At 59.4% G+C, this 56,749-nt stretch carries 53 protein-coding genes and 2 pseudogenes (2 of these 55 cut by a window edge); 20 read left to right on the forward strand and 35 right to left on the reverse strand.

From position 1 onward, the window contains the following. The 5 genes from KGB24_RS20015 to KGB24_RS20035 all read right to left on the reverse strand — a co-directional run. Positions 1–636 carry the 5' portion of an ABC transporter ATP-binding protein gene (locus KGB24_RS20015; RefSeq protein WP_008030381.1) on the reverse strand. Its footprint begins 354 nt before the window's first position, so 636 of the gene's 990 nt are visible here — the first part of the coding sequence; the start codon lies at positions 634–636; its stop codon lies off the left edge, out of view. Beyond that, positions 633–1,433: an ABC transporter permease gene (locus KGB24_RS20020; protein WP_223415836.1), complete on the reverse strand. Its 801-nt coding sequence runs from the start codon at positions 1,431–1,433 to the stop codon at positions 633–635. Before KGB24_RS20020 ends, KGB24_RS20015 begins: the two co-directional genes overlap by 4 nt. Beyond that, positions 1,420–2,256, reverse strand: a complete 837-nt coding sequence (locus tag KGB24_RS20025) for an ABC transporter permease (protein ID WP_162130714.1) — start codon at positions 2,254–2,256, stop codon at positions 1,420–1,422. Before KGB24_RS20025 ends, KGB24_RS20020 begins: the two co-directional genes overlap by 14 nt. A 5-nt stretch (positions 2,257–2,261) precedes the next feature. Beyond that, entirely contained in the window at positions 2,262–3,068 is an 807-nt protein-coding gene (locus KGB24_RS20030; RefSeq protein ID WP_223415837.1) for an alkaline phosphatase family protein, read from the reverse strand. A 178-nt stretch (positions 3,069–3,246) separates the two neighbouring features. Beyond that, a complete protein-coding gene (locus tag KGB24_RS20035; RefSeq protein ID WP_008030373.1) occupies positions 3,247–4,311 on the reverse strand; it encodes an ABC transporter substrate-binding protein in 1,065 nt (354 codons plus the stop codon). A gap of 349 nt (positions 4,312–4,660) precedes the next feature. On the opposite strand from KGB24_RS20035, the gene KGB24_RS20040 reads away from it, so the two are divergent. Next, the gene (locus KGB24_RS20040) at positions 4,661–5,374 is read left to right on the forward strand and encodes a UTRA domain-containing protein (RefSeq protein ID WP_223415838.1); all 714 of its coding nucleotides are present in this window, start codon (positions 4,661–4,663) and stop codon (positions 5,372–5,374) included. Positions 5,375–5,403: 29 nt separating this feature from the next. On the opposite strand, the gene KGB24_RS20045 is transcribed toward KGB24_RS20040, so the two are convergent. Next, a complete protein-coding gene (locus tag KGB24_RS20045; protein ID WP_192419337.1) occupies positions 5,404–6,171 on the reverse strand; it encodes a DODA-type extradiol aromatic ring-opening family dioxygenase in 768 nt (255 codons plus the stop codon). Positions 6,172–6,273: 102 nt separating this feature from the next. Between KGB24_RS20045 and KGB24_RS20050 the strand changes: the two genes are divergently transcribed. Beyond that, positions 6,274–6,930: a thiopurine S-methyltransferase gene (locus tag KGB24_RS20050; RefSeq protein ID WP_008030367.1), complete on the forward strand. Its 657-nt coding sequence runs from the start codon at positions 6,274–6,276 to the stop codon at positions 6,928–6,930. A gap of 173 nt (positions 6,931–7,103) precedes the next feature. Here the strand turns inward: KGB24_RS20050 and htpX are convergent, their stop codons facing one another. Both htpX and KGB24_RS20060 read right to left on the reverse strand, forming a co-directional pair. Then, a complete protein-coding gene (gene htpX, locus KGB24_RS20055; protein ID WP_008030365.1) occupies positions 7,104–7,991 on the reverse strand; it encodes a protease HtpX in 888 nt (295 codons plus the stop codon). Positions 7,992–8,309: 318 nt separating this feature from the next. Beyond that, positions 8,310–9,521 (reverse strand): pyridoxal phosphate-dependent aminotransferase, encoded by a 1,212-nt coding sequence (locus KGB24_RS20060; protein ID WP_008030363.1) that lies wholly within the window; start codon positions 9,519–9,521, stop codon positions 8,310–8,312. A gap of 226 nt (positions 9,522–9,747) precedes the next feature. On the opposite strand from KGB24_RS20060, the gene msrB reads away from it, so the two are divergent. The 3 genes from msrB (at position 9,748) to KGB24_RS20075 (ending at position 11,283) form a co-directional block, all read left to right on the forward strand. After that, entirely contained in the window at positions 9,748–10,140 is a 393-nt protein-coding gene (gene msrB / locus KGB24_RS20065) for a peptide-methionine (R)-S-oxide reductase MsrB (RefSeq protein WP_223415839.1), read from the forward strand. Positions 10,141–10,339: 199 nt separating this feature from the next. Beyond that, positions 10,340–10,825 (forward strand): glutathione peroxidase, encoded by a 486-nt coding sequence (locus tag KGB24_RS20070; protein ID WP_008030357.1) that lies wholly within the window; start codon positions 10,340–10,342, stop codon positions 10,823–10,825. Then, entirely contained in the window at positions 10,822–11,283 is a 462-nt protein-coding gene (locus tag KGB24_RS20075) for a MarR family winged helix-turn-helix transcriptional regulator (protein ID WP_008030355.1), read from the forward strand. Before KGB24_RS20070 ends, KGB24_RS20075 begins: the two co-directional genes overlap by 4 nt. On the opposite strand, the gene KGB24_RS20080 is transcribed toward KGB24_RS20075, so the two are convergent. After that, complete coding sequence (locus KGB24_RS20080; RefSeq protein ID WP_008030354.1) at positions 11,267–13,588, reverse strand: response regulator; 2,322 nt, start codon at positions 13,586–13,588, stop codon at positions 11,267–11,269. The two genes, KGB24_RS20075 and KGB24_RS20080, sit on opposite strands and share 17 nt — an antisense overlap. Positions 13,589–13,753: 165 nt before the next feature. On the opposite strand from KGB24_RS20080, the gene KGB24_RS20085 reads away from it, so the two are divergent. Together KGB24_RS20085 and KGB24_RS20090 are read left to right on the forward strand one after the other, a co-directional pair. Further along, entirely contained in the window at positions 13,754–14,644 is an 891-nt protein-coding gene (locus KGB24_RS20085) for an ATP-binding protein (protein WP_008030353.1), read from the forward strand. Then, positions 14,641–15,123 carry a GAF domain-containing protein gene (locus tag KGB24_RS20090; RefSeq protein ID WP_223415840.1) on the forward strand — a complete coding sequence of 161 codons (483 nt, stop codon included), beginning with the start codon at positions 14,641–14,643 and terminating at the stop codon, positions 15,121–15,123. The genes KGB24_RS20085 and KGB24_RS20090 overlap by 4 nt, the downstream gene beginning before the upstream one ends. On the opposite strand, the gene KGB24_RS20095 is transcribed toward KGB24_RS20090, so the two are convergent. The 9 genes from KGB24_RS20095 to KGB24_RS20135 all read right to left on the reverse strand — a co-directional run bounded on the left by KGB24_RS20095 (position 15,124) and on the right by KGB24_RS20135 (position 26,600). Further along, a complete protein-coding gene (locus KGB24_RS20095) occupies positions 15,124–18,066 on the reverse strand; it encodes an HD domain-containing phosphohydrolase (RefSeq protein ID WP_223415841.1) in 2,943 nt (980 codons plus the stop codon). Between the two features lie 50 nt (positions 18,067–18,116). Further along, on the reverse strand, positions 18,117–21,416 hold the full coding sequence (locus KGB24_RS20100) for a transporter substrate-binding domain-containing protein (RefSeq protein ID WP_317846470.1): 3,300 nt from the start codon (positions 21,414–21,416) through the stop codon (positions 18,117–18,119). A gap of 8 nt (positions 21,417–21,424) precedes the next feature. Beyond that, complete coding sequence (locus KGB24_RS20105) at positions 21,425–22,051, reverse strand: response regulator transcription factor (protein WP_008030344.1); 627 nt, start codon at positions 22,049–22,051, stop codon at positions 21,425–21,427. A gap of 250 nt (positions 22,052–22,301) precedes the next feature. Beyond that, positions 22,302–22,694: a response regulator gene (locus KGB24_RS20110; RefSeq protein ID WP_223415843.1), complete on the reverse strand. Its 393-nt coding sequence runs from the start codon at positions 22,692–22,694 to the stop codon at positions 22,302–22,304. Between the two features lie 175 nt (positions 22,695–22,869). Further along, on the reverse strand, positions 22,870–24,198 hold the full coding sequence (locus tag KGB24_RS20115; protein ID WP_223415844.1) for a deoxyguanosinetriphosphate triphosphohydrolase: 1,329 nt from the start codon (positions 24,196–24,198) through the stop codon (positions 22,870–22,872). Between the two features lie 69 nt (positions 24,199–24,267). Then, positions 24,268–25,431, reverse strand: a complete 1,164-nt coding sequence (locus KGB24_RS20120) for an EAL domain-containing protein (RefSeq protein WP_223415845.1) — start codon at positions 25,429–25,431, stop codon at positions 24,268–24,270. Positions 25,432–25,555: 124 nt separating this feature from the next. After that, on the reverse strand, positions 25,556–25,897 hold the full coding sequence (locus KGB24_RS20125; RefSeq protein ID WP_223415846.1) for a hypothetical protein: 342 nt from the start codon (positions 25,895–25,897) through the stop codon (positions 25,556–25,558). Continuing rightward, positions 25,894–26,283 (reverse strand): phage holin family protein, encoded by a 390-nt coding sequence (locus tag KGB24_RS20130; RefSeq protein ID WP_223415847.1) that lies wholly within the window; start codon positions 26,281–26,283, stop codon positions 25,894–25,896. The genes KGB24_RS20125 and KGB24_RS20130 overlap by 4 nt, the downstream gene beginning before the upstream one ends. Positions 26,284–26,285: 2 nt before the next feature. Then, positions 26,286–26,600 (reverse strand): YqjD family protein, encoded by a 315-nt coding sequence (locus tag KGB24_RS20135; protein WP_008030332.1) that lies wholly within the window; start codon positions 26,598–26,600, stop codon positions 26,286–26,288. 305 nt (positions 26,601–26,905) lie between these two features. Here KGB24_RS20135 and KGB24_RS20140 point away from each other — a divergent pair, with 305 nt between their 5' ends. Beyond that, positions 26,906–28,114, forward strand: a complete 1,209-nt coding sequence (locus KGB24_RS20140) for an ammonium transporter (RefSeq protein ID WP_008030330.1) — start codon at positions 26,906–26,908, stop codon at positions 28,112–28,114. Between the two features lies 1 nt (position 28,115). On the opposite strand, the gene KGB24_RS20145 is transcribed toward KGB24_RS20140, so the two are convergent. After that, positions 28,116–29,828 (reverse strand): cation:proton antiporter, encoded by a 1,713-nt coding sequence (locus KGB24_RS20145; protein WP_223415848.1) that lies wholly within the window; start codon positions 29,826–29,828, stop codon positions 28,116–28,118. A gap of 210 nt (positions 29,829–30,038) precedes the next feature. Between KGB24_RS20145 and KGB24_RS20150 the strand changes: the two genes are divergently transcribed. The 3 genes from KGB24_RS20150 to KGB24_RS20160 all read left to right on the forward strand — a co-directional run bounded on the left by KGB24_RS20150 (position 30,039) and on the right by KGB24_RS20160 (position 31,723). Next, positions 30,039–30,275 (forward strand): glutaredoxin family protein, encoded by a 237-nt coding sequence (locus KGB24_RS20150; protein ID WP_008030325.1) that lies wholly within the window; start codon positions 30,039–30,041, stop codon positions 30,273–30,275. A 165-nt stretch (positions 30,276–30,440) separates the two neighbouring features. Then, complete coding sequence (locus tag KGB24_RS20155) at positions 30,441–30,761, forward strand: hypothetical protein (RefSeq protein WP_008030323.1); 321 nt, start codon at positions 30,441–30,443, stop codon at positions 30,759–30,761. A gap of 71 nt (positions 30,762–30,832) precedes the next feature. Then, on the forward strand, positions 30,833–31,723 hold the full coding sequence (locus KGB24_RS20160) for a pseudouridine synthase (protein ID WP_032828803.1): 891 nt from the start codon (positions 30,833–30,835) through the stop codon (positions 31,721–31,723). A gap of 70 nt (positions 31,724–31,793) precedes the next feature. Here the strand turns inward: KGB24_RS20160 and KGB24_RS20165 are convergent, their stop codons facing one another. Further along, a complete protein-coding gene (locus tag KGB24_RS20165; RefSeq protein WP_008030318.1) occupies positions 31,794–32,015 on the reverse strand; it encodes a YgdI/YgdR family lipoprotein in 222 nt (73 codons plus the stop codon). A gap of 76 nt (positions 32,016–32,091) precedes the next feature. Then, positions 32,092–32,694, reverse strand: a complete 603-nt coding sequence (gene mobA / locus KGB24_RS20170; protein WP_223415849.1) for a molybdenum cofactor guanylyltransferase MobA — start codon at positions 32,692–32,694, stop codon at positions 32,092–32,094. Positions 32,695–32,775: 81 nt separating this feature from the next. On the opposite strand from mobA, the gene moaB reads away from it, so the two are divergent. After that, positions 32,776–33,315: a molybdenum cofactor biosynthesis protein B gene (gene moaB / locus KGB24_RS20175; RefSeq protein ID WP_008030315.1), complete on the forward strand. Its 540-nt coding sequence runs from the start codon at positions 32,776–32,778 to the stop codon at positions 33,313–33,315. Between the two features lie 22 nt (positions 33,316–33,337). Beyond that, complete coding sequence (gene glp / locus KGB24_RS20180) at positions 33,338–34,525, forward strand: gephyrin-like molybdotransferase Glp (protein ID WP_223415850.1); 1,188 nt, start codon at positions 33,338–33,340, stop codon at positions 34,523–34,525. Between the two features lie 66 nt (positions 34,526–34,591). On the opposite strand, the gene KGB24_RS20185 is transcribed toward glp, so the two are convergent. After that, a complete protein-coding gene (locus tag KGB24_RS20185; RefSeq protein ID WP_223415851.1) occupies positions 34,592–34,900 on the reverse strand; it encodes a hypothetical protein in 309 nt (102 codons plus the stop codon). Positions 34,901–35,128: 228 nt separating this feature from the next. Here KGB24_RS20185 and yegS point away from each other — a divergent pair, with 228 nt between their 5' ends. After that, positions 35,129–36,046, forward strand: coding sequence for a lipid kinase YegS (gene yegS / locus KGB24_RS20190; RefSeq protein WP_223415879.1), 918 nt, complete (start codon positions 35,129–35,131; stop codon positions 36,044–36,046). On the opposite strand, the gene KGB24_RS20195 is transcribed toward yegS, so the two are convergent. From KGB24_RS20195 to KGB24_RS20205, 3 genes are all read right to left on the reverse strand, one after another. Then, positions 36,030–36,689 (reverse strand): response regulator transcription factor, encoded by a 660-nt coding sequence (locus tag KGB24_RS20195; RefSeq protein WP_032828800.1) that lies wholly within the window; start codon positions 36,687–36,689, stop codon positions 36,030–36,032. The two genes, yegS and KGB24_RS20195, sit on opposite strands and share 17 nt — an antisense overlap. Then, entirely contained in the window at positions 36,686–37,579 is an 894-nt protein-coding gene (locus tag KGB24_RS20200) for a sensor histidine kinase (protein ID WP_008030303.1), read from the reverse strand. Before KGB24_RS20200 ends, KGB24_RS20195 begins: the two co-directional genes overlap by 4 nt. Positions 37,580–37,924: 345 nt before the next feature. Next, positions 37,925–38,395 (reverse strand): hypothetical protein, encoded by a 471-nt coding sequence (locus KGB24_RS20205; RefSeq protein ID WP_008030299.1) that lies wholly within the window; start codon positions 38,393–38,395, stop codon positions 37,925–37,927. A gap of 463 nt (positions 38,396–38,858) precedes the next feature. On the opposite strand from KGB24_RS20205, the gene KGB24_RS20210 reads away from it, so the two are divergent. Continuing rightward, entirely contained in the window at positions 38,859–39,794 is a 936-nt protein-coding gene (locus tag KGB24_RS20210; RefSeq protein ID WP_008044401.1) for a chemotaxis protein CheV, read from the forward strand. A gap of 126 nt (positions 39,795–39,920) precedes the next feature. Beyond that, positions 39,921–40,727, forward strand: a complete 807-nt coding sequence (locus KGB24_RS20215) for an MOSC domain-containing protein (protein WP_192227855.1) — start codon at positions 39,921–39,923, stop codon at positions 40,725–40,727. A gap of 71 nt (positions 40,728–40,798) precedes the next feature. Here KGB24_RS20215 and KGB24_RS20220 read toward each other — a convergent pair whose 3' ends face one another. The 9 genes and pseudogenes from KGB24_RS20220 to KGB24_RS20255 form a co-directional block, all read right to left on the reverse strand. Then, entirely contained in the window at positions 40,799–41,083 is a 285-nt protein-coding gene (locus tag KGB24_RS20220; protein WP_223415852.1) for a pyrimidine/purine nucleoside phosphorylase, read from the reverse strand. A gap of 69 nt (positions 41,084–41,152) precedes the next feature. Further along, complete coding sequence (locus KGB24_RS20225; RefSeq protein ID WP_008030291.1) at positions 41,153–41,695, reverse strand: exonuclease domain-containing protein; 543 nt, start codon at positions 41,693–41,695, stop codon at positions 41,153–41,155. Between the two features lie 71 nt (positions 41,696–41,766). Then, positions 41,767–42,117, reverse strand: a pseudogene (locus tag KGB24_RS29445) (acetyl-CoA carboxylase biotin carboxyl carrier protein subunit); the annotation flags it as partial. A 143-nt stretch (positions 42,118–42,260) separates the two neighbouring features. After that, positions 42,261–43,728 (reverse strand): annotated as a pseudogene (locus tag KGB24_RS20230) (acetyl/propionyl/methylcrotonyl-CoA carboxylase subunit alpha); the annotation flags it as partial. 111 nt (positions 43,729–43,839) lie between these two features. Continuing rightward, positions 43,840–44,637: an enoyl-CoA hydratase/isomerase family protein gene (locus KGB24_RS20235; RefSeq protein WP_008030289.1), complete on the reverse strand. Its 798-nt coding sequence runs from the start codon at positions 44,635–44,637 to the stop codon at positions 43,840–43,842. Next, on the reverse strand, positions 44,634–45,791 hold the full coding sequence (atuD, locus tag KGB24_RS20240) for a citronellyl-CoA dehydrogenase (RefSeq protein ID WP_008044426.1): 1,158 nt from the start codon (positions 45,789–45,791) through the stop codon (positions 44,634–44,636). The genes KGB24_RS20235 and atuD overlap by 4 nt, the downstream gene beginning before the upstream one ends. 24 nt (positions 45,792–45,815) lie before the next feature. After that, positions 45,816–47,432 (reverse strand): geranyl-CoA carboxylase subunit beta, encoded by a 1,617-nt coding sequence (gene atuC / locus KGB24_RS20245; RefSeq protein ID WP_223415854.1) that lies wholly within the window; start codon positions 47,430–47,432, stop codon positions 45,816–45,818. A gap of 3 nt (positions 47,433–47,435) precedes the next feature. Next, positions 47,436–48,305 carry an SDR family oxidoreductase gene (locus KGB24_RS20250; protein WP_008044432.1) on the reverse strand — a complete coding sequence of 290 codons (870 nt, stop codon included), beginning with the start codon at positions 48,303–48,305 and terminating at the stop codon, positions 47,436–47,438. A gap of 12 nt (positions 48,306–48,317) precedes the next feature. After that, positions 48,318–50,108 (reverse strand): acyclic terpene utilization AtuA family protein, encoded by a 1,791-nt coding sequence (locus KGB24_RS20255; protein WP_223415855.1) that lies wholly within the window; start codon positions 50,106–50,108, stop codon positions 48,318–48,320. Between the two features lie 175 nt (positions 50,109–50,283). Here KGB24_RS20255 and KGB24_RS20260 point away from each other — a divergent pair, with 175 nt between their 5' ends. The 3 genes from KGB24_RS20260 to KGB24_RS20270 all read left to right on the forward strand — a co-directional run bounded on the left by KGB24_RS20260 (position 50,284) and on the right by KGB24_RS20270 (position 52,904). Beyond that, the gene (locus tag KGB24_RS20260; protein WP_008030281.1) at positions 50,284–50,910 is read left to right on the forward strand and encodes a TetR/AcrR family transcriptional regulator; all 627 of its coding nucleotides are present in this window, start codon (positions 50,284–50,286) and stop codon (positions 50,908–50,910) included. A gap of 93 nt (positions 50,911–51,003) precedes the next feature. Continuing rightward, entirely contained in the window at positions 51,004–51,798 is a 795-nt protein-coding gene (locus KGB24_RS20265; protein ID WP_008030280.1) for a substrate-binding periplasmic protein, read from the forward strand. 101 nt (positions 51,799–51,899) lie between these two features. Next, entirely contained in the window at positions 51,900–52,904 is a 1,005-nt protein-coding gene (locus KGB24_RS20270) for a GNAT family N-acetyltransferase (protein ID WP_223415856.1), read from the forward strand. Between the two features lie 125 nt (positions 52,905–53,029). On the opposite strand, the gene KGB24_RS20275 is transcribed toward KGB24_RS20270, so the two are convergent. Continuing rightward, positions 53,030–53,578, reverse strand: coding sequence for an RNA polymerase factor sigma-70 (locus tag KGB24_RS20275; RefSeq protein WP_017339972.1), 549 nt, complete (start codon positions 53,576–53,578; stop codon positions 53,030–53,032). 372 nt (positions 53,579–53,950) lie between these two features. On the opposite strand from KGB24_RS20275, the gene KGB24_RS20280 reads away from it, so the two are divergent. Next, positions 53,951–56,749, forward strand: the beginning of a protein-coding gene (locus KGB24_RS20280; protein ID WP_223415857.1) for a non-ribosomal peptide synthetase. It continues 10,200 nt past the right edge of the window; 2,799 of the gene's 12,999 nt are visible here — the first part of the coding sequence; the start codon lies at positions 53,951–53,953; its stop codon lies beyond the right edge, outside the window.

The raw sequence follows: 56,749 nt of genomic DNA on the forward strand, positions 1-56,749 counted from the left end.
GATCTTTCCCTGATTCATCAGGAAAATCCGGTCAGACATGGTCAGCGCTTCTTCCTGATCGTGTGTGACGAAGATCGTGGTCAGGCCCAGCTCGCGCTGGATCTGACGGATCTGTTCGCGCAAATGCTTGCGAATTCGCGCATCAAGGGCCGACAGCGGTTCGTCCAGCAGCAACAGGCGTGGACGGGTCACCAATGAGCGGGCGAGGGCGACGCGCTGGCATTGACCGCCGGACAGTTGGTGCGGATAACGGGCGGCGAAATCGTTGAGCTCCACCAGTTTCAATACTTCGGCAACGCGCTTTTGGCTGTCGTCGCTGTTGACCTTCTGCATGCGCAAACCAAAGGCGACGTTTTGCTCCACGGTCATGTTCGGGAACAGCGCATAGCTTTGAAACACCATGCCGATCCCGCGTTTCTGCGGGCTCAGCGGCACGATGTCGACACCATCCAGCAAGATCTTGCCGCCATCTACCGAGGTCAGCCCGGCGATGCAGCGCAGCAGCGTGGATTTGCCGCAACCGGACGGGCCGAGCAGGGTGACGAATTCGCCCTTCTGGATTTCGCAGTTGATGTCGCTGAATACGGTGGTGCCTGCATAGTTTTTCTGCAGATGTTGGACGCTGACATAGCTCATTCGCTTTTGTCCTTGTTCAAGATATTGGCCGCCCAGGTCAGAACCAGTACGAAGAAGAAGTAGGAAATCACCAGCGCACTGGTGAAGTGGCCGCTGCTGTTACGCATGTTGTTGAGGTAGACCTGCAGGGTTTCGTAGCGGGTGCCGACGAGGATGTTGGCGAACACGAACTCACCGAACAGGAACGAGAATGACAGCAGCAACGCCACCATCAGACCCTTGCGCAGGTTCGGCAGCACCACCAGGAATGCCGCCTGAAAAGTGCTGGCTCCGAGCAGTTGGGCGGCGTCCATCAGGTCGCGCAGGTTGATCGCTTGCAGGTTGTTGGTGATCGCGCGGTACATGAACGGCAGCGCCACGGTGAAGTAGCAGCCGATCAGAATCCACGGCGTGCCAACCATCGCGAACGGCCCCGAACCGTAGAGCTGCAACAGCCCCACCGACGACACCACCGGCGGCACCGCGAAGGGCAGCAGGATCAGGATGTTCATCAGCGCATCGAGTTTCGGGAAGTGGTAATGCACCACGAACAGCAGCGGCAGAATCAGCACCACCGACAGGATCAGCGCACCGATACAGACCAGCAGCGATTGGCCAAAAGCACTCAGGAATCGCGGATCGCTCCACAGCTGCACATACCATTTGACGGTGAAGCCGCTGGGCAGAATGGTCGCCGACCAACTGCTGGCAATCGAGTAGATCAGCGTGCCAACCAGTGGCAGCAACAGAATGGCAAACAGCAGGTGAACCACGACGCGGTGATAGATACCGACGGGGCCCAATTCAGCGCGAGACATGGTAGCTCCTCTTCAACAGCAGCTGATGCACGATGGTGACCAGGGTCATCAACGCCACCAGCACAACGGCCAGCGCACTGGCGAGGTTCGGGTCCAGGGAAATGTCACCGGAGACCATCGCCGCAATACGGATCGGCAGCACGTTGAAGTTGCCGGTGGTCAGTGCGTAAACCGTGGCGTAGGCGCCGAGGGCGTTGGCCAGCAGGATCACGAAGGTGCCGAGCAGTGCCGGCGTCAGCACCGGCAAACCGATGTGTCGCCAGAACTGCCAGCCGTTGGCGCCCAGCAGCGCGGCAGATTCACGCCAGTCCTCGCGCAGGGCGTCGAAGGCCGGGTAGAGCAGCAGCACACCGAGTGGGATCTGGAAATACGTGTAGAGAATGATCAGCCCGGTTTTCGAGTACAGGTTGAAATCCTGAATGATCCCGGCCTGCTTGAGCATGATGGTGATGCTGCCGTTGAAACCCAGCAGGATGATGAACGCGAAGGCCAAAGGCACGCCGGCAAAGTTGCTGGTCATGTTGGCGAAGGCGTTGACGAAGTTGCGCAGCTTCGAATCGACACGGCGCAGGGAATAAGCGCCGAGCACCGCGATGATGATCCCGAACACGCTGGACCAGAAACTGATCTCGAGGCTGTACTGGATCGCCTGCAAATAGAACTTCGAATTGAAGATTTTGGTGAAGTTGGCCAGGCCCCAGCCGAACTCTTCCGATTGCAGACTGTTGATCATCACCCAGATGAGTGGGGCGATCTCGAAGACGATAAAAAACAGTGCGAAGGGCACGAGGCACAAGGCCGCCAGCCATTTGCCGCGAGTCATGGCATTCACTTGAGCAGCTCCCGGCACACTGGTTTGTCGTGGGCCACGCCCAGCAGTTCGCAGACGGTGCCGCAGATGTCTGTCTGTTTCGGTTCGGCGCCGGCGTTGAAGCTGAAGGCGTCACCGAGCACGAATAGTGGCACTTCGCGTTCCTCCGGCAGCAGACCGTTGTGGGAGCGGTCGTTGTTCATGCCGTGGTCGGCGGTCACCAGCACCTGGTAACCGGCGTCGAGCCAGCCTTGCAGGTAGTCGGCGAGGATAATGTCCGCCGAGCGTGCACTGTTACGGTATTGCGGGGTGTCGAGGCCGTGCTTGTGCCCGGCGTCGTCGATGTTCATGGGGTGCACCAGGAGAAAATTCGGTGCATGACGCAGGCGCAGGTGTTCCGCGTCGGCGAACAGGTGCGAGTCCGGGTAGTGATCGTTCCAGTAGAAATGACCGTGCTGGATCGGCAATTCGGGGGCGTCGGTGTGACGGTCGCGGGCGGCCACGAACGGCGAACGGTTGTACAGCTCGCTGACCCAGTGATAAGCCGCAGCAGCGGTTTTCAGGCCCGCTTCGCTGGCGTAGTGATAAATGCTGCGTTGGTTGGACAGGCGCGAAACGTTGTTGTGAACGATACCGCTATCGATCGGCGTGACGCCGGTCAGGATGCATTCATACAGCGGACGGGACAGGGCCGGCAGTTCGCACTCCAGTTTGTAGAGTGCCGCGCGTCCTGCGCCGACGTAAGCCTGCAGGTGCCCCATGGCGTGGCACGCAACCTCGTAATTGAGGCCGTCGAGCACGACAAGGATGACGTTGTGCTTCATAGGGGCGGGACTCCGCGAAAACGGGAATATGGGATTTAACGCGGTCCACTGTGGGAGCGGGCTTGCTCGCGAATGCGTTATCACATTCAACATATGTGTCGAATGGACAGCCGCATTCGCGAGCAAGCCCGCTCCCACATTGGATCTTCATCAAGCATCCAATGTGGGTTTTACCGGGTTACTTCATCTCGACGATGACTTCTTCGTTCCACTTCTGCGGCAGAGCCTTGGAAGTTTTTTCCCACGCATCCGCGTCTTTGATCGGCGTGACCTTTTTGTACTGCTCGTTCGGCAGCAGCTTGGCCTGGACTTCGGCTGGCAGGGTCAGGTGCTCGGCACGGATCGGACGGGCGTTACCCTTGGCCAGGTTGATCTGACCGGCATCGCTGAAGATGTATTCACGAGCCAGTTTGGCGGCGTTCGGGTTCTTGGCGTATTTGTTGATGATGGTGGTGTAACCGGAAATCACCGAACCATCGGAGGGGATCAACACCACGTAGTCATCCGGATTGGCCATCTTGGCCTTGTAGCTCAGACCGTTGAAGTCCCAGACCACGCCGACCTCGATTTCACCCTTTTCCATGGTGGCAATCGTCGGGTTGGCCATGGACAGGCGGCCTTGTTTCGCAATGTCAGCGAACAGCAACAGGGCAGGCTGAAGGTTTTTCTCGTCGCCGCCGTTGGCAAGGGCTGCCGCCAGAACGCCGTTGGCGGCCTGAGCGGCGGTGCTCACGTCACCGATGGATACTTTGTATTTACCGGTTTTAAGGTCGGCCCATTTGGTCGGCGCTTCCGAACCGTGCAGCAGCTTTTTGTTGACGATGAACGCGATGGTGCCGGTGTAGGCCAGTGCCCAGTTGCCGTCCTTATCCTTCGCCCAGGCAGGCACCTGATCCCAGGTGCTTGGCTTGTACGGCTGGACCACGCCTTGCTTGACCGCGATAGGGCCGAACGCTGCACCGACGTCGCCGATGTCGGCCGTGGCGTTGTCTTTTTCAGCGGCGAACTTGGCGATTTCCTGCGCCGAGCTCATGTCGGTGTCGATGTGTTTCAGGCCGTAGATCTTGGCCAGGTCTTCCCAGGTGCCTTTCCAGTTGGCCCAGTCATCGGGCATGCCGACGCTGTTGACCGCACCTTCCGCTTTCGCAGCGGCTTCGAGGGTTTTCAAATCATCAGCCGCCATGGCGGCGGTGCACATGGCAATGGTCGAACCTAACAGTGATGCCAGGAAAAGCTTTTTCATCCGAAGCTCCTTTGGGCGTTTTCAACGCTGCGATTGCGGTTGTGTTGGTCTAGGTCAGCAATACCTGAGCCAATCTAGGCGCCCCTGATGACATTTTGATGTCGACCAGCGGTCCGTCTGCATTTTCTTCAGATCAACGCTCAGGCTTGCGAGTAAGCGTAGACCATGGCTAAAGAACTGATATGAAAGGACTTGGCCGTTAAATTGCACACGTTTGACTGCACCGTTCAGCACCTTTGTCATCTGTCAGTCATGTGCAGTGCCTAGGCTTGCTGAAAGTTGACGGAGTCGTTTCAAATGACGGTTCTGCTCCGAAACAGTGCTGGTCTAGTCCAGATAGGTAACGTTGATGCGCATCGAGACAACCAAAGCGGTGACAGCCATCGGGCAGGTTCTTCAGGAACAGCTCGACCACGGCCTGTTGGCGCCTGGCAGCAAGTTACCGGCGGAGCGCAAGCTCAGTGAGTTGTTCGGCACGACACGCATTACCGTGCGCGAAGCGTTGTTGCAGCTGGAGGCTCAAGGGCAGATTTATCGCGAAGAGCGCCGGGGCTGGTTCGTGTCGCCACCGCGCCTGGCTTACAACCTGATGCAGCGCAGCCACTTTCACGCGATGGTCAGCGCTCAAGGGCGGGTGCCGTCTACCGAGGTGATTTCGGCACGCTTGCAGCCTGCGTCGGCGGCGGTCTGTGCCTGGTTGCAGTTACCGGCGTTGTCGAGCGTGATTCAGATTTGCCGCGCGCGGCGAATTGATGAGCGGCTGGTGTTGTACGTGGAGCACTACCTCAATCCACAGTATTTTCCGGGGATTCTGAAGTTTGATCTGAATCAGTCGATCACCGAGCTGTACGCGCGGCATTACGATTTGCATTACGGGCGGGTGCGCTTCGAGATCGTGCCGACGGCGTTGTCGGTGGATGCGGCGGCGGCGTTACGGGTGTCGGTCGGCAGCCCGGGATTGCGCATTGCCCGGGTCAATTACGACCAACACGAGCGGTTGATCGATTGTGACCTGGAGTTCTGGCGGCACGATGCGATCCATGTCGGTGTTGATGTGGTCTGAGCCTGGCCGCCGCAGGTCTTGGTTTTTCATTACCCGAAGCGGTAAATGTCCATGCCCAGCGCGCCCATGGTGAAACCCTGGTGGCTGACGCTGAATGCTCCGCCGGCACTGCGGGCAAAGTACAACGGCAACAAATGTTCATCGCTCGGGTGGTTGCGCACGGCGTTCGGTGCTTGCTGGCGATAGTCGTGTAACGCGGCTTCGTCGTTGGCCTCAAGTTTCTCGATCATCCAGTCGCGAAACACCTTCGCCCACGGTTCTACGCTTTCCGGTCCGGCGTGCCAGTCCAGTTCGCGCAGGTTGTGGGTGATGCTGCCGGAACCGATCAACAGCACGCCGTGTTCGCGCAGGCTGCTCAGGGCATGGCCGACGCGGGTTTGCAGCGCAGGACCGCCGCGTGTTGGTAGCGAGACTTGCACCACCGGGATATCCGCCTGCGGATACATCAACGACAACGGCACCCAGACGCCATGGTCGAAGGGCCGTTTACTGTCGATGCGGGCGGGCAGGTCACTGCGTTTCAGCAACTCGACAACCTCAGCGGCCAGTTGTGGATCGCCGGGTGCCGGGTATTGCACCTCGAACAACGCCTTGGGAAAGCCGCCGAAGTCATGCCAGGTTTCAGGCTGTGGATTGCCGCTGACCAGCAATTCATTGCTTTCCCAATGCGCGGAAACAATCACGATGGCCCGGGGTTTCGGCAATTCGGCAGCCAGGCGCGCGAGGGCCGGCCCACTGGCACCGGGTTCCAGTGCCAGCATGGGTGAGCCATGAGAGATATAAAGGCTGGGGAACATGAAGGAGCTCCTGAGAGTAAGATGGGCCCATCTTCAGTCAGATCATTGATCTAAATCTAATATAAGTTTTAGGGTGTTTTGATCGAATTTTCGGAGATATTTATGCAGCCGGAGTTTTGGCACAAGCGATGGCAGTCGAATCAGATCGGCTTCCATCTGCCGCAGGTGAACCCTTATCTGCAACGTTTCTGGCCGCAATTGGGGCTGGAGGAGGGGGCGCGCGTACTGGTGCCGTTGTGTGGGAAAAGTCTGGATTTGTTGTGGCTGGCGCACCAAGGGCATGAAGTCCTGGGAATTGAGCTGTCGGAAAAGGCTGTCGAAGATTTCTTCAGCGAACATCACTTTGACCCGAACATCACTGAGCAGGGGCCCTTCAAGGTCTATCGCGCAGGCTCGATTGAGTTGTGGTGTGGTGATTTCTTCGAGTTGACGGCCGGCGATGTTGCCGATTGCGCCGGCCTGTACGATCGGGCGGCATTGATCGCTCTGCCGCCGGCCATGCGCGAGCAATACGCGGCTCATTTGAACCGGATTTTGCCAAAGGACGCGTTGGGGCTTTTGATCACACTGGATTACGACCAGACGCAAAAGGACGGACCGCCGTTTGCCGTGCTTGATGATGAAGTGCAGCGGTTGTTCGGGGCTGTGTGGTCGTTGAAGATTCTGGAGGATCAGGACGTTCTGGGTGAGAGCTGGAAATTCGTCGAAAGCGGCGTGACGCGGCTTGAGGAGCGGGTTTATCGGGTTTCTGCCCGGTAATTGATGTTGCTTGCACTGGCCCCATCGCGAGCAGGCTCACTCCCACAGTTGACCGCAATCTCCTGTAGGAGCGAGGCTTGCCCGCGAAGAGGTCCTGATGAACACCGCATTAATCAAGCAGACAAAAAAAGGCCCGCATCACTGCGGGCCTTTTCTTTTAGTGCCGAGTCAAATCAGCCCCGACGACGCAATGCGTCGATGCGCTCTTCCAGCGGCGGGTGGCTCATGAACATGCGGGCGAACCCCTGTTTGATGCCACCGTTGATGCCGAAAGCATTCAGGGTGTCCGGCATGTGCACCGGCAGCCCTTGCTCCGCACGCAGGCGTTGCAGTGCGCCAATCATCGCGTTGGTGCCCGCCAGGCGTGCACCGGCTTCGTCGGCACGGAACTCGCGTTTGCGCGAGAACCACATGACGATGGAGCTGGCCAGAATGCCCAGGACCAGTTCGGCGAAGATGGTCGCGATGTAGTAGGCGATGCCCTGGCCTTCTTCGTTCTTGAAGATCACCTTGTCGACAAAGTTGCCGATGATCCGCGCGAAGAACATGACGAAGGTGTTCACCACGCCCTGGATCAGCGCCAGGGTGACCATGTCACCATTGGCCACGTGACCGATTTCGTGGGCCAGAACGGCTTTCACTTCATCCGGCGAGAATCGCTCGAGCAAGCCCTGGCTGACAGCGACCAGTGCATCGTTCTTGTTCCAGCCAGTGGCGAACGCGTTCGCCTCGTAGGCCGGGAAAATCCCGACTTCCGGCATCTTGATCCCGGCTTCGCGAGACAGTTGCTCGACCGTTTGCAGCAGCCATTGCTCGTGACGTGTGCGCGGCTGGGTGATGATTTGGGTGCTGGTGCTCATCTTCGCCATCCACTTGGAGATGAACAGCGAGAACAGGGAACCGGCGAAACCAAAGACCGCACAGAAAATCAGCAGCTGATTGAGGTTGAGATCAACCCCATTGGCCGCCATGAACCCGTTGAAGCCGAAAAGGCTCAGGGTGATGCTGGCAATCAGCACGACCGCCAGGTTAGTGGCCAAAAACAGCAGGATGCGCATCATGGTTGTAGAAATCTCCTTTTGCTAAAGATGTAGCGTACTGCGGGGTATATAAGGTGCTGCAACGGGCTATTCAACCGGGTGACTATTTCAAACTGTGTCCTACAGCAACAGTCTAGTCGCTTGCAGGGCATTTCCGACGTGGGCAGGGGAAGTGTTTGTCAGCCGATTCGCGTTGCGAGCCCCGTGATTGTTGGACGCGGTCACAAAGCTTGCTACCGGGCAGCGATTGCAGTGGGGATGTACGGCGAGGCTTAAAGATATGTTGCTGAATTAATCCTCGTGCGACTTTCGTGGAAAAGTCGCACGCGGCCAGACCGATTACTGGCGATAGGATTTGAGGAAGTTGCCGATTCGTCCGATGGCCATGTCCAGGTCGTCGACACGCGGCAGGGTCACGACGCGGAAGTGGTCCGGCCATGGCCAGTTGAAAGCGGTGCCTTGAACCACCAGCAGCTTTTCCGACAGGAGCAGGTCGAGCACGAATTTTTCGTCGTTGTGGATCGGGCAGACTTTCGGGTCGATGCGCGGGAACGCATACAGCGCGCCCATCGGCTTGACGCAGCTGACACCGGGAATGTCGTTGAGCAATTCCCAGGTACGGTTGCGTTGTTCCAGTAGGCGACCTTGCGGCAGGACCAGATCGTTGATGCTCTGATAACCCCCGAGGGCGGTCTGGATCGCGTGCTGGCTCGGCACGTTGGCACACAGGCGCATGTTCGCCAGCATGTCGATGCCTTCGATGTAGCTTTGCGCGTGATGTTTCGGACCGGAGATAGCAATCCAGCCAGAACGGAAACCGGCCACGCGATAGGACTTGGACAGACCGTTGAAGGTCAGGCACAGCAGGTCCGGGGCCAGGGACGCGGTGCAGATGTGCACGGCATCGTCGTACAGGATCTTGTCGTAGATCTCGTCGGAAAACACCACCAGGTTGTGCTGACGGGCCAGTTCCAGCATGCCCAGCAGGACTTCCTTCGAATACACCGCGCCGGTCGGGTTGTTCGGGTTGATGATCACCAGCGCTTTGGTATTGGGGGTAATCTTGGCCTTGATGTCGGCCAGGTCCGGCCACCAGTTGGCCTGCTCGTCGCACAGGTAATGCACCGGGTTGCCGCCCGACAGGCTCACGGCAGCAGTCCACAGCGGATAGTCCGGAGCCGGCACCAACACTTCGTCGCCGTTATTGAGCAGCGCTTGCATCGACATCACGATCAGCTCGGAAACGCCGTTGCCCAGGTAAATGTCTTCAATGCCGACGCCTTCTACCTGCTTCTGCTGGTAGTACTGCATGACGGCTTTACGCGCGCTGAACAGGCCTTTGGAATCGCTGTAGCCCTGGGCGGTCGGCAGGTTGCGGATCACGTCCTGGAGGATTTCATCCGGCGCTTCGAAACCAAAAGGCGCCGGGTTGCCGATGTTCAGCTTGAGGATGCGATGGCCTTCCTCTTCCAGGCGTTTGGCGTGCTTGAGCACTGGGCCGCGAATGTCGTAGCAGACGTTGGCGAGCTTGTTCGATTTGCTGACCTGCATGGCGATGTGTTCCCGAAAATGAACGATCCAGGCGGTGTATGAACTACCGTACTGGGAATCCTGCGTATTCACACAGGCTTGGCGCCTTGAGAGGCAGCACCCATAAATCCGTTTGAATGCGCGTGGTCTGGCTGCCAGACTGGCGTTTGACGAGGCGCAATCATACGTGCCGCCCGATCCGTGGAAAAGGTACAGATCGGGCTTTTTCAGCTGCTGAGGTGTGATGATGGAAAAGTTGGAAAAAACCCTGGAAGAATGGAAGGCCATGCTCGATCCGGAGCAGTACAACGTTTGCCGCCTCAAGGGCACCGAACGGCCGTTTTCCGGCAAGTACAACGGCACCAAAACCGACGGTGTTTACCACTGCATCTGCTGCAATGAGCCGCTGTTCGACTCAAAAACCAAATTTGACTCTGGCTGCGGCTGGCCGAGTTTCTATGCGCCGATCGGCGACAGCGCCATGACTGAAATCCGTGATGTCAGTCACGGCATGATCCGTACCGAAGTGGTCTGCGCCAAATGCGATGCGCACTTGGGGCATGTGTTCCCGGATGGTCCGCCGCCGACCGGCCTGCGGTATTGCATCAACTCGGTGTGCCTGGATCTCGTTCCGCGTTAGTAACTTCACCGCAGTCCTTGTAGGAGCTGGCTTGCCAGCGATGAGTCCCTCGAATTTTGCATTGCGTTTGAGAACGCCATCGCTGGCAAGCCAGCTCCTACAGTTTGTGTAGCGTGGTCGAGGATCGATTAATTAAATTGCACACAATTCAATTGCTCGCTATGTTTGTCTCATCTTCTTTCATTCGAGAGTCCGAATCATGAGCGACAACCTGCTGAGCATCCCTTGCACCACCATCAAGGGTGAGAAAAAGACCCTGGCGGATTACGCCGGCAAAGCGGTGCTGGTGGTCAACACCGCGAGCAAATGTGGCTTCACGCCGCAATACAAAGGGCTGGAAGAACTGTGGCAGACCTACAAGGATCAGGGGCTGGTGGTGCTCGGTTTCCCGTGCAACCAATTCGGCAAGCAGGAGCCGGGCAATGAAGGCGCGATTTCCGAGTTCTGTGAACTGAACTTCGGTGTCAGCTTTCCGCTGTTCAAAAAGATCGACGTTAACGGTGCCGACGCCCACCCGCTGTTCGTGCAGCTGAAAAAGCGCGCACCGGGTGTTCTGGGTTCTCAGGGCATCAAGTGGAACTTCACCAAATTCCTGATCGGCAAGGACGGCCAATTGGTCAAGCGCTTCGCTCCCGCGACCAAGCCGCAAGACCTCAGCCGCGAGATCGAAGCCCTGCTCAAATGAATACCTTGTCCGTCGATTCCCTGAAGCTCGACAGCCAGCTCTGCTTCAAGCTGTACGCCGCTTCCCGGGCGGTGATCCGTGCTTACAAGCCGATGCTCGATCAGCTCGGCCTGACGTACCCGCAATACCTGGCGATGCTGGTTTTGTGGGAATGGCAGGAGGCAGCACCGGAGCAGCCGACGGTCAAGGCGTTGGGCGAGCGTCTGGCGCTGGATTCCGGCACGTTGACGCCGCTGCTCAAGCGACTTGAACAACTGCAACTGGTGCAGCGACAGCGTTCAGCGCGGGATGAGCGTGAAGTGCACCTGAGCCTGTCGCCTACGGGCAAGGCGTTGCGCGATCAGGTCGGGCCGCTCAAAGCCCGACTGTTGTGTGACAGCGGTGTCGATCTGGATCGCTTGAATGATCTGCGCGAGGGGCTTGATCACTTGTTGGGACAAATCAAGGCACTGTCGTAGCGGGCATCCACAGGTCCAGCAGGGCAGCCAACTCTTCCCGGCGGAAGGGTTTGGCCAGGTAATCGCTCATGCCTGACGCACGGCAGCGTTCGCGTTCTTCGGACATGGCGTTGGCGGTCAGGGCGACGATGGGCAATTGCGGCCAGCGACCGCTGCGACGGATTTGCCGACTGGCTTCGTAGCCGTCCATTACCGGCATGTTGCAGTCCATCAGCACCAGATCGAATTCGCTTTGCTCCAGTTGATCCAGGGCCTCGCCGCCGTGGGCGGCGACAATCACCTCGCAGCCGAGTTTTCCGAGCATGCCCTTGGCCACCAATTGATTGACCGGATTATCCTCCACCAGCAGCACCCGTCCGCGCCGCTGGGGAGTGAGCGCCTCCAGTCGCGCATCGTTGATGGTGTTGATTTCCGGTTGCAACACTCGCCGCAGTGTCTGGTAAAGCGCATTGCGCGCCAGAGGCCGGGCCTGTTGTTGTAATGGCGCCAGGGCGCTGGCCTGTTCGCTGGGCATGAAACTGCCGTAAGCGGTCACCAGCAGAATCGGTGCGGTACAGGTGGGGCGCAGGCGAAACAGGCATTCCGGGCAATCGGTGATGACCACATCGGGCTTCAGACCGATCATCGCGTCATCGATCGAACGCTGCTGATAGTCGAGCCCCCAACCCGGCAACAAACTCTTCAACAGCTCCGCCAGGCCGCTGCTGGCGGTGGTGATCGCGATCACCTTGCCGTGCAGCGTGGCCGGGGCGAAGGCGCGGGTGTGGCTCGGCAGCGGCAGGTCGGCGCAGAACTGGCTGCCGAAACCGGCTTCCGAGCTGATGGTGAGGCGCCCTTGCATGGCTTCGCAGAGGTTGTAAGTCAGCGCCAGCCCCAGCCCGGTGCCGCCAAACTGTCGGGTAATGCCGGCGCCGGCCTGGGTGAATGGCTGGAAAATCTTGACCTGAGCGTCCTGGGCGATGCCGATGCCAGTGTCGCAGACTTCGATTCTGACGCCGTCTTCGTACGTCGACAGGCGAACATCGACCCGACCGAAACGGGTGAATTTGAGGGCGTTGGACAACAGGTTGCTGACTATCTGCCGGACCCGGGTCGGGTCACCGAGCACCAGCGCCGGGAATGTCGGTTCGATCAGGCACGTCAGTTCGACGCTTGGCGCCGCGTTTTGCGACAGCAGGTTGGCGGTGTCCTCGATCAGCGAACCGAGGTCGAACGGAATGTGTTCGAGTTCGAGCTGACCGGCGTCGAATTTCGACAGGTCGAGAATATCGTTGAGCAACTCCACCAGCACTTTGCCCGAGTCATGGGCGATAGACAGTTGTTGCTGTTGCTCGGCATTGAGCGGGCCGTCGAGGGACAGCGCGATCATCCCCAGCAAGCCATTGAGGGGCGTACGGATCTCGTGGCTCATGTTTGCGAGAAATACCGAGCGTGCCTCGGCCATGTCCAGGGCGGTGCTGCGCGCGACTTCCAGTTCCTGGTTGGACTGGCTGAGCCGGCTGTTGATCGCCTTGAGTTCGGCGGTACGCGCCGACACGATGTTTTCCAGTTGCCCGAGGTAATCGGTCAAACGGTTTTCAGCGTTGCGCCGCTGCTGGATTTCAGTGGCAATGTTCTCGAATTGCTGGTTGGCAACCTTGACCAGCACGCCGATCTCATCGTTTTTATGCCCGCTCGGATACTCCAGCCAGGTCGGTTCGACACTGCGCGGATCGCGGCTGCTGAGTTCGCGGATAACCCGCACCAGCGGTTTGGTCAGCATCACATAGAACAGCGCCAGCAGGATGCCGGTCAGGATCAGGCTGCGGGCAAAGCCGTTGAGCAGGGTCACTTCGGCCCGACGCAGGAAGCGGTTGCCGAAAGAATAGGTGTCGACTTCGAGGCGCAAGGTGCCAAGGGATTCGTTGGGCAAGTGATCCAGATACAGCCGGTCTTCGAACGCTCGGTTGGCACCGAACAGGAAATCGCTGATCACCCGATAGCTGCTCTGCGATGGCGGGCGCTTGACGCTGGCCAGTACCGAGCCGTTGTTGTCGGTGAGTTGCGCAGCGATGATCGCCGGTGAGCGCAGCAGGCCCAGGGTCAGTTCCTGGGCGAGTTCGGCGTCGATGTTGTAGGCAATGCGCGAAGCGGGGTTATGGCTGATTTCCAGCAAAGACACTATTTCACGGTTGATGGAGGCGTCTTCACTGGCATAATCGATGCCTATTTGCAGCAGGCTGAGCAGCGTACCCAGAATGAAACCGACCAGCACGGTAAGCCGGGCTTGCTTGTAGGACAGCCGGTTGGTGAACTTGATATCCATGGGGTGTCGAACCACTTCCGTTTCCCTTCGCTGCTCAAGCATAGTCGATCATGCATGGATACCGATGTTCTCGCGAGCCCTTGTGCACGGGATGAACAGGTCTGTGAATGCTGTATTTCGTCGCTGTAGCGCCATCATTACTGTGAACGTGCCCGAGGAGAAGACGTGGATTCCCGATTGAATGCTTTTCTTGAACGCGCCGATGCCGTTCTGGCCCGTATCGAACCGCTCTTGCCCGCACCTCGGCAAGCCATCGACTGGACGCATTGCCTGGCCGCACGCTGGCAGCGGGAAGGGCGCAGCGGTTTTCTGCTGCCGCTGCAGGTCAGCCTCGATACGCGGCTGTCCGACCTGATCGGTGTTGACCGCCAAGTAGAGCAACTGGGCCGAAACACTCAACAATTCCTCGACGGCATGCCAGCCAACCACGCGTTGCTCTGGGGCTCGCGTGGCACCGGTAAATCGTCGCTGGTGCGCGCGCTGCTGGCCGAACACGCCAAGACCGGTCTGCGACTGATCGAGATCGAACGCGATCACTTGGCGGACTTGCCGCGTGTGGTCGAGCAAATCGCCAAACTGCCCCAACGTTTCGTGCTGTTCTGCGATGACCTGTCGTTTGAGGCAGGCGAGGGCGACTATCGCGTGCTCAAGAGCGTGCTCGACGGCTCTCTCGAACAGGCGCCGGACAACGTTTTGCTGTACGCCACTTCCAACCGTCGCCACCTGGTGCCGGAAAAGGAAAGCGATAACGAAAACTGGAAAAGGGTCGACGGCGAATTGCACCCCAGCGAGGCTGTGGAAGACAAGATCGCGCTGTCAGACCGTTTCGGCCTGTGGTTGTCGTTCTATCCGTTTACGCAGGAACACTTCCTTAATGTGGTCGAGCACTGGATCGGTCAACTGGCCGACAAGGCCGGCCTGAAGTGGCAGCGTGACGAAGAACTGGACATCCTCGCGGTGCGTTGGGCCACCGGCCGAGGCAATCGCAACGGACGTTGCGCCTATCAATTTGCCCGCTATTGGGTCGGGCTGAAGCTGTTGGAGCACAAGGCATGATCGATTTACAACAAAGCGGCCAAGGCCTCGAAGGCTACGGCATGCTGCACGCGCAACTGGAATCCTTGCTGGCGGACGAGCGTGATTTCATCGCCAACGCCGCACAGTTTTCCGCGTTCCTGTACAACCAGCTCGACGACTTGAACTGGGCCGGTTTCTACCTCAATCGCAATGAAGAGCTGGTGCTGGGTCCGTTCCAGGGGCAGATCGCTTGCGTACGCATCCCGTTCGGTCGTGGCGTGTGCGGGACAGCGGCGGCGACGTTGCAGACTCAGTTGGTCGAAGACGTGCACGCCTTTCCCGGGCACATCGCCTGCGACAGCGCGTCGAACAGCGAACTGGTCGTGCCGCTGGTCAAGGACGGTCGCATGATCGGCGTGCTGGATCTCGACAGCCCGAAACTGGCGCGCTTCACCGAACATGATCAAGCCGGGATTGAAAAGCTGGCGGCCATCTTCCTGCGCCTGACCGACTGCTGATCACGCCCTCAAGCCTGCCTTGGCCAGCAGGCCTGGCGGGTCTACGGCATCGATCTGTTGCGGATCGAGATATCGCTCGGCGTATTGCCGGTAGATTTCGGCGTTGATGAACAGCCTGAACAGTTCCGGGTCGATGTGGGCGTCACGGCACATGGTGGCCATGATGCCCAGTGCTTCGCTCAACGGCTTGGCTTTCTTGTAGGGACGATCGGCGGCGGTCAGCGCTTCGAAAATATCGGCTATCGCCATCATCCGCGCCGGCAGGCTCATTTCCTCGCGCTTCAACTGTTTTGGATAACCGGTGCCGTCCATTTTTTCGTGGTGGCCGCCGGCGATTTCCGCGACGTTGTTGAGGTGGCCGGGGAAGGGCAGGTGGCTGAGCATCAGGATCGTCTGCACCATGTGGTGATTGATGATGTAACGCTCCTCGCGCGTCAACGTGCCTCGGGCAACGCTCAGGTTGTAGAGTTCGCCCCGGTTGTACTTGTAGTGGGGCACATCGAGTTTGAAACCCCAGGGATTGTCTTCCGGCATCAGCTCGCCTTCGGCGCGTTCGAACAGGTGCTCCGGTTTGTCCGCCAGCAGCGGCTCGCTGACCGGCAGGGTCGGCGCCGATGTTCGCGCCTGACGCCGGTTCTCTTCCCAGGAAACGCCCAGTCGGTCATCAAGGGTTCGGGTCCAGGTGCGCTGGGCCAGGCTGCGCAGGCGCTGCAAATCGGACTCGGCCATCGCCTCGCCGCCCAGATTGCAGCGGGCAACAAACGCGAAATCATCGTCCAGCGCCGCCAGAGTGGCATCGCGCAGCTCTGCCAGGTGCTGCTCGTCACCGCCCAGGGCAATGGCTTGCCAGTAGCTGATCCAGGCGTCGCGCTTGAGCACTTCGAAGCGGGTGCGGATTTCGTGGATGCGGTCGTTCAGGGTTTCCAGCTTGGTGGCTTTATCGACCACGTACTCCGGCGTGGTGACCTTGCCGCAGTCATGTAGCCAGGCGGCGATGTGCAGCGCCTCCCACTCGTCCTCGGTCGGTTGATAACTGCTGAAGGCTGGGTCCTGACTCGCCGCGGCAGCCTGGGCGAGCATCAACGTAAGCGCCGGCACTCGCTGACAATGGCCGCCGGTGTAAGGGCTTTTCGCGTCGATGGCACCGGCCAGCAGTTGAATGAACGCGTCCAGCAGCTGTTTTTGTTTGGCTTGCAGGCGCTGACTTTCGATACTCACGGCGGCCGCGCCGGACACAGCCTGAAGGAACGCGATACGGTCCGGACGAAGCTTTTCCAGATCACTTTGATCGCCGCTGTCCGCCAGCAACAGGACCAGCAGGCCCACGGTTTCGTTATGGCGATTGTGCAGGCGGATACCGATCAGATGCACCCGCGGGCATTCCATCGCCAGCAACACTTTCTGCAAATCCCCCACTTGGTCGAAACCGAGGCTGGTGACCACGTTGTCGGCATGCGACAGCTGCTGTAGCCAGGCAGGGCTCTGTGGGTCCTGGAGTTCATGGCTGCGAATGTCGAACGCGGGCAATGCCTGTGAAATGTCGTTGATGACCAGGCCATGAGGTGTCATGCGATCGCCGTCATTTTCCCGCAGATAGATCAGGCCCGCCTGGGCCTGTCCGATTTTCACGGTTTCGAACAACACCCTTTCCAGCAAGGGGGCAAACCGGGTCTCGGCGCTCAGGCTGTCGGTGATCCGGAAAAAGCTCGCCAGGGTGTCTTTCATGCGCGCCATCGACACGCTCAGTTGGTCGACTTCGAGTACCGGAGAGCGACGGGAGGCCGGAAATTTGAAATTGAAACTGCGAATCGCATCGGCTTCCTGCACCAGAGCACGCAGGGGGGTGACCAGAATTCTGGAGGTCAACCAGCCCAAGGGCAGGCACAAAAGCAACGTGGCCAGCGTAATCAGCGCGCCCTGCCAACGCATGCGGTAGGCATCGGCGAGCAATTCGTCTTCCGGTACCAGCAGCGCCAGTTGCAGCCCCTGCGGACCACCTTCCTGCATGCTGCTGCGGGCAACGATCCACTGCCGGCCGGCGGCCCTCAGCCGATTGCCTGTTGGCGGGTTGTTCAGCAATGCGCCGAGGCCGGGACTCAGGTCGGCAGCCTTGCTCAAGCGTGCGGTCTGATCGTCGACGATCAGTTTGTTGCTGTCGGGGTATGCGATGGCATTGCCCTGGGCATCGAACAGCACGATTTCGGTATTGGGGGTTACAACGTGCTTGGCCAGCGTCGCGGACAGTTCCGCCAGGGTCAGGTCGGCGCCCATGATGGCGTGCTCGCCGCTGCGCCGGGCGAGGGTGGTGCCGATATTGCGGGTGGAGAAAAAGAGGTAGGGCTCGGTGGTGATCTGATCGCTGTCGCCGCGAGCGCTGGAGTACCAGGCGCGGGTGCGCGGATCGTAGGTGTCGTCGGGGTTGTCGTGACGGCTGAGGAGGTTCAGGTCCTGATCGAAAAACAATGACTGGGAATGCACCGGGCCGCGGTTCTGCTCGATGCTCCAGACTTGATAAACCGCCTTGTCCGGGGCCTTGAGCAGCGCTTTCAGGGCGGCGGTTCGCAAGGGGCGAACCATGAAAAAATCACCGTTGTCGTAGCCCAGATACAGCGAGGCCAGGTCAGGATTGTCCTTGAGCGACTGACTGAAGGGTTTGAGCAATGCCAGGCGCTGCTCCAGGTCAGGCGCCTGCGCCGCCGGGTTGAACACCAACAGGCTCAACAGATGGCGAATGGGCCCATAGGTGGCGTGCAGGTCCAGGCGGACATCTTGCTCGATGCGCTCGAAGAGCTTCTCACTGCTGGACAGAATGATTTGCGTGGTTTGCCCATAGTTGAAAATGCCCAGCACCACGCCAGTCAGCAGCAACAGGAAGGTGAACATCACGCTGATATGGACGTGCAGGGGAAACCGTCGTTGATCCGGGCGCAGTGGGCTGGTCATTGCAGGGTCTCTCCATGATGTTTAACACACTGCTCAGCGCCCAAGCATAGTTAATGCTCCGTCATTCTGCTTTTGTCGTTTTGTCCAATTTGTTGCTGCAATGCCTGTTCCAGTTCAAGCATGGCGCGCTCCATGGCTTTGCAGCATTGCGCCACTTCTTCGTGATGGAAGACGCCATGGCAGACCTGCTCAAGCGCCTCGCAGCTGTCCATCAAACGGGTGGCCTGGACAATGCGCGCGGCGCCCTTGATTTTGTGGGCGATGTCGAGAAAAGCCCGCGGGTCTTTTGACCGGGATAATGCCCGCAGCGCTAGCAGGTCCTGGCGGTTACTGCTCTGCAGCTCGGTCAACAATCGCCTGTCCATCACGGGATTGCCACCGGTCAACAGGTGCAGACCTTGCAGGCTGAAGGCGGGATCGCGAACGGGCGGTTTGATGCCGGCCACCCATTCGCTCAACGCGGTCAGCGTCAGTGGCTTGAACAGGCAGTCGTCCATCCCGGCTTGTTTGCAGCGCAGTAACTCTTCGGGCTGTGCGTTGGCGGTGAAGCCGAGCACGGTGCAGGGCGGTCGTTTCGAATGCTGTTCATGGCGGCGAATGGCGCGGGTCAGCTCGTATCCGTTCATGACCGGCATGTTGGAATCGACAATCACCAGGTCGAACAGCCCGTTTTTCCACGCTTCCAGTCCAGCTTCGCCGTCTTCTGCGACGCTGAATCGATGCCCCAGAAACTCCAGTTGCTGACACATCAGCAAGCGATTGGCCGGGTGATCGTCGACCACCAGAACGTTCAAGGGCGTCGTCGTGTGGATGGGCACTTCAGCAGCTTTCGGCACCTGTTCGACGGGCACTGTGGCCAGGTGCAGCGAAACCTGAACCTGCGTGCCTACCCCCGGCTGGCTGCTCAAATGCAGGCTGCCGCCCATCATTTCGCACAGGCTTCGGCTGATCACCAGACCCAACCCGGCGCCGCCTCTGCCGGCCTGCCCTTGGTCATTGGCCTGGGCGAAAGGTTCGAACAGCCGTTGCTGATCCTGTTCGCTGATACCGATGCCGCTGTCCTCAACCAGCAACAGCATCCGGATGTGCCCGGGCTCGGTGCCCGGGAGCAACTCAACGGTGATTCTGACCTCGCCTTGCTCGGTGAATTTAATGGCGTTGCTGACCAGATTCGACAGCACCTGCTTGAAACGCATTGGGTCCAGCAGGACACCGACGGGCGGGTTGGCCGGGTTGAACTCAAGTCGCAGATCGAGGTTTTTCTGGCGGGCCAGCCCATCGAAGATCCTTGCAACCGAGCCGATGATTTCAAGCGGATTGACGCGTTGCGGGCTCAGGCTCAGGCGTCCGGATTCGATGCGGGCGATGTCGAGAATGTCCCCGATTAGTGCCAGCAGGTCCTTCGCCGAGTTGTACGCCACGTCGATGGCCGGGCGATCCGGATGGTTGCGATCGATCCGCCTCAGCGTCAGTTCGAGCATGCCGATGACGGCATTCATCGGGGTGCGGATTTCATGGCTCATGGTCGCCAGGAACGTGCTTTTGGCCCGGTTGGCTTCATCGGCGCGATCTTTCGCGCAGCGCAGCTCGTCGAACAGCTGTCGCCGTTCACGCAATTGATCGTTCAACGCACGCTCAGCCGCCTGGCGTTGTTTTATCTGGCGACGCATGTAAGCGTTCCACGCCGCGGAAATCAGCAGCAGTACGCCGGCACCGATAACGATCTGATAGAACAATCGCTGGTAGTTGCGCCAGGTACTTTGCGACGACGCCGAATAGCCACGCCAGCGGCTGTTGATGATGCCAAGCTCTTCCGGCGCGATGCTCAGCAGCGCCTTGTTGAGGATGGCGTTGAGTTCTTTGGCGTCTTGCCCGGTCGCCAGCGAGAACGCGGCCTGGCGGGTGCCGATGGTGGTGCTGATCTGAAGCGTGTGTTCAAAGAGACGCGATGACATGAAGTAGTTGGCGATCACCAGTGAGTTCACCGCACCTTCCGCTTTGCCTTCGGCGAGCAACTCAACCGCGCTGAACGTGTCTGGCGTCTCTATCAGCTTGATTCGCGGGAACTCGCGACGCAGGTAATCCACCAGTGGGTTGCCTTGGGCGATGGTCAGGCGCTTGCCTTGCAGTTGCTCAAGGTTGATCGGGCTGTCGGTGGCTTTGCGCGTCAGCAACACAAAGGAGTTTTGCAGATAGGGACGGGTGAAGTTCAGGATCGTTTCACGTTCGGCGCTGGGTAGCAGGGCGGCGATCACGTCGGCCTGATGGTCTTTGATCTGTTTGATCATCTCGTCGTCGCTTCGGCTGCGTCGGATATCGAAGCGCAGGCCGGTACGCAATCTGATCAGTTCGAGCAGGTCTGCGGTAACGCCGCGAAAGTTGCCATCGCTGTCGAAAAACGTCAGTGGTGCATAGGCTTCATTGACCACCACGCGCACCACCGGATGTTGCGCGAGCCAGCGTTCTTCGAGGTGGGTGAGCTGCAGTTTCTGGTCGGTGAGCAGAATGTCGCTGCCGGCACTCCAGCGTTCGGCAATGTTTTCCCGCTCGCTGGCGGGGATGGCCATGAGCATCGCGTTGATGATTGCGAGCAATTCCGGGTTGTCTTTGTGCACGGCAAAACTGAATCCGTGGGCCTCGTGTTTGCCGAAGTTGGCCATGCGGATATTGTTCAGGTAACCCTTGTTGATCATGTAGTGGGTCGAGATGGTGTCGCCGAGGAAGACGTCAGCCTGGTCGAAAGCCACGGCATTGATTGCATTCTGATAGGACGGATAAGACGTGATAACGGCTTTGGGATACAGGGCCCGGACTTCCTCCAGCGGCAAATAGTGATACACCATGCTCAGCCGCAGACCGGCGAGGCCGTCGGTCAGGGATCGGGTTTCTCCTTCCCGTGTCACCAGAACCGGCTGGTCCACGGCGTAGGGGGTTGAAAGCACAATATCGGTGTTGTGAGCCTCAAAGCCATTGGCGGTGCCGAGCAGATCGACCTCGCCTTTTTCGAGCGCCTTGATCGCAGCCCCTCGGGACGCGAAGCGCTGCACCTTGATCGGCAAACCGATGGCCTTGCCGAGGAGGCCCGCGTAATCGGCGGTGAAACCTTCGTAATCCTGGCCGCTGACGGTCAGGTCGAAAGGTGGGTAGTCCGGCGCTGACGTGCCGAGAATCAGTTGCCGTTTACCGCTGATCCATTGTTGTTGTGCTTGATCCAGTTGGACGTCCAGGTGTCCGGCCGTTGAGCGACTGAGCAGGTTGTAGTGCTCGCTGGCTGGCTGTGCGGCAAGCACCGAAGAGGTCAGGCATACGGCGGCCATGAGTAGCAGATAATCCTTTATGCGACTGGGCATCCTGTGTCTCACACCAATGCGTTACGTTTTGCCATCTCGATGAGTTCAACCAGGGATTTGGCTCTGAGTTTTTGCATGAGTCTTTTTTTGTAGGTGCTCACAGTCTTGTTGCTGAGAAACATGCCTTTGGCAATTTCCTTGTTGGTGCGGCCCTGGGCAAAAAGTTGCAACACCATCAGCTCTCGGTCGTTGACTGACTTGAACAGTTCCAGTTCTGCACAGCGCACCTCATCGCCGCGAACAGGATTCAGGGCCTGGCTCGGGAAGTAGTTGTAACCGGACAATACTGCTTTGATAGCACTCACCAGTTCACTCAGGTCTTCCTGTTTGCATACATAACCTGAAGCACCGGACTGCATGCAGCGAATACCGAAAAGTGTCGGGCACTGTGCAGTTAATACCAGTGTTTTCAGGGGGGTACTCATTGCGTTGAAGCGGGCGAGAACTTCGAGGCCATCCAGTTTCGGAATGCTGATATCGAGAATGACCAGGTCGGGCATGCATTCGCGAACCATCTGCATGGCATCGACCCCATTGTCGGTTTCGCCGACGACTTTGTAGCCTTCGTGCTCCAGCAACATTCGGACGGCGAGACGGATGACAGGGTGATCGTCGACAATAAAAACGGAGTTCATAATCAAATCCCATACGAGCTCTAATAAAGCGCGCACCTTAGCTCAGATAGTTGAGGGGACGCATGAACTGACGGACCTCAAGCAGCAATATAGGAATAATCCTACAAGCGAATAGGAAAGGGGCTACGAATCAACTAGGTTTTTAATGAGGGTGGCTGGAAGTTGCGTGTGATCAGTCAGTCTGTTGGAGGTTTTTGTTTGTTGTTTTCAAGTTGTGTATTGATAAACAGTTATCGCAGTTGTGCTGTTTTCATAATAAGGCCAAGGTCAATAAGTTTCTGAATTCGGATTGTTTCAAGGGTTTGATCAAATAGCCAAGTAAGGGGATCTCGTGTTCGTTGGCTGTTTTCTCAAGTTCATCAAGTTCTGTACAACTCAAGCTGCTTAACAGTATGGCCTGCCTGATCATTCCTCGCTGGCTGGCGAACTGGACAAGATCAAGTCCGGGAAGGTCGGGCAAACATTGATCGCACAATAGAAGATCGAACGGTTGCACAGCCCTGAACATTTGCTGCAACGCGCCTTTGGCACTGTCGGTGGTGGTCAGTTGAGTGAAGCCGTAACTTTCAAGCAGGTACTGAGTTGCCCTGAGTTGAAAGGGATGATCTTCCACCAGCAGGATGCGCAGGTCGTCTTTGAACATGGAGTTATTCACGCTTCGTCTCTGGGGCGCGTGATTATTTCGCGAGTATTCCGAGTAATCGATCAGCTTGCTCGACGTGAGGTGTAGGGCGATTCAGCGAACGTTGAGTGCACTTGGGCGTTGGGAGGCTGATCAGCCATTTCAGGCGGCGTAATGGCTGATCTGCCTTCTCTCATCAGTGGCTCGAACGACCGGTCATCTCCAGGGCCATTTCGCTGGCATAGCTGTCGGTCATGCCGGCGATGAAGTCAATCATGCGCAGGAACGACGTGTGCAATGGCCCGTGAGGGTCTGGCGCGTTGTTACCCAGCAAATCGAGGATGCGACGGCTCTTGAACGAAGGCGTCCGACCGTTGTGCTGTTCCAGCGCTGCGCCGCAGAAGGCATTGAGAAGAATTTCCAGCGTGGTATAGGCACCGATTTCGTGCAGGGTCTTGCGCTTGTCCTGAAAGATTTTCTTGCGCGCCATGTCCTTGGCATTCAGTACGCAACGCTTGGCCGGACCGTGCATGTGCTCCACCAGATCACAGGGCAGTGTACCGGCCAGCAATGCATCCTGTTGCTCGACAAAAGCGCGGGCGGCGGCGTTGGTCAGGTGTTCGATGGCTTTGCCGCGCAGGATCGCCAGTTTGCGTCGGCGCGAGTCACGCGGGCCGAGCAGGCGATAGGTTTCCGGCAGATCGTCGCCGACCAGGTCCAGCAACAGGGACTCGACTTCGGCGTACTCCAGCAACTCCATTTCCAGACCGTCTTCCAGATCGATCAGCGCGTAGCAGATGTCATCGGCGGCCTCCATCAGATAGACCAGCGGATGGCGGGCCCAGCGCTGCTCTTCGAGCTGCGGCAGGCCGAGTTTATGAGCGATCTGCTCCAGCAGCGGCAGCTCACTCTGATAGCAGCCGAATTTGTGCTTTTTGTAACCCAGCGAATCGGCGTGCATGGCCGTCCATGGGTATTTCAGGTAAGTGCCCAGCGTGGCGTAGGTCAGCCGGGTACCGCCATCGAACTGATGGTACTCAAGCTGCGTGAGCACCCGGAAACCCTGGGCGTTGCCTTCGAAGTTGAGGAAGTCATTGCGTTCGGCTTCGCTCATTGCATCCAGCCAGCCGCGGCCGGCAGCCTGTTGGAACCAGTGACGGATCGCGTCTTCGCCGGAGTGGCCGAAGGGCGGGTTGCCGATGTCGTGGGCCAGGCAAGCGGATTGCACCACCATGCCCAGGTCACTGGGTTCGCACCAGTCGGGCAGGGCGCTGCGGATGGTTTCACCGACACGCATGCCCAGCGAGCGGCCGACGCAACTGACTTCCAGCGAATGGGTCAGGCGCGTGTGGATGTGATCGTTGCTGGTGACCGGATGCACCTGGGTCTTGCGTCCGAGGCGGCGAAACGCTCCCGAGAAAATGATGCGGTCGTGGTCTTTGTGGAAAGGGCTGCGGCCGAGTTCTTCCGGGCTGTGCAACGGCTTTCCGAGGCGTTCGCGGGTAAGCAGGGTTTGCCAATCCAAGGCTGATTCTCTCCGTCAGGTGACTGATGCCTTTAGCTTCCCGGTTCGCGTCAGGACCTGCAAGCGGAACTACAGACCCGCGGCGTCGATATCGATGAGCAGCAGTCGCTCGCCGTTGGCGAAAAATTGCCCGGCGGTGAGGCAGTACTGGTTGCTGGTGGCGTCGCGGTAAGTGTTGGAAAGCGTCAGTCGGCGCTCATCCCAACCCTCCGCCAGCAAATGATAAAAGTACGGACGCCATGACCAGTTATGGCCCAGGTAGCGATCGTCGGCTTCCCAGCTGCTGTTGCGCCATTCGAGGTTGGGCGTCAGTTGGGTGCCGTGGCGGTCGCATTGATAGAAACGCAAGAGCCAGGGAAAGGCGTCCAATTGTGGCAATGCGCTCAGCGGCGCGCGGGCCTGGGCCCAGGCTTGCAGAATCGCCATCAGCTCGCAAAGTTGCTGGCGCATGATCATCAGGCGACCGCGCTCAGCCAGTTTCTGCTGTACGTAGCGCTGACGCAGCTGGGCGAAGCGCTCGACGAAGGCGTCGGTGGCGAAGAAGTCTGCTTGTGCGCGGGCGAACAGAAAACCCTGCACATAGCGCGATCCGCACTCCAGGGCAAAATTCAGTTGAGCATCGGTTTCCACCCCTTCGGCAATGATCCAGCAGCCGGTTTTCTCCGCCATTTGCGCCAGGGCCTTGACCACGTCGCTGCTGGGGCCGCCCAACGCCGCGGCCTGGAACAGTCGCATGTCGAGCTTGAGAATGTCCGGTTGCAGGGCCAGCACGCGATCGAGCTGTGAGTAACCGGCACCGAAATCATCGATGGCGATTCGCGCACCGGCGTGTCGGTATCGCGCCACCACGTCGGCCAGACGCTGGATGTCGCCGCCCAGTTCGGTGATCTCGAACACGATTCGCTGCGGGTCGACGCCGTGCCGGCTCAATTGCTTGAGGCTCGGCAGTGCCTGCTCTGGACGCAAGCGACTGATCCAGCGCGGTGACATGTTCAGGCTGAGAAACCACTCCGGGGGCGCTTCATGCAAACGGCTCAGGGCGTTATCGCGGATCTGGCGGTCCAGGCGACGCAGGGCGATGGCGGGTGTTCTCGGGTCGGCGAACAGTGGACCCACCGAGGCCAATTGACCGTCGGCCTGACGCAGTCGGCCCAGTGCTTCGACGCCGGCGATACGGCCGGTGGCGGTATCGATGAACGGCTGAAAGCAGGCGAGCGGTTGCCCGTCGATCACGAGGCCTCCTTAGTAAGGTCTTGTTTTTGGATTGAACCTGATGCCGGGTAGGCGCGCAGGTTTGAACCCCTCGATAAAGAGGTTCATCCCGGTGATGTTGCAAGAATGCAGCCAGCTAGTGGCTTCAGTGTTTGGGCGAGTTGCCTTGCAGGATCAGCTTGATCAGCGGCCCCAGCGTGGTGCCTAGCCGAACCAGTCGGGTCAGGCTGCTGACGCCACCGCTTTTGGCGCCCTTGCCGGTCAAAAAGCCCAGCAGGGTCACGACGGCTACGCCCCAGAGCGGGGCGTGCTTGATGCCGAAGCCGTCTTGCAGGTTTTGTGTCATCCCGCGCACACGTTGCAAGGGTTGCAGCAGTTGCGCGGATTCGTGACGGATTTCCTGACGATGCATTTCCATGCGCAGACGGATCAGCGCCTTGCGCATTTCCGTGCGCGAGCTGTTGTGAGGCAGTTCAGGCAGGCTCATGGCAGCAGGCGCTCCCGATCGTTGGCCAGTTCTTCCAGGGTGCCATTGAAGGGCGAGGATTCATCGAAAATCGCTGCTCTTAAGCGCATCGCGCAGAAAATGGCCGCGAGGGTGTAGAACACGCAGAGCCCGATGATGGCGGGCAGGCGATAGGTGTCCCAAAACAGGATCAACACCAGCGTCGACAACCCCACCAGCAACAGCAAGGCAAACACCAGCGCCAGGCCTGCGAACAGCAGCAGGCTGACGGTGCGGGCTTTTTGTTCCTGCAATTCGATGCCGAACAGTTCGACATGGCTGTGCAGCAGTCCAAGGAAAGCGGCACCCAGGCGCCGCGATGAGGAGCTTGGGCCCGTCTCGGACGAGCCGGATTCACCGATCGCCATAATCAGCGCCGTGTTGCCAGCAGACCGATCAGGAAACCCACGCCGGCCGCGATCCCGACCGATTGCCATGGGTTGGCCTGAACATAGTCTTCAGTGGCGGTGACGGCGGCCTTGCCGCGTTCGCGCAGGGAGTCTTCAGTCAGTTTCAAGGTTTCGCGTGCACGCAGCAGGCTGTCGTGGATCTGTTCGCGCAACTCATCCGCCTGATCACCGGCCAATGTGGCGGTGTGTTCCAGCAACCGCTCGGTGTCGCTGACCAGAGTCTGAAAGTCGTTCATCAGGATTTCTTGAGCAGTCTTTGCCTTGATGCTGGCCATTGGTGATCTCCGTAAGTGGCTTCTGTTGCGTTCGAGTATGAGCCTTGCGCGAAGGTTCAGTACAAATGACTGGTACAACTTTTGCTATGTCGTGGTGCGTCAGCCCGCATGTTTGCGCTGTTGCTGGGCAAGAATCGAGCAAAACCTTATCTCAAATAATGAAACCTCGCGCAAAGGTTCCAACCTTGTGCGCCAAAGTGACTCATCGGGATCAATAGACTGATCCGGCGAAGTTGCAACTTGGTGCATGAATTGTCTGCGCGAACTGCTTTGGTGCTTTTTTAGCCTTCAGGTCTGCCAACTCCATGGAAAATCTGCAAAGCGCTGTGGACAGTCTGGTCCATAGCTCCAACACGTTGTTCATTCTGATCGGTGCAGTCATGGTCTTGGCCATGCACGCCGGTTTTGCCTTTCTCGAAGTCGGCACGGTTCGACAGAAGAACCAGGTCAACGCCTTGTCGAAGATCCTCAGCGACTTCGCCATTTCGACCCTTGCCTACTTCTTTATAGGCTATTGGATTTCCTACGGGGTCACCTTCATGCAACCGGCGGCGGTGATCAATGCCGATCATGGCTATGGCCTGGTGAAATTTTTCTTTCTGCTGACGTTCGCCGCAGCCATACCGGCAATCATTTCCGGCGGCATCGCCGAGCGCGCCCGGTTCGTTCCGCAGTTGTGTGCGACGGCGTTGATCGTGGCGTTCATCTATCCCTTTTTCGAGGGCATGATCTGGAACGGCAACTTCGGCTTGCAGGCCTGGTTGCTGGCGCGCTTTGGTGCCAGTTTCCATGATTTCGCCGGTTCGGTGGTGGTCCATGCCATGGGCGGCTGGCTGGCATTGGCGGCGGTGTTGTTGCTCGGGCCGAGGCAAGGTCGCTATCGCGAGGGACGCCTGGTGGCGTTCGCACCGTCGAGCATTCCCTTCCTGGCCCTGGGCTCGTGGATTCTCATCGTGGGCTGGTTCGGTTTTAACGTGATGAGTGCGCAAACCTTGCAGGGCGTCAGCGGGTTGGTCGCGGTGAACTCGCTGATGGCCATGGTGGGCGGCACCGTGGCGGCGCTGATCGTCGGGCGCAATGACCCGGGCTTTCTGCATAACGGCCCGTTGGCCGGGCTGGTGGCGATCTGCGCCGGTTCCGATCTGATGCACCCGGTCGGCGCGCTGGTGACTGGCGCAATCGCCGGGGCGTTGTTTGTCTGGTGCTTTACCGCTGCGCAAGGCAAATGGCACATCGATGACGTATTGGGTGTCTGGCCGTTGCACGGTCTGTGCGGTGTCTGGGGCGGGATCGCCTGTGGCATTTTCGGTCAGAGCGCACTGGGTGGCCTGGGTGGGGTGAGCCTGATCAGTCAGTTGATCGGAACCTCCCTCGGGGTGGTCGTGGCGCTGGCCGGCGGCTTCACCGTGTATGGCGTGATCAAGGCGTTCCATGGCCTGCGCCTGAGTCAGGAAGAAGAGTATTACGGCGCGGACCTGTCGGTGCACAAGATCGGCGCCGTGAGCCAGGACTGAGTCAGGTTTCTTCATCGTCGGCACCGGGATAAAAACCGTGCAGCAGGCGATAGCGGTCATGCCGTATCTGGTCGGCCCGCTCTTGGACCTGATGCGCGGGTATACCCAGCATGATCAACGCGTGGGAGGCGAGCATCAGGCTCGACTCCAGTAATTCGGGCACGACTTCGCTGGCGCCGGCTGCTTTCAACTCGGCCAGTTGGCTGTCGTCCCGAGTGCGTACCAGGATCGGAACGGTCGAATTTAATCGGCGCGCCTCCTGGAGAATCAGTAACGCGATATCGGCCTGGTCCACGGCAATCACCAGCAGCCTGGCACGCGCCAGTCCTACCGCCAGCAGCAGTTCACCGCGTCGTGAGTCGCCATAGTGCACACAGGTTTCACCCACGGCGGCTTCCTGGACACGCACCGGATCGGTGTCCAGCGCGATATAGGGCTGCAGCGCATTGCGCAGCGCTCGCCCGATCGACTGACCGACGCGACCGTAGCCACAGATCACCACATGGCTGTGCAATCCGGCGTTAAGCGCGCTTATTTCGTCGAGTTTGGCTTCTTCGTTGGGCTTGCGGTGCAGACGCGTTGCGATGCGGGGCGCGGAACGCAGCAACAGTGGCGTCAGCAGCATCGAGCAGAAGGTCGCGGCCAGCAGCAGTCCGCCGAGGTCGGCGGGCATCATTTTGTTTTGTTGCATCAGGGCCATCAACGCGAAGCAGAACTCGCCGCCTTGGGCCAAAGCCAGGCCGCTGCGCCAGGCGGTTTCGACATCGCTGCCGCGCCATTTGACCAGCAGCGCGACCACGCAGCCTTTGATCAGCAGCAAACCGAGGGTCAGACCGAGGATCAGCAGGCTGTGGCTGGCGAACAACTGCAGGTCGATCAACATGCCGATGCTGACGAAAAACACCCCGAGCAGAATGTCGCGGAACGGACGGATATCGGCCTCGATTTGATGGCGGTAATGACTTTCCCCCAGCAGCATGCCGGCGAGAAACGCCCCCAGGGCAGGGGAGAGACCGAGCAGGTGAGTCAGCCAGGCGGTCAGCAGCACAATGACCAGCGCCAGCAGCACAAACAGCTCGGCGGAGCGGGCCGCCGCCACTTCATGGAACAGCCGCGGCAGCAACCAGCGACTGGTCAGCAACAGCCCGACGAACAGTACAACAGTCTTGCCGAGCGTCACAGGTAACGCCCAGTACCAAGCCTGATCGCTGTTCCCGGCGAACACCGGCACCAGGGTCAGCAGCAACACCGCCACGACGTCCTGGAACAGCAGCACCGCAATGGCGTTCTGGCCGTGGCTGCTGAAAATCTCGCCGAGACTGCTCAGCTCCTTGCTGACAATGGCGGTGGACGACAGCGACAGACCGGCACCGAGCAGCAGCGCAGGGGTTACCGACATGCCGAGCAACATCAGCACCCCCCCAAGCAGTGTCGCGGTGACCAGTACTTGCAGGCCGCCCAGCCGAAACACCACGTGGCGCAACGCGAGCATTTTCGTCAGGGAAAACTCCAGCCCGAGGGAGAACAGCAGGAACACCACGCCCAGCTCGGCGAGGTCGGGCAACTCCTCGCTTTCATTGACCCAGTTGAACGCGGTCGGTCCGATCATCAACCCCACGCACAAATAGCCCAGCACCGGTGGCAGGCGCAGGCGCTGGAAAAGTGCAATAACCACCAGAGAGGAGGCGAGGATGATCAACAGGTTGGCGAACACAAAAAACTCCGGTCAAGGTGCGAGTTACTCAAGCGTAGAGGCAAAAAAAGCCGCGAGCATCGCGCAAGTGACATTGCGCTTGAGTGATTTGAGTCAGGGAGTTGCCGAAAACTTTGGAAATGCGTCGTTGCCAAGGCGCCTGAGTCATTGGCTCGACTGCTTCTTTTAGCGGGCCTAGAATAAACGCTCACTTTACCGGGTTCTGTGCTCATGCCTCCTGAATGTCAGCTTTTCGGCACCCTTGGGTGCCATCTTTGTGAAGTGGCCGAAGCCATGCTGATGGAATTTGTCGAGCGCGGTCTGCTGGTCGAGCTGGTGGATATCGCAGAGAACGAATCATGGTTCGAAGCTTACAGTTTGCGCATTCCGGTGTTACGGCGAGTCGATACCGGCGCTGAGCTGGGTTGGCCATTCAGTGCCGACCAGGTCGTGGCGTTCCTGCGCTGACCTCGACATTTTTCTCGATTCCCATCTGTCGCTGTTCTCGTTTCGGTCATTGGCGAAATGCAGGTTATTCGGTTACTGTATGTGCATACAGTTATTCCGATCACCTGCCGTGTTCTCTTGATTGCGGATTCAGGCAGGCGATCCCGGAAGTCAGGGGGATGAATCTTGGTCAATGTCGAACAGTTGAAGAACAGCGTGAACCGGATGTCGGTGGACGTGGTGCGTGAGGCCGTCCACGAGTTGCGTCTGGATGGCCTGGTCACGGAAGGAAAAACGCCGTTCAACAAGCTGCATTTCAATACCTGTTTCGCTGAAATCGAAGCATTGTTCCAGCGCGCGGGTTATCACCGGCAGCTGGACGTCGTGGGCTACCAGGGCTTGTTGTACGCACTTTACGATCCGGGTCGCTGGGAAGCGGTCGATGTGTTGCGCTGGCTCAAGGAGTTCACTGAAGCGGCGGCGCGCACGCAGTCGATTCCGGCCTGAGGATTCTCTGCTAGGTTCGGTCCGGCCTCTGTTGGATAATGCCGTCCTGCATTGAGGGTCAGAGCTTCCGTATGTCCACTTCATCTTTTTCTGCTGCGCACAGCCAGGCCAGTACGCTCTACTTGCCGCCTGGCCCGTGGCAGACCGTACTTGAATGCCTGTGCGAGCACTTCAGTGCCATCGGTCGCGAGCAATGGCTGGACCGAATCGCCCGTGGTCGCGTCCTCGACGGGCACGGTGCGCCAATCGCCCTTGATCTTCCTTACAAGGAAGGCCTGCGGATTCACTACTTTCGGGAAGTGCCGGACGAAAAGCCGATCCCTGTGGTCGAGTCGATTCTGTACGCGGACGAGCACCTGGTGGTGGCTGACAAGCCGCACTTCCTGCCTGTGACGCCAGCGGGTGAATATGTCGAGCAGACGCTGCTACGACGGTTGATCCGTCGGCTGGATAACCCGCACCTGGTGCCGTTGCATCGCATTGATCGGCATACGGCGGGGCTGGTGCTGTTTTCAGCCAATCCTCAGAGCCGTTCCGCGTATCAGTCGTTGTTTCCAACGCGGCAGATCGAAAAACGCTACGAGGCTATTGCCAGGGCATTGCCGGAACTGACCTTTCCCTTGGTCCACAAGAGTCGGCTCGTTGATGGCGAGCCTTTCTTTCGCATGCAAGAGGGGCCGGGCGCCAGCAATACCGAGACGGCCGTCGAGGTCAGGGAGAAGAACGGCGATCTCTGGCGATATGCGCTTTACCCGGTGACAGGCAAGAAACATCAGTTGCGGGTGCACATGACGGCTTTGGGGGCCAGCATCTGCAATGACCCGTTCTATCCGCAAGTGCTCAAGGATGTCGAAGACGACTATGCCAATCCGTTGAAGTTGCTCGCACAAGGGCTTCGGTTTGTGGACCCGGTCACGGGTGAGGAAAGAGACTTTGAAAGCGCTATCACCCTGCAATGGTGATGGCTGTTTTTCAGCCATGAAGAAGCCCGCATAAAGCGGGCTTTTCTGTATCCGGTTGGTGCCGCAAAGATTACAGCTCTTTGACGGTACGAACTTGATCCTTGTTGACGCGGGTTTGTTTGCCGTCCAACTGTTCAAATTCGTAGAAACCCGATTCCTTATCGTATTTTGGCGAGTCGACAGCCTGGATTTCGCGACCGTCATTCAAGGTGATCACTGCAGGCGATGCGCAACCGGCAAGGGTAGCGAGGCCGAGTGCGAGCATGAAAGCGGCGAGGGTCCGTTGAGTCATGTGTGTGTCTCCGAATATGAATTCTTTTAGTAACTGAGCTTGAGACGTTCGCGACACGCGCAAGTTCATTCTCGGGTCAGTCTGACACAGTGTTGTGGGCACTTAACAGTTCCGGTGTATTGAGGTTGGCCAGGCGAGGATCGTTGTCGGGGCACTGCAACGCCGTGGCGCCCAGTTTGCGCATGAGGCGCCCCGGGCTGCGTTCGCCGTCATTCCAGGCACTTTCGAACGCTTCTCGCAGGGCAACCGGAATGATGCACAACAAGGGTTCCCAGTGTCCGTCATGGCGCAGCATCAGCGGTTTGTCCGGATGCTCGCTGGCGGTTTCGCGCATGCTGTGGAGCAGCGCGGCATCGATGCGCGGTACGTCACAAGGCAATACCAGCAGATGCGCATGACGAGCGGCCTTCAGGCCTGCACGCATGCCAGCCAACGGACCGGGGAAATCGCCTTCGTCGTCATGGACCAACTGGTCGGCGTAGGGCGCATACTTTTCCAGATTCCTGTTGCAGGAGATGATCAGGTCATCGCTCAACGGACGGGTCTTGCGATGCAAATGCGCGATCAGTGGCTCGCCGTGCCACTCGATCAGCCCTTTGTCCTGGCCGCCCATGCGTTGGCCGCGCCCCCCTGCCAGGAGCAGAATGGAACAGGGTGGCAAATGTGTATTCAAGGTCATGGCAGGTCTCCATGGGGGCGGCGAAAAAAGGAGGCGCTGTGATATAACACCGGGCTGTTTCTCCTACAACTGGACGAGCCTATGAAAGCCAAGGCTGATGTACCTTTCGCACCGCTCAACATCGCGGTGCTGACTGTCAGCGATACCCGTACTCTGGAAACCGACACGTCAGGCCAGGTCTTCGTTGACCGCTTGATCGCTGCTGGCCATAACCTGGCCTCTCGGGTTCTGCTCAAAGATGACCTCTACAAAATCCGCGCGCAAGTCGCCAACTGGATTGCCGATGATGTGGTGCAGGTTGTCCTGATCACGGGTGGTACGGGATTCACCGGGCGCGACAGCACGCCCGAAGCGGTGAGCTGCCTGCTGGACAAGCAGGTCGATGGATTTGGCGAGCTTTTCCGGCAGATATCGGTGGCGGATATTGGCTCCTCCACTGTTCAGTCCCGCGCCTTGGCCGGTTTGGCCAATGGCACGCTGGTCTGCTGCTTGCCCGGCTCGACCAACGCTGTGCGAACCGGTTGGGACGGTATTCTCGCTGAGCAACTGGATTCGCGGCACCGCCCATGCAATTTCGTGCCTCATCTGAAACAGGCGCAGCCCTGTGAATCCCGTGGGTAAGCCAGGCAAGACAGGCAGCCTGATGGCTGTCGAAGTCGCATTGGCGCGCTTGCTGGAAATGGCTGAAACCACGCCGATTCGTGAGCGTGAGCGCCTGCCCCTGGCGCAGGTTGAGGGGCGTGTTCTGGCCGATGACCTGATCTCGACGCTTGATCTTCCTCCGTGGCCCAACAGTGCAATGGATGGTTATGCGTTGCGCGCGGCCGACTGGACGGGAGAGCCGTTGGTGGTCAGCCAGAAGATTTTTGCAGGCAACGCTCCGCCGCCTTTGACGCCCGGCACCTGTGCGCGAATCTTCACCGGTGCGCCGGTTCCTGCTGGGGCCGACTGCGTCGAGATGCAGGAAAACGCCGAAATCCAGGCGGACGAACGAGTCCGTTTCACCGAAGCCCTGGCGCCAGGACAAAACATCCGGCCACAAGGCCAGGAAACTACCGTCGGTGAACTGATTCTGCCAGCCGGCACGCGGCTTGGGCCAATTGAGCAGGGCCTGGCTGCTTCACTGGGATGCGCAGAGCTGGAGGTGATTCGCAAAGTTCGCGTCGCCGTTTTGTCCACCGGTGATGAATTGGTTGAACCGGGTAAGCCGCTGGGACCTGGCCAGATCTACAACAGCAATCGTGTGTTGCTCTGCAGCTGGTTGCAGCGATTGGGTTGTGAGGTGATCGACGCCGGTATTCTTCCAGATGACCTCGAGACCACTCGTGCCCGTCTTGCCAGTTTGGCAAGCGTCGATCTGATCCTCTCGACCGGTGGCGTATCGGTGGGTGAGGCGGATTTTCTGGGCATTGCCTTACGGGAGGAGGGCGAGCTGACATTGTGGAAACTCGCTATCAAACCGGGCAAACCGCTGACCTTCGGACATTTCCGTGGGGTTCCTGTCATTGGTTTACCTGGTAACCCGGCGTCGACCCTGGTGACCTTTGCCTTGTTGGCAAGGCCCTATCTATTGCGCCGCCAAGGCGTAAAAGTGGTTGAGCCGCTGAAATTTCAGGTGCCGGCAGGGTTTAACTGGCCCAAAGCCGGCAGTCGACGCGAGTACTTGCGTGGACGTCTGGAAAACGGCCGGGCGATCATCTACAAAAATCAGAGTTCAGGTGTACTGCGCAGCGCAGCCTGGGCCGATGGTCTGGTTGAAGTGCTGGAGGATCGCACGCTGATCGAAGGTGACAGTGTGTCTTTCATCCCGCTGAGCGAAGTTCTGGGCTGATACCTGCCTCACGCTGGCCACGCAAACCCGGTTGATCGAACCGGGTTTTGCGTTGATGGCTGACACCTAATGTGCGATGAGTGCCACGACCTGGTCGAAACGACTGTTGGCGATCCAGCCCAGAAGGCCGAGCACCACGGCTGTGCCACCGGCGGAATAGGCAAGCCGGTGTTTGATCGATTTCACGTCATTGCGGACTTCATCCATGTCTCTTCGGATGTATTCGAGGTGAGTTTCCAGTTCGACGACGCGAGGTTCCATTTCGGCTTCTCCTGTGGATTTTGCACTTTTATTGAATTCGGCTTGCTGTTTGGCCCGTCTTTCCGCGAGTGGTGCAACCGGAATGCCCGGTAACCTGATGTCATTGCTTTGCATGGTACGTCCCTGTAATTCCTGCTGATGACTGATAAACCGCAGCCACCAAGGTGTACCAATCAAAGGGGTGGGTCAATTGAGCCGATTCCTCAGGTTTTGTAAGAAAAAATCCCGCCTTGTAGGACCTCAATCCCGGACTCCTTGAAATAATTCAGTTTCCTGCGATTTTTATGGTGCGCATCGCGGTCAACATCTCCCATACGGAATGCAAACATGGGGGTGATCACAATGAGCGAACGCAAGGCACTGTTGATTCTGCATGGCAAGCAGGCGCTCAACGAGGAGGTTCGTGCGGCGGTCGAGGGCAAGCGCGCACAAGGTTGGGAGTTGGCTGTTCGATTGACCTGGGAGGCCGGCGACGCACGGCGCCTGGTGGATGAGGCGCTGGCGGCGGGCTACAGGCAGATCATCGCAGGGGGCGGTGACGGAACGTTGCGAGATATTGCCGAGGCCATGGCTGCGCAGTCGACGCAGGCCAGCCTGGTGTTGATGCCGTTGGGAACCGCCAATGATTTCGCGCGCGCTGCCGGTGTGCCTCTGGAGCCCGCCCAAGCCTTGAATCTTCTGGAAACTGAACCGTGTGCCATCGACCTGGGGGAGGTCGGTGGGCAGGTGTTTCTGAATATGGCCACGGGCGGCTTCGGCAGTCAGGTCACGGCCAATACCTCAGAGGAATTGAAGAAAGTGCTCGGAGGTGCTGCCTACCTGTTCACGGGGTTGTCACGTTTCAGCGAGTTGCATGCGGCCTATGGCGAGCTGCACGGCCCGGATTTTCAGTGGAGTGGCGAGCTGCTGGCACTGGGCATCGGCAATGGCCGTCAGGCGGGCGGTGGTCACGTGCTGTGCCCACAGGCGCTGGCGGATGACGGTCTGCTGGATATCAGTATTCTGCCTGCACCGCAGGAAGTGGTGGGTACGTTGAAAAGCTTGCTCGCCGACGGCTTCGGTATCGACAGCATGTTTGTGCGCGCCCGTCTGCCATGGGTCGAGATCAAGGTCTCGGAAGGTCTTTACATCAATCTCGATGGTGAACCACTGGAAGGCGACAGCTTGCGTTTCTCGGCGCGCCCGGCAGCACTGCGGGTACATTTGCCCGAGGACTCGCCGCTGCTGAGCGTTCCGGCAATGATCAATCGTCCAGACTGATGATCTGCTCGCGCACGGCGAACAGCACCAGGCCTGCCACGTCGTAAATCTGCAAGCGCTTCATGATTTGCGAGCGGTGGGTTTCGACCGTCTTGATACTCAAACCCAGGCCATTGGCGATTTCCCGGGTGGATTTTCCGCGAACAATCAGCCGCAGGATTTCCAGCTGACGTGCCGTCAGGTTGTGCGAGTCCGCGGGTTCCGGCTGATGTTTCTGATTACGGGTCAGCGCCTGGTTGATGACCGTATGGGCGATGGCCGGGCTCAGGTAGCGCTCGTTGTTGCGCAGGGCTTCCAGGGCATGTTCGAGTTCGGTGGCCGTGGTGTCTTTGAGCAGGTAACCGTGGGCGCCGGATTCCAGAGCTTGCATGATGAGCGCCGGGTCGGTGTGCATCGACAGAATCAGCACCTTGCTTTGCGGGCGCACGCGCTTGAGGCGCTGCAAGGCTTCAAGGCCACCGGTTTCCTTCATGGAAATATCCAGCAGCACGATGTCCGGGGACAGATGCTCGACCATTTCGAGCAGCTGCGAGCCGTCATTGGCCTCGCCGATGACGGCGTAGCCGGGAATATCCAGCACCAGAGCGCGCACGCCAGCCCTGATAAGCGAGTGGTCATCCACCAGAAGTAAGTTACAAGTCAACGCATAACCTTATTCGTACTGGCCCGTTCGAGCGCACGTGGCGCCCAGGGGAAGAGAGCTTCGATTTGAGTACCTTTGCCCGGTTCGCTGGTGACGGTCAATGTACCGCCCAGTTGATCGATACGTTCCGACATTCCGGCCATTCCGCGCTGCCCCTCACGACCCGGATCCGTCGCCGGCGCGAAACCCAGGCCGTCGTCGCTGATCAACAGCGTCAAGCCTTGAGGCTGGCGTTGCAGGCGGACCAACAGATTTTTCGCCTCGGCGTGGCGCAGTATGTTGGTCACCGCTTCCTGGGTGATTCGAAAGGCGGCCACTGCCATTTCTTCGGGGATGCCGGTCAAGCGTGAATGGCATTCCAGGCTCCAGTTCACCGTCGTATTGCCCAGTGTCTTGAGCAAATGCGCTCGCAGGCTGGCTTCCAGCCCCAGGCTGGTCAACTGTCTGGGGTTGAGGATGGCCGATACGTCACGCACTTTGGTCAGGGTTTCTTCCAGCGTGTCGCAGAGCGCCGCGCATTGCTCTTGCAGTTCTTCGGGCATTCGGCGTCTGAGCCAATCACTTTGAAGTTTTGCCGCGGTCAATAACTGGCCAATATCGTCATGCAGTTCACGACTGAGTCGATGGCGTTCGTTCTCCTGAACCTTCAATAAACGGTCGGCGAGCTCTTGAGGCTCGAACTTTATCGACTTGCGCGACAGGCGATGCTGCACCCAGACGCACGTCAGCGCTGCAATATTGAGCAGCAGCAGACTTAGCGGCAGGCGTGTGGACAGGCCATAGATCAGCAGGCTGCCGAGCGCCGAGCAGGTACACAACAAAAGCGTGAACCGACGCGCGTTTACTCGGGAGGGGGGCCACATGGTGATTGACTTGAGGCTGGCGTACATAACGGATGGAGCCAATGGATGTTCGCTGCGGGCAGACCGGTCTAATGGACTGACGGGTCTCTGTCTGAGTCACTCTGCCATTAATTGACGTCAACTAATGGTCGGCATAATACCACTTAACATACCGTTGGTCGCGTTCGGTATATATGTCTATAGAGTCAGGAAATAAAGGTTTTGGACGATAGTTCCACAATGGAAAAGTTTATCGGCAGGAAGGGAATAGTTACTTGTATCGGGCTGTCGTTGACAGACATGAAATATTCAATTGCGACATGAGCGTGATCAAGTTACAGAGTGACATCTTGGCAATATGAATACGAACCGCGGCGTTATTATCGGGTGAAATTAAGCCTGCCGTTCCGTAAAGGAAACGAGCCGGAACGGTTTGGAATTAACCGGTGGCTGAAACTGGTTTTGCCCGACCTGGTAGGCAAAGGCTTCGATCAATGAGGTTTGTTCACTGTCGTCGAGGCTGAGTTGGCCGGTGGTCTGATCGATCAGTTCGAGTTGCCAGGCCATCAATGTGAAGCAGTCTTTCAACGCATCCAGCGCCTGAGCATGCAGGTCGACGTGGTTTTGGGCATGGTTCAGCAGGCCATGAATGTGCAGCGAAAACTCCGAAACGGCGACCAGGGCGAGGGCGTCGGCCTTGTTGGCCAGCTTGAGCAGGGTGCTGAGCATGCATTCGATGGCGTCCTTGTCATTGCTGATCAGTTGCAAATGACTCAGGCACTCCTCGGATTTGGCCAGGAGTGTTTCAGCTTCGGCGAGAAACTCCGGGAACCGTTTGGCCCACTCGTTACGGTCGTTCGGCATGCTTATCTCCACAACGTCATGTCAAATGAGGGAATGTCGTGTGTGTCAGCGAGAATGATCTGCGCCATGGCGTTGCCGTGCCGTCGTGAGATCGCGCTCCAGCCGGGCTGTCTGCAGGCGGAGGAGTTCAAGAGGGTGGATGGCCACTGACCTGCGATCGCACACAAAAGCCTGACTCCGTTCATGCAATGAGAATGGCGTCACATTAATGGCTATTGGATATTGCGAATATCAGGTTGGGCCTGATTGTTACTAGGGGAATCCCTTACGCACGGGAACCTAATGGACGAAACAGGGTCGCGCCGCAGGGAGTGAAGCAGATGAAGTGATGGCGCCAGTAAAGCATGATGTTAATGTGACATCAATGCCTGGGCATGGCATTTTGCATCGGGGTCAAGGTCCTGAAAAAACAGCCGATAACCCTCTTTAGTGAATTCATCAGAACAAGTACCAGGAGTCATTGATGGCCGGCATTCTCGACACGGTAGACCAACGCACGCAACTGGTGGGTGAGAATCGCCTGGAAATTCTCATGTTCCGCCTGGCTGGGCGGCAATTGTTTGCGATCAACGTTTTCAAAGTGCAGGAAGTGCTGCAACTGCCGAAACTGACCCTGATGCCCCAGCGCCATCCATTCGTCTGCGGCGTGGTCAACCTGCGTGGCCAGACGCTGCCGGTGATCGACCTGTCCCAGGCCATCGGCATGCGTCCGTTGGTGCCGAGTCCTACCAGCACGATCATCGTCACCGAGTATAACCGCTCCGTGCAGGCTTTCCTGGTTGGCGGTGTGGACCGCATCGTCAACATGAACTGGGAAGCCATTCTGCCGCCGCCGACCAGCGCCGGCCGTCAGCATTACCTGACTGCCATCAGCAAGGTCGATGATCAGTTGGTGGAGATTATCGACGTCGAGAAAGTCCTCGCCGAAATCGTTCCGTACAACGCCAAGGTGTCCCGCGACAAACTCGACGATCCAATACTGGAGCGCGCCCGTGGCCGTGAAGTGCTGCTGGTGGACGACTCCAACGTGGCGCTCTCGCAGTTGCGCGACACCCTCGGCCAGTTGGGCGTGAAGATGCACATTGCCAGCGATGGCTTGAAAGCGCTGAACATGCTCAAGGGCTGGGCGGATACCGGCGTGAACATGACCGACAAATTGCTGATGATCTTCACCGACGCCGAGATGCCGGAAATGGACGGCTATCGCCTTACCACCGAGATCCGTAACGATCCGCGTCTGCGCGGCCTCTACGTGGTTCTGCACACCTCGTTGTCCGGCAGTTTCAACGACTCGATGGTCAAGAAGGTTGGTTGTGACAACTTCCTCTCCAAATTCCAGCCGGACAAATTGGTCGATGTGGTGCGTCAACGCCTGATGCTCGACGAAGTGCCTGCCTGATCACGATACAGTTTCCTGTGGGAACGAGCCTGCTCGCTCCCACAGGGTTGGTAATCCAGTTCGCAGTCTTTGATTCGGCGATCAAGCTCGTATAGGGTGGCATTTTTGTCCTCCAGGGAGCTGGTCATGCTGCGTCTGAGCGCGCTTTATCGTTATCCGTTGAAATCCGGCAAGGGCGAGATCCTGCAACAGGTCAGTCTCGACAAACTGGGGCTGGACGGGGATCGACGCTGGATGCTGGTGGACGAGGCCAGTGGGCGCTTCCTGACCCAGCGTGCGGTGGCGCAGATGAGCCAGCTGTCGGCGTTGTGGAATGCCCAGGGCGGTTTGACCCTCAGCGCTCCCGGCCACACGCCGATCGATATTGCCTTGCCTGCCAACGACGCTGAGTTGCGTGGCGTGACTATCTGGCGCGACACCTTGCGTGTGCCTGATGCCGGTGACGAGGCAGGGGCCTGGGTCAGTAGATTCATCGGCAAGCCGACTCGCCTGGTGCAAGTGCCGGTTGACCGCGCTCGGACCACACAGGCCGGTTATGGCAAGGACGACGATCAGGTGGCCTTCGCCGATGGCTTCCCGTTGCTGCTGATCGGGCAGGCGTCCCTTGAGGATCTGTCGCAAAAAGTCGGGCGTTCGTTGGAGATGCTGCGTTTTCGACCGAATCTGGTGATCGAGGGCAGCGAGGCGTATGCCGAGGACGGCTGGAAGCGTATCCGTATCGGCGACGTCGAGTTTCGTGTGGTCAAGCCATGTTCGCGCTGCATTCTGACCACCATTGATCCGCAGACCGGCGAGCGCAGCGATGATCGTGAACCGCTCGCGACCTTGCAGAAATATCGTGCCCAGGAAGACGGTGCGATGTTTGGACAGAATCTGGTCAATGACGGTAATGGCCAGCTCGAAGTCGGCATGCCGGTCACGATCCTGGAATAAGCGACCCTGAATGAAAAATGCCCGTGTCCAAGGACACGGGCATTTTTTTTGCGCTGTGAAACCCCGGGGTTTTAGCCGCGGTATTCGCACAGGTAAGCGGTGTCGACGGCCACTTTCAGCTGGAATTTGCTGTTGGCTGGCACGTTGAACTGGCTGCCGGCGGCGAAGGTTTCCCAAGTGGTGCTGTCTGGCAGTTTGACGGTCAGGGCGCCGGTCACCACGTGCATGATTTCACGCTGGCTGGTGCCGAATTCGTATTCGCCCGGAGCCATGACGCCAATGGTCGCCGGACCTTCAGCGGTGCCAAAGGCGATCGACTTGACGGTGCCGTCGAAGTACTCGTTGACTTTAAACATGGGCGATTCCTCGAAAAGGGCTAAAAAGGGCCGGCCAGTATGCACAAGGCCCTTGGCGCCGTCACCTCTCTAGAGCGGGAGAATCAGCGGTAACAGACGCGCTGTATTGCGCGCATCTTCCAGTGCCCGGTGCTGCTGGCCGGTGAACTGCATGCCGGCCAGTTGCAGGGCGCCGTTGAGTCCCAGCGGGCGTTCCAGTCGTCGAGCCTTGGCAAAGCGCTGCTTGAGGTTCATGTGCGGCACGCGACTCAGTTGGCTGTCGAGTTGCAAGCGCTCCCACTCCTGAAGCAGTTGCCTGCGATCGTAATCGCCCCAACTGGCCCAGCCTTCCAGCCGCGAATGATGTTGGCCGAGCCAGCGCTCGAAGACCGGCCAGACCTCGGTCAGCGCCTGTGCGCTGTCGATATTGGCCTGGGTGATGCGAGTCAGCTCGCGACAAAACGGCGTGAGCAGCGGCCGTCGCAGCGGTCGCACGAAGCGCTGGAAATGGTCCTGCTCACGCCCTTGGCGGTCCACCAGCGTGGCGCCGATTTCGATGATTTCCATTTCAGTAACTGGCCAGCCACCTTCATCGGTGGTGGCTTCCAGATCGATCACCAGCCAGTGAGGCATTGAAGGGTTCCCGGTATCCGCATCCTGATAGGGCTTGAGCGTAGCCAAACCCGACGGATCCGCCTAGCGGCTTATTCGACCTCCAACAAAATCTGACGATTTTTTACCTGATCGCCGACCTTGACCTGCAAGCGTTTGAGCACGCCGTCGATGCCGGACTTGAGCGGATGCTCCATTTTCATCGCTTCCAGCACCACCAGCAGTTGGCCTTTACTGACCGGGCTGCCTTGCGCGACCAGCACGTCGACAATTGCGCCGTCCATTGGCGCCTTGAGCGTGCCGGAGCTGACACTGGCCTGGCCGCTGACCAGCGCTTGCGTGCGATCCTCCAGGCGCAGGCTGCCGGGACGGGTGAACAGCCAGAGCTGTCCGGCCTCCAGGCGATAGGCATGACGCTGGCGGATGCCGTTGATGTCCAGGGTGGCCCAGCGTCCGTCGCACTGGATGACGTTCAGTTTGAAGGCCTGTGCGGCGACTTCAATCCGGTACGGTTCACCTGGTACCGCGTTCAACTGCACCGGCCAGTCCCGATCCTCCAGGCCGATGCGATAGTGCAGCGGCACACTGGCGTTGTTGCGCCAGCCGGCCAGCGCGGCGGGATGAACCTGCGCCGAAGCCTGATAAAACAGCGCCGCCGCAATCGCCAGTTCTTCAGCACTCGGGTTATGCGGATGCAAACAAGGATGGTCGGCGAAATGCGTCGGGATGAACCCGGTGCTGAACTCGCCACTGATGAAGCGTGGATGTTCCAGCAGGCTGGCAAGCAAGCGCTGATTGCTCGGCAAGCCCAGCAGCACACTGTCTTGCACCGCGCGCAGCAACTTGCGCCGGGCTTCTTCACGGGTAGCGCCGTGGGCGATGATCTTGCCCAGCATCGGGTCATAGAACGGGCTGACATGTTGACCTTCGATCAACCCATGGTCGATCCGCGCTCCACTCTGCAAGGCCGGTTCCCAGTTGGTGATGCGTCCGGTCTGCGGGAGGAACCCCTGGGTCGGGTCTTCTGCATACAGACGCACTTCCATGGCGTGGCCGTTGAGTTGCACCTGTTCCTGGCGCAATGGCAGCGGCAGCCCTTCGGCGACGTGCAACTGCCAGGCCACCAGATCGAGACCGGTGATCAATTCAGTCACCGGGTGTTCTACCTGCAACCGTGTGTTCATTTCCAGAAAGTAGAACTGCCCGTGCGCGTCCAGCAGAAACTCCACAGTGCCAGCGCCCACATAATTCACTGCGCGACCGGCCTTGAGCGCCGCTTCCCCCATGGCCTGGCGCAGTTCGGCGGTCATGACCGGGCAGGGTGCTTCTTCGATGACTTTCTGATGACGGCGCTGGATCGAACAGTCGCGTTCGCCGAGGTAGATCAGGTTGCCGTGTTGGTCGCCGAACAGCTGAACCTCAACGTGACGCGGATCGATCAGCGCTTGTTCGAGGATCAGTTCGTCGCTGCCAAACCCGTTCAATGCCTCGGAGCGCGCGGTGCGAATCTGTGGGAGCAAATCCCCTGCATCATGCACCAGGCGCATGCCGCGCCCGCCACCGCCGGCACTGGCCTTGATCATCAGCGGAAAGCCGATGCGTTCGGCTTCGCGGCTCAGGGTCGCATCGTCCTGCCCGGTGCCTTGATAGCCTTTGATGCAGGGCACGCCGGCGTCGAGCATGGCGAGTTTCGACAGGCGTTTGCTGCCCATCAGCTCAATGGCTTCGGGGCTGGGGCCGATGAAAGTGAGGCCGGCGTGCTGGCAGGCGCGGGCGAATTCGGCATTTTCCGAGAGGAAGCCGTAGCCGGGGTGGATCGAATCGGCACCGGTGCGGCGGGCGGCGTCGAGGATGGCCGGGATGTTCAGGTACGACTGCTGGACCGGGGCCGGGCCGATGTTGACGGCTTCGTCGGCGATTTGTACGTGCAAGGCATCCGCATCTGCATCGCTGAACACGGCGACGGTGCGGTAGCCCAAGGATTGGGCCGTGCGCTGGATGCGGCAGGCGATTTCACCACGGTTGGCGATCAGGATTTTTTTCAGGGCGGGCATGGTTTATTCCCTTGGTTTTTGCGGTGAAAGTGATGGCCTCTTCGCGGGCAAGCCTCGCTCCTACAGTGGGCACCAAAAACCTTGTAGGAGCGAGGCTTGCCCGCGAAGCTTTTAAGGCGCCCATCCCGGTTTGCGTTTTTGCACAAAAGCCATCGTGCCCTCGACGCCTTCAGCCCCGATCACCGCTTCGCTGAACCACTCGGCCGCTTCATCCAGCAATGCATCCGACGGTTGCCCGGCACTCGCCAGCAACAGTTTTTTGGTCGTCGCATTGGCCCCCGGCGCGCAGCACAGTACGTGCGCCAGAATTTCACCGAGACGCTCGGCCAAGGCTTGCGCGTCATGCTCGACAAAATGCACCAGCCCCATGCGCCGCGCCTGGTTGCCATCGAACCGCGCCGCCGTCAGCGCCAGGCGCCGGGCCTGAGTCAAACCGATGCGCTGGACCACAAACGGCGCGATCTGCGCGGGCAGCACGCCGAGGCTGGTTTCCGGCAGCCCGAATTGCGCCTGATGATCCGCCAGGGCGACATCGCTGACGCAGGCCAGACCCAAACCGCCGCCAAGCACTGCGCCTTGCAGCACGGTGATCACCACTTGCGGCGCGTGTTGCACCTCTTGCAGCAGCGCGCCGAACGCACGGTTCAGATCACGGTAGGCGTTCGCGCCTTGAGCACGGGCGTTGGCCATGTCCTTGATGTCGCCACCGGCACAGAAGTGTCCACCGGCACCGCCGATCACCAGGGCCCGAATCGCACGGTCATCGCGCACGGCCAACAGCACCGCGCGCAGTTCGGCGACCATCAGCAGGCTCATGGCGTTGCGGCTTTCCGGGCGGTTGAGGGTGATGTGCAGCACGCCGTTATGCGGTTCGAGCAATAACGTCTGGCAATCCGGCAGGGTGCTCATTTCTTTTTCCCCGGCAGGATGCCCATGAGTTTGCAGATGATCCCCAGCATGATTTCGTCGGCGCCGCCGCCAATCGACACCAGCCGTACATCGCGGTAAGCGCGGGCCACGGGGTTGTCCCACATAAAGCCCATGCCGCCCCAATATTGAAGGCAACTGTCGCTGACTTCGCGGCCCAGCCGCCCGGCCTTGAGTTTGGCCATCGACGCCAGACGCGTGACGTCCTGACCTTTGATGTATTGCTCGGTGGCCTGATAGACCAGCGCCCGCAGGCATTCGATTTCGGTTTGCAATTCGGCGAGGCGAAAGTGGATGACCTGATTGTCGATCAGCGCATTGCCGAAGGTTTTACGTTCCTTGCAATACTCGATGGTGCTGTCGATGCAGTATTCCAGGCCCTTGATCATGTTTGCCGCGCCGAACAGGCGTTCTTCCTGAAACTGCAGCATTTGCATCATGAAGCCCGCGCCTTCATGGCCGATGCGGTTGCGTTGCGGCACGCGCACGTTGTCGAAAAACACCTGGGCGGTTTCCGAGCTGCGCATGCCGAGCTTGTCCAGGTGCGAACTGAGGCTGATCCCCGGCGTGTTCATCGGCACCATGATCAGTGACTTGTTGATGTGCGGTTTGTCGTCCGAGGTATTGGCCAGCAGACAAATGAAATCGGCGCTTGGCGAGTTGGTGATCCACATCTTGCTGCCGTTGATCACGTAGTCGTCGCCGTCCTTGCGGGCGGTGGTTTTCAACCCGGCCACGTCGGAACCGGCGCCGACTTCGGAAACGCCGATGCAACCGACCTGTTCGCCGGTAATGGCAGGGCGCAGAAATTCTTCACGCAGTTCATCGGAACCGAAGCGCGCCAGCGCTGGAGTGCACATGTCGGTCTGCACGCCGATGGACATCGGAATGCCGCCGCAATGAATGGTGCCGAACTCCTCGGCGGCGACAATCGAATAGCTGTAGTCGAGCCCCATGCCGCCGAATTTTTCCGGTTTGGAAATTCCCAGCAGGCCCAGGTCACCGGCCTTGCGGAAGATTTCGTGGATGGGAAAGCGCCCGGCCTTTTCCCATGCCTCGACGTGCGGGTTGATCTCGTTTTCGACGAATTGACGAACGGTGCGGCGCAGTGCTTCGTGTTCCTGGGTGAAGATCATTTTTATTGTTCTCCTCTGGCCGGTTCAGAACCGGGCTACGCCAAAACTGTTGGTTTGCAGCGGCCGCACATCGGCCTCATGACAGATGTCCAGCAAGTAACCGAGCAGGGTCCGGGTGTCCCGCGGATCGATGAGCCCGTCGTCCCACAGACTGGCGCTGCCATACAGCGCGGTGGACTGGCTGTCGAGTTTCTGTGCGGTGACCTGCTCCAGCATGTCGAGCATTTTCGGGTCGGGCACCAGGCCGTCCTTGAGCTGTTTGGCTTCGGTGACGATGCGCAGCACCTTGCCGGCCTGCGCGCCGCCCATCACTGCCGTGCGGCTGTTGGGCCAGGCGAAGATGAAGCGCGGGTCGAGGCCGCGACCGCACATGGCGTAGTTGCCGGCGCCATAGGAGCCGCCGACGATGATGGTCAGTTTCGGTACGCGGGCGTTGGCCACCGCCTGAATCATCTTCGCGCCGTGCTTGATCACGCCTTGCTGTTCCGATTCGGTGCCGACCATGAACCCGGTGGTGTTGTGAAAGAACAGCAGCGGCGTCTGGCTCTGATCGCAGAGCTGGATGAACTGCGCGGCTTTACTCGCCCCTTTGGGGGTGATCGGGCCGTTGTTGCCAATGAATCCGCAGGCGCGCCCCTGAATGTGCAAATGGCCGCAAATGGTTTGCTGATCGAATTCACCCTTGAACTCAAGGAAGTTCGAGCCGTCGGCAATCCGCGCAATGATTTCGCGCACGTCGTAGGGCTTTTTCGGATCGTCCGGGATCAGTCCCAGCAGCTCGTCGATAGGGTAGAGGGGTTCTTTCCACTGCCGTTCGGGCAACCATTGCAGCTGCTCGTTCCATGACAACAGGCTGACAATCTCGCGCACCAGGCGCACGCCATCGGCATCGTTCTCGGCCAGGTATTCAGCGGTGCCGGCGGTTTGCGCGTGCATCTCGGCACCGCCCAGTTCTTCGTCGGTCGCCACTTCTCCGGTCGCGGCTTTCAGTAACGGTGGGCCGGCGAGAAACAGTTTGGCTTTGCCACGCACCACTACCGTGTAATCCGAGAGCCCTGGCTGATAAGCGCCGCCCGCCGTGGCCGAGCCGTGGACCACGGTGATCTGCGGCAACCCCATGGCCGACATCCGCGCCTGATTGGCAAAACTGCGCGCGCCTTCGACGAAAATCTCCGCTGCGTAATTGAGGTTGGCGCCACCGCTTTCGGCGAGGGTGATCACCGGCAGTTTGTTCTCCATGGCGATCTGTTGCAGGCGCAGGGACTTTTTCAAACCGCTGGGGGAAATCGTCCCGCCCTTGATCGCGCTGTTGTTCGCCACGACCAGAACCCGCACGCCGGACACGTAACCGATCCCGGCGATCAAACCGCCGCCGGCTGAGCTGCCGTCCTTGTCGTCATGCAATTTGTAGCCGGCCAGGCTCGCCAGTTCGAGGAACGGCGCACCGGGGTCGAGCAGAAGGTTGAGGCGTTCGCGGGGCAGCAATTGCCCGCGCTTGTCGAACCTGGGTTTGGCTTCGGCCGCTTTGTTCAGCAGGTTCTGTTCGAGCTGACGGACTTGCTCGATCCCCGCCAGCATCGCTGCGCGGTTCTGGGCAAACTGTTCGCTGAACGGGTCGACTTGCGACTGAATCACCGGCATGACTTATTCCTTGTCCTTGAGCACGTCCGGTAAGTACGCGCGGTGGAAACCGTTGTACGACTCACTGATCCTGGCCTTGTGGATCGGCCACGCCCGACCACCAAGGCTGGCGGCGCCGTCGATACGCAAGGTGCTGCCACTGACAAACGCTGCGGCCGGACTGAGCAGGAATACGATCGCGGCGCTGACTTCCGATTCGGTGCCGATGCGTTTCAGCGGCACGTGCTCGCGCAAGGTCGGAATCACCGCTTTGAACGCACCTTCGTAAGTGTCCATGCCGCTGGAGGCGATCCAGCCCGGCGCCACTGCATTGACCCGCACCCCGGCGTAACCCCATTCAAACGCAGCGGTCTTGGTCAGGTTGTCCATGCCCGAGCGCGCCGCGCCCGAGTGGCCCATGCCGGGCATGCCGTTCCACATGTCGGCGAGCATGTTGACGATGGCGCCGCCGTGTTGGCTCATAGACTGGTTGAAGACTTCGCGCGCCATCAGGAAACCGCCCACGAGGTTGGTGCGCATCACGGTTTCGAAACCTTTCTGGTTGATCGAGGCCAGTGGTGAGGGGAATTGGCCGCCGGCATTGTTGACCAGTCCGTGGATCGGACCGTGCTTGCGGATCAGTTCGCTGACCAGATGCTTGACCGCTTCTTCGTCGCGAATATCGCAGGTCTGCCAATCGGCCTTGCCGCCATCCTCGGTAATCTCGGCAACCACGGATTTCAGTTTGTCGGCATTGCGCCCGATCAACAGCACATGGGCGCCGAGGGCCGCCAGTTCATGGGCGGTGCAGCGACCGATGCCACTGCCGCCACCGGTGACGATGATGTTTTGGCCGGCAAACAGATCAGCTTTGAAAATCGAATCGTAGGCCACGGCGGTAGTCCTCTAGTTGACCTGGTCGGCGATGCGCTGCGGCACCGGAATCTGGATGTCCAGTAGTTGTTGGGCGAAGGCTTTGCCTTGCGGATCGATCCGCAGACTGGCCACGCCACCACCGCCAAGGGCGTTTTCCAGCAAGAAATTCAGGCTGTGGGTCGCGGGCAGGTACCAGCGCTCGACGCGCCCGTGAACCGGGTCGAGCACATGACTCATCCAGTCGACCATCACTTCCGGGGTCAGGGCTTCGGCGATCCACGGCAGGTACTCCGGCTCGCGCGCCATGACGCCGATGTTGCTGTGATTGCCCTTGTCACCCGAGCGTGCGACCGCGAGCTTGATCAGCGCCACGCTGGCATCGGCGCGACCGGTGGGTTTCGGTGGGTCGTACGGCACCGGCAGGTCCGCGGTGGTGAGCGCGTCGAGGGCGGGCAGGGCGCACGGATGACGTTGACCATTGAGATCAATGTCCAGCGTGCAGGCGGATTTGTCGATGAGGAACGAGAACAGCCGGATCAGCGGATACACTGTCGGCCGTCCGCCGACGATGCCGGTCAACCCCGGCGCCATGCCGGTGGCGGCTTGGGCGATTTCCCGGGAGAACACGATCAGCGCCTGTTTGTCCGGATGGCGCACGGCGAGTTTGATCACCACTTCGCGGCTGTCCTGACGCTGGCCATGGGGACCGTACGTGGCCTCGCTGCCGAGCAGTTCAATATTGACTTCGCTGTAGGGCGCCCAACCGCGCTGGCTGAAGATTTCCGAGGTCTTGCTGATGATCGCTTCGCTGACGCGCCGCGCCTTGTCCACCGCATCGATCCCGGCGATCAGGCAACTGGCGGTGCAGCGGAAACCGTCCGGATACGTCGCGCTGACCTTGTACTGATCGGTGGGCGGCAAGCCTTTGGCGCCGTGTACCTGAACTGCGTTCTTGCCTTGTTGCTGAAGTTTGACCTGGGTGAAATCGCAGATCACATCGGGCAGCAGATAGGCCTGCGGGTCGCCGATTTCATAAAGTATCTGCTCGCCGACCGTGAGTGGCGTGACCAGGCCGCCGGAGCCTTCGGGTTTACTGACGATGAACTGGCTGTCGGCACTGACTTCGACGATGGGGAAACCGATGTGTTCGTAGTCGGGCACGTCGCGCCAATCGGTGAAGTTGCCGCCGGTGCACTGGGCGCCGCATTCGATGATGTGACCGGCGAGTGCGGCTTGCGCGAGTTTGTCGTAGTCGTGCCAGGACCAGCCGAATTCATGCACCAGTGCAGCGCTGACCACGGCGCTGTCGACCACGCGCCCGGTAATGACGATGTCCGCGCCCAGGCGCAAGGCTTCGACGATGCCGGGCGCACCGAGGTAGGCGTTGGTGGAGACGCACATCGGCGGCAAGGGCGCGCCGCTGAACATTTCGTGGAGGCCGCGGGTGCTCATGTGTTTGAACTGCGGTTGCAGGTCATCACCCAGCAACACGGCGATTTTCAGCGCCACGCCGGCCTTGTCGCAAGCCGCTTGCAGGGCCGCGGCGCAGGCCTGCGGGTTGACGCCGCCGGCGTTGCTGATGACGCGGATGTTCTGTGCGGCGAGCTGCGTGAGCAGCGGGCTGAGCACCTCGATGAAGTCGCTGGCGTAGCCGGCCTGGGGATCTTTCATCCGCGCACCGGCCATGATCGACATCGTGATCTCGGCCAGATAATCGAACACCAGGTAATCCAGGCGTCCGCCTTCGACCAGTTGCGCGGCGGCGGTCGAGGTGTCGCCCCAGAAGGCGCTGGCGCAACCGATGCGAACAGTTTCAGGCACAGCCCTTTCCATAGCCACCTCCCTCAGACGTGTATCGAGACTACCAAGCAAGCGCTTGGTTTGTAAACGACTTAAATATCTTCTGCCCGAGCGCTTGCTTGGTTGCCTTCGTCAGCTTAAATTGCCCGCGCAACCCCGCTGTTTTAGCGGTGAGTACGACTGTAGGAGAGAACGGGTGGACGAGCAAAAAGCCCTGAGGGTAATGCGCGAATTGGTCGACAACGGCCAGTTGACCGACCCGGACAGCGCCCGTGGCAAATTGCTGCAAGTGGCGGCTCACCTGTTTCGCAACAAAGGCTATGAGCGCACCACGGTGCGTGATCTGGCCGGCGCGGTGGGCATTCAGTCGGGAAGCATTTTTCATCACTTCAAAAGCAAGGACGAGATCCTGCGGGCAGTGATGGAGGAAACCATTCGCTACAACACCGCGTTGATGCGTGCGGCGATCGCCGAAGCCGAAAACGTGCGCGAACGGGTACTGGCGCTGATTCGCTGTGAGTTGCAGTCGATCATGGGCGGCAGCGGCGAGGCCATGGCGGTGTTGGTGTACGAATGGCGTTCGCTGTCCGAAGACGGGCAAGCGAAGGTGTTGGCGCTGCGCGACATCTATGAAGACCTCTGGCTGCAGGTGCTGGGGGAGGCCAAGGACGCGGGATTCATCCGCGGGGACGTGTTCATCACCCGGCGTTTTCTGACCGGTGCGCTGTCCTGGACCACGACCTGGTATCGCCCGGATGGCAGCGTGAACCTCGATCAATTGGCCGATGAGGCGTTGATTCTGGTGCTCGAAGAAAAACAATAGTGTTGCCCGTAGCCGCAGGAAACTGGCTAAGTGGCCGAAACCGCCTAGCTTGAATGAATTGATGCGTACTTTTTTGGGGAGTGGGTTGTTTTGATGTCTTCGCCAATTCGGACGGCCTCGCGGCTTTTTCTGGCGGCGCTTGCAGCGCTTTGGGTGTTGCCGTCTCCGGCGGCGCAACTGGTGCGGGTCGGTGCCGCGCATTTTCCGCCCTACACCGTACGCCCTGAATCCGGTGCCGACACTGGCCTGCTGCCGCAATTGGTCGAGGCGCTCAATGCCTTGCAAACCGACTATCAGTTTGTGCTCGTGCCGACATCCATTCCGCGACGCTTCGGTGACTTCAAGCAGAGCCGGGTGGACATGGCTATTTTCGAGAACCCGAACTGGGGCTGGAAGGACATTCCCCACGTCAGCGTCGACATGGGTCTGGAAGATGCCGAGATTTTTGTCGCGCAGCGGATTCCCAATCGTCAGCAGAACTATTTCGCCGATCTTGCCGGCAAGCGTCTGGCGCTGTTCAGCGGCTATCACTACGAGTTCGCCAACTTCAATGCCGACCCCAAGGTCCTCGCGCAAAACTACAACGCCACGCTGACCTATTCCCATGACAGCAACCTGCTGATGGTGCTGCGCGGGCGCGCAGACATCGCCCTGGTGACACGCTCTTACTTGAGCGATTACCTGCTGCGCAACGAGAAGGTCGGCGATCAGTTGCTGGTGTCTCAGCGCATTGATCAGGTCTATCACCACTACGCCATCCTCCGTCCCACGGCGCCCATAAGCGGTGAGGCATTCGGCAAGTTGCTGCAAGGATTGCGGGACAACGGCCAGATGCTGAGGATTTTCGATCCGTACAAGATCGCCATCGTGCCAGTTCCCGGCAGCTGAGATCGCGTCGCCGGGTGGTGTTTTTGCCGACCTTCCTTAAATTTCCCCCACTGGCTCACGTCACTTCGTTGAACTGTCGACGATTATCGTGAGCCCGACCCATGCCCAATCTGAATGACCTGACTGCCCTGGCTTTGCCGACAGGCAACCGCCTTGTCGCGGATGAAACCGAAAACCGCCTGAGCCTGAGCCTGGAAGCGCAACCGCTGATTACCTTGCGGCTGACGCGTGAGCCCGAGTTGCACGTGCATGCCGAGGCTCGCGTCGACACTCAGGCCGTGTGGGCCGCCGGTTATTGGCTGTTTGCCCGTGACCCGGCTTGCCAGCGGCTGACCTGGCACCTCGATGAAGCTCCCACCGAAGCCTTGCTCAGCGGTTTGCTGGTGTCGACCGAACTCGCCGGCCAGTATCGCTGCGAGCGCACGCTGTTCTGGCAGTTGCCGCAGCCTTGGCTGGGGACATCGCTGACCAGCGGCTACCCACAGCAAATGGTGATCAGCGCTGGCAAGCGTCATCCACTGCGCCCGGTGAAACCGCGCGGTGAAGTCTATCGACGTTTCGATGCGCGGCTGGGTGCGTGGATTTCCCTGCGTACGCTGGACATCGATCTGGACCTGGCGCGGTTCAATCGCTGGCAGAACAGTGCGCGGGTGGCGAGTTTCTGGCAGGAGGAGGGCAGCCTTGAACAGCATCGCGAATACCTGAGCAAACTCGACGCCGATCCCCACACCGTGACGTTGATCGGCTGTTTCGATGATCAGCCATTTGCTTATTTCGAAGCCTACTGGGCCAAGGAAGACCGCATTGCACCGTTCTTCGATGTCGATGATTACGACCGTGGCATTCACATGTTGGTCGGCGAAGAAAACCATCGCGGTCCGCACAAGGTGGCGAGCTGGTTATCGGCGTTGACGCATTACCTGTTTCTCGATGATCCGCGTACCCGGCGGGTGGTTGCAGAGCCGCGAGCCGACAACGCGAAGATGATCGGGTACATGCAGGGGCAGCGCTTTCATTGCGAGAAAGAGTTCGACTTCCCGCACAAGCGCGCGGCGTTGATGGTGTTGGGGCGGGAGCGGTTTTTTGAGCGGTGTGGGTTGGCTTGATGGGTAGGGTTCAAGATCGGTTGCGGTCTTGAGTCCGCCTTCGCGGGCAAGCCTCGCTCCTACAGGTTAGTGTCGTTTTGGCGAGCGACACGGACCTGTAGGAGCGAGGCTTGCCCGCGAAGCTTTTAACGGCGGGCGAAAGTGTCTGCCCGACTGCCCGACACCTTGCGGCAATGCACCAGCGCGTCGCGAATCATGAAGTTCACCAGGGTCGGCGAAACACCCAGTTCCTTGGCGATGTCCTTTTGCGGTACGCCGTGCAGGCGGTACATCTCAAAGGCGTAGCGGGTGCGGCTCGGCAGCTCCGTCAGCGCGTCGGCGATGTTTTCCAGGGTCGAAAAATTGATGTGCGAGGTTTCCGGCGAAGCGCCTTGAATCACCACGTTCAGCCCTTCTTCTTCAGGCCCCGAATACTTCTGTTCCAGCGCCTGTTTGCGGTAGTGGTCGATCGCCAGGTTACGCACGATCTGGAACAGGTAACTGAGCTGAGCCTTGATCGAGGAGGTGATCTGCGGCGCCGATTGCAGGCGGAAGAACGCATCCTGAACCACATCTTCGGCACGTGACCGGCAGCCAGTAATACGGGCGGCAATCTTGACCAGAATCAGCCGATTGTCCACGAATGCCTGAAGTAGCGGTGAATCGCACCTGCTTGTGGATACTTGTTCCGTCATGGAAATCACCTTGCTGCAAATGGGGTCGTGGGACGACGGGTATATCGGAGCCGTCCTACACATCGAGCGACAAATTATTCTGAATGATAATGATTGTCAATTGAGAAAGAGAACTAATCCTTCTCTGAGATTCGCAGTGAGAACTGCGACACGCTGCCGCACCCAGCCCCCGTTGGCGATCAAGCCTGCCGACTAATTATTTCAAGACGTCATCCGTTCTCATTGGTGAATGGCTCCGGGCGCAAGCCCCGGCCAAAACAGCATTCCCAATGCCTCGCGCGGTCGGCGAAGACCGCGTCCTGCATGCCCCTGATGGGGCGTGAAAGCAGAAAACCGATTCCAATTGCAAGCCGAATTCAGGCAGGAAACCTCATGACCGACGCGTTCAAAATACCTGGCACACTGGTCCAAGCCCTTCAGCGCCGCGCGGCCCTGACGCCGGATCGGGTGGCCTTGCGTTTTCTCGCCGAAACCCCGGATCAGACGGTGGTGCTCAGTTATCGCGAACTGGATCAGCGGGCGCGCACCATTGCCGGCGCGTTGCAGGCCGAAACTGATTTTGGTGATCGCGCGGTGCTGCTGTTTCCCAGCGGTCCGGATTACGTCGCGGCGTTTTTTGGTTGCCTGTATGCGGGCGTGATCGCGGTGCCGGCTTATCCGCCGGAGTCGGCCAAGCGTCATCATCAGGAACGCCTGCTGTCGATCATCAGCGACGCCGAACCGCGCCTGCTGCTGACCAGTGCCGGTCTGCGCGATGCGTTGCTGCAAATCGAAGGCGCGCCGCCGCTGCTGTGCGTCGACACCCTCGACAGTGCACTGGCCGCAAAGTGGGTCGAACCGAATCTCGAAGGCGACCACATTGCCTTCCTGCAATACACCTCGGGCTCCACCGCGCTGCCAAAAGGCGTGCAAGTCAGCCATGGCAACCTGGTCGCCAATGAGTTGCTGATTCGCCACGGTTTCGGCATCGACCTGAACCCTGACGACGTGATCGTCAGCTGGCTGCCGCTGTACCACGACATGGGTTTGATCGGCGGTCTGTTGCAGCCGATTTTCAGCGGCGTGCCGTGCGTGTTGATGTCGCCGACGTACTTCCTCGGTCGGCCGCTGCGCTGGCTCGAAGCGATCAGCGAGTACGGCGGCACCATCAGCGGTGGGCCGGATTTTGCCTACCGTCTGTGCAGCGAGCGTGTCAGCGAATCGGCGCTGGAACGCCTCGACCTCAGCGGCTGGCGCGTGGCGTATTCCGGTTCCGAACCGATTCGCCTCGACACCCTCGACCGTTTCGCCGAGAAGTTCGCGAGCTGTGGTTTCACCCCGGACAGTTTCATGGCGTCTTACGGCTTGGCCGAGGCCACGTTGTTCGTCGCCGGCACACCCCGTGGCCAAGGCATCGGCAACCTGCGCGTGGATGATCAGGCGTTGGCGCAAAACCGTGCCGAAGCGGGTGAAGGCAGCGCGATCATGAGTTGCGGCATCAGCCAGCCGGATCACGCGGTGCTGATTATCGATCCATTGGCGCTGACCGAACTGGCCGACAACGCGGTCGGCGAAGTCTGGGCGACCGGGCCGAGCATCGCCCATGGCTACTGGCGCAACCCCGAGGCCAGCGCCAAGACCTTCGTTCAACACGCCGGCAAAACCTGGCTGCGCACCGGCGACCTGGGTTTCATGCGCAACGGCGAACTGTTCATCACCGGTCGCCTGAAAGACATGCTGATCGTTCGCGGTCACAACCTGTACCCGCAGGACATCGAGCAGACCATCGAGCGTGAAGTGGAAGTGGTGCGCAAAGGTCGCGTCGCCGCGTTCGCCGTGAACATCGACGGTCAGGAAGGCATCGGCATCGCCGCGGAAATCAGCCGCAGCGTGCAGAAAATCCTGCCGCCCGAGGCACTGATCAAAGCCATCCGCCAGGCGGTGGCCGAGGCGTATCAGGAAGCACCGAGCGTGGTGGTGTTGCTCAATCCGGGCGCATTGCCGAAAACCTCCAGCGGCAAGCTGCAACGTTCGGCGTGCCGTAATCGGCTGGCGGATGGCAGCCTCGACAGCTACGCACTGTTCCCATTGGCGCCCCCTGAAAACCAGACCAAAACCGAGTCGGGTTCCGAGCTGCAAAGCCTGATCGGCCAGATCTGGGCCGAGCAATTGCAGGTGAAACAGATTGGTGCCGATGACCACTTCTTCCTGCTCGGCGGCAACTCCATCGCCGCCACTCAAGTGGTTGCGCGCCTGCGCGAAGAGTTGGGTCTGGAGCTGAACCTGCGCCTGCTGTTCGAAGCGCCGACCCTCGGTGCATTTACCGCGGTGGTCGCGCAGCAGCAACAGGACGGCGGCCTGGCCCAAGGCGCGATCAGCAGGCTGTCGCGCAGCGAAGCGATGCCGCAATCCCTCGCGCAAAACCGTTTGTGGATTACCTGGCAACTGGACCCGCAAAGCAGCGCCTACAACATTCCCGGCGCCTTGCGTTTGCGTGGCGAGCTGGATGAAGACGCCCTGCGCGCGAGCTTCCAGCACCTGATCGAACGCCACGAATCCCTGCGCACGCGCTTCTTCGAACGTGACGGCGTGGCGCTGCAACAGGTCATTGCCGCTGGCGAATTCAACCTGCAACGGATCGACATCAGCGATTTGCCCGTCGCCGAGCGTGAAGCCCGCGCGCAACAAATCCGCGAGGACGAAGCGCACACCCAGTTCGACCTGGAAAAGGGGCCGCTGCTGTGGGTGACGCTGGTGCGCCTCGATGACGAGGATCACCAGTTGCTGGTGACGCTGCACCACATCATCGCCGATGGTTGGTCGCTGAACGTGCTGATCGACGAGTTTTCGCGCCTGTATGCCGCTGCCTCCCAAGGGCAAACGGCAACGCTCGCGCCATTGCCGACCCAGTACGCCGACTACGGCAGCTGGCAGCGTCAATGGCTGGCGCAAGGTGAGGGCGAGCGGCAACTGACCTACTGGAAAACACAGTTGGGCGAGGAGCATCCGACCCTGAACCTGGCCACCGATCACCCGCGTTCGGCGCAACACCGTCACAGCGCCGCGCGCCACACCGTGCGTTTGGCTGCGCCCCTCAGCGAGGCGATTCGCCAGACTGCCCAGGCCCACGACGCCACCTCATTCATGCTGTTGCTCGCGGCGTTCCAGAGCCTGTTGCACCGCTACAGCGGC

It is taken from the genome of Pseudomonas sp. BF-RE-25 (genome assembly GCF_019956105.1).
Taxonomy (GTDB): Bacteria; Pseudomonadota; Gammaproteobacteria; order Pseudomonadales; family Pseudomonadaceae; genus Aquipseudomonas; species Aquipseudomonas migulae.

Excerpts from the sequence above, each read along its gene's own strand:
- KGB24_RS20020 (WP_223415836.1), bottom strand. The coding sequence starts at position 1,433 with ATGTCTCGCGCTGAATTGGGCCCCGTCGGTATCTATCACCGCGTCGTG.
- KGB24_RS20025 (WP_162130714.1), bottom strand. The coding sequence starts at position 2,256 with ATGACTCGCGGCAAATGGCTGGCGGCCTTGTGCCTCGTGCCCTTCGCA.
- KGB24_RS20030 (WP_223415837.1), bottom strand. The coding sequence starts at position 3,068 with ATGAAGCACAACGTCATCCTTGTCGTGCTCGACGGCCTCAATTACGAG.
- KGB24_RS20035 (WP_008030373.1), bottom strand. The coding sequence starts at position 4,311 with ATGAAAAAGCTTTTCCTGGCATCACTGTTAGGTTCGACCATTGCCATG.
- KGB24_RS20040 (WP_223415838.1), top strand. The coding sequence starts at position 4,661 with ATGCGCATCGAGACAACCAAAGCGGTGACAGCCATCGGGCAGGTTCTT.
- KGB24_RS20045 (WP_192419337.1), bottom strand. The coding sequence starts at position 6,171 with ATGTTCCCCAGCCTTTATATCTCTCATGGCTCACCCATGCTGGCACTG.
- KGB24_RS20050 (WP_008030367.1), top strand. The coding sequence starts at position 6,274 with ATGCAGCCGGAGTTTTGGCACAAGCGATGGCAGTCGAATCAGATCGGC.
- htpX (WP_008030365.1), bottom strand. The coding sequence starts at position 7,991 with ATGATGCGCATCCTGCTGTTTTTGGCCACTAACCTGGCGGTCGTGCTG.
- KGB24_RS20060 (WP_008030363.1), bottom strand. The coding sequence starts at position 9,521 with ATGCAGGTCAGCAAATCGAACAAGCTCGCCAACGTCTGCTACGACATT.
- msrB (WP_223415839.1), top strand. The coding sequence starts at position 9,748 with ATGGAAAAGTTGGAAAAAACCCTGGAAGAATGGAAGGCCATGCTCGAT.
- KGB24_RS20070 (WP_008030357.1), top strand. The coding sequence starts at position 10,340 with ATGAGCGACAACCTGCTGAGCATCCCTTGCACCACCATCAAGGGTGAG.
- KGB24_RS20075 (WP_008030355.1), top strand. The coding sequence starts at position 10,822 with ATGAATACCTTGTCCGTCGATTCCCTGAAGCTCGACAGCCAGCTCTGC.
- KGB24_RS20080 (WP_008030354.1), bottom strand. The coding sequence starts at position 13,588 with ATGGATATCAAGTTCACCAACCGGCTGTCCTACAAGCAAGCCCGGCTT.
- KGB24_RS20090 (WP_223415840.1), top strand. The coding sequence starts at position 14,641 with ATGATCGATTTACAACAAAGCGGCCAAGGCCTCGAAGGCTACGGCATG.
- KGB24_RS20095 (WP_223415841.1), bottom strand. The coding sequence starts at position 18,066 with ATGACCAGCCCACTGCGCCCGGATCAACGACGGTTTCCCCTGCACGTC.
- KGB24_RS20100 (WP_317846470.1), bottom strand. The coding sequence starts at position 21,416 with ATGCCCAGTCGCATAAAGGATTATCTGCTACTCATGGCCGCCGTATGC.
- KGB24_RS20105 (WP_008030344.1), bottom strand. The coding sequence starts at position 22,051 with ATGAACTCCGTTTTTATTGTCGACGATCACCCTGTCATCCGTCTCGCC.
- KGB24_RS20110 (WP_223415843.1), bottom strand. The coding sequence starts at position 22,694 with ATGTTCAAAGACGACCTGCGCATCCTGCTGGTGGAAGATCATCCCTTT.
- KGB24_RS20125 (WP_223415846.1), bottom strand. The coding sequence starts at position 25,897 with ATGAGCCTGCCTGAACTGCCTCACAACAGCTCGCGCACGGAAATGCGC.
- KGB24_RS20130 (WP_223415847.1), bottom strand. The coding sequence starts at position 26,283 with ATGGCGATCGGTGAATCCGGCTCGTCCGAGACGGGCCCAAGCTCCTCA.
- KGB24_RS20135 (WP_008030332.1), bottom strand. The coding sequence starts at position 26,600 with ATGGCCAGCATCAAGGCAAAGACTGCTCAAGAAATCCTGATGAACGAC.
- KGB24_RS20140 (WP_008030330.1), top strand. The coding sequence starts at position 26,906 with ATGGAAAATCTGCAAAGCGCTGTGGACAGTCTGGTCCATAGCTCCAAC.
- KGB24_RS20150 (WP_008030325.1), top strand. The coding sequence starts at position 30,039 with ATGCCTCCTGAATGTCAGCTTTTCGGCACCCTTGGGTGCCATCTTTGT.
- KGB24_RS20160 (WP_032828803.1), top strand. The coding sequence starts at position 30,833 with ATGTCCACTTCATCTTTTTCTGCTGCGCACAGCCAGGCCAGTACGCTC.
- KGB24_RS20165 (WP_008030318.1), bottom strand. The coding sequence starts at position 32,015 with ATGACTCAACGGACCCTCGCCGCTTTCATGCTCGCACTCGGCCTCGCT.
- mobA (WP_223415849.1), bottom strand. The coding sequence starts at position 32,694 with ATGACCTTGAATACACATTTGCCACCCTGTTCCATTCTGCTCCTGGCA.
- moaB (WP_008030315.1), top strand. The coding sequence starts at position 32,776 with ATGAAAGCCAAGGCTGATGTACCTTTCGCACCGCTCAACATCGCGGTG.
- glp (WP_223415850.1), top strand. The coding sequence starts at position 33,338 with ATGGCTGTCGAAGTCGCATTGGCGCGCTTGCTGGAAATGGCTGAAACC.
- KGB24_RS20185 (WP_223415851.1), bottom strand. The coding sequence starts at position 34,900 with ATGCAAAGCAATGACATCAGGTTACCGGGCATTCCGGTTGCACCACTC.
- yegS (WP_223415879.1), top strand. The coding sequence starts at position 35,129 with ATGAGCGAACGCAAGGCACTGTTGATTCTGCATGGCAAGCAGGCGCTC.
- KGB24_RS20200 (WP_008030303.1), bottom strand. The coding sequence starts at position 37,579 with ATGTACGCCAGCCTCAAGTCAATCACCATGTGGCCCCCCTCCCGAGTA.
- KGB24_RS20205 (WP_008030299.1), bottom strand. The coding sequence starts at position 38,395 with ATGCCGAACGACCGTAACGAGTGGGCCAAACGGTTCCCGGAGTTTCTC.
- KGB24_RS20210 (WP_008044401.1), top strand. The coding sequence starts at position 38,859 with ATGGCCGGCATTCTCGACACGGTAGACCAACGCACGCAACTGGTGGGT.
- KGB24_RS20215 (WP_192227855.1), top strand. The coding sequence starts at position 39,921 with ATGCTGCGTCTGAGCGCGCTTTATCGTTATCCGTTGAAATCCGGCAAG.
- KGB24_RS20220 (WP_223415852.1), bottom strand. The coding sequence starts at position 41,083 with ATGTTTAAAGTCAACGAGTACTTCGACGGCACCGTCAAGTCGATCGCC.
- KGB24_RS20225 (WP_008030291.1), bottom strand. The coding sequence starts at position 41,695 with ATGCCTCACTGGCTGGTGATCGATCTGGAAGCCACCACCGATGAAGGT.
- KGB24_RS20235 (WP_008030289.1), bottom strand. The coding sequence starts at position 44,637 with ATGAGCACCCTGCCGGATTGCCAGACGTTATTGCTCGAACCGCATAAC.
- atuD (WP_008044426.1), bottom strand. The coding sequence starts at position 45,791 with ATGATCTTCACCCAGGAACACGAAGCACTGCGCCGCACCGTTCGTCAA.
- atuC (WP_223415854.1), bottom strand. The coding sequence starts at position 47,432 with ATGCCGGTGATTCAGTCGCAAGTCGACCCGTTCAGCGAACAGTTTGCC.
- KGB24_RS20265 (WP_008030280.1), top strand. The coding sequence starts at position 51,004 with ATGTCTTCGCCAATTCGGACGGCCTCGCGGCTTTTTCTGGCGGCGCTT.
- KGB24_RS20270 (WP_223415856.1), top strand. The coding sequence starts at position 51,900 with ATGCCCAATCTGAATGACCTGACTGCCCTGGCTTTGCCGACAGGCAAC.
- KGB24_RS20275 (WP_017339972.1), bottom strand. The coding sequence starts at position 53,578 with ATGACGGAACAAGTATCCACAAGCAGGTGCGATTCACCGCTACTTCAG.